This is a genomic window from Roseibium litorale (assembly GCF_014842915.1).
Classification (GTDB): Bacteria; Pseudomonadota; Alphaproteobacteria; order Rhizobiales; family Stappiaceae; genus Roseibium; species Roseibium litorale.
On sequence record NZ_JACYXI010000008.1, the window covers coordinates 1 to 57671 of the forward strand.

A 57671-nucleotide genomic window follows, 5' to 3' on the forward strand; every position below is an offset into this window, starting at 1 on the left:
GCCGGCGTCGCTCCACCGACGTGATCACCTCGATATGCTGCTTGGTCATATGACTACTCCTAGTGCTATCACTAGGACTGGCAGTCTTCAGCCTAAGTCGGCAAGACGGCCTTCACCGGAGGGGTACACTGCGGCCCACCGAATTTCAGTTTGACGGGCCGGGAGCGGCGGCGTCGATGGTCGGACGAGCATAAGCTCTGGATCCTGGAGGAGGTTGTGACAAGCAGGTTGTCGGTGACGGAGATCACCCGTCGGCATGACGTTCTGTTGCAGCAGATTTACGGCTGGCGCCGGCAGTTCGCAAAGGGGGGGGCACCGAACGCTTACCGTTACAATATGAAAAGGCTGGTTCAGATCATCCAAATCAATCCCGCATAAGTCGGGGAACAGCCAGGTAGGACAAAGTGCCACGACCGAAAGGATCCGGTTCCAAGAGCAATCGAGCCCAGAACCGGTGAACTTGCCTCACGCAGACCCAAAAGATGTGTTAATGGTACTCATCTGAAGTCCAGTTTTACAACCCAATAAAATAGTATGATTACCCGACCACTCCACTGAGCATGAGGTTCTGAGACCAGTTCACAATACTTCATTAATCTCCCTTGTTGCACGGAAAGCAGATTCTATTGCAGCATCCATATTATAATATTCCCATTCGGCGAAACGCCCGCATAGCCATATTTTTTTGGATCTTAGTTCAGCTCTGACATTATCAATGGCCTGTCTGGTATTTTTATCTTGGATAACATACGATTTAGGCTCATAATTTACCGATATTTGTTCTGGCCTTAGGGGCAGCATTGCCAATGAAGCGTTGATAAGCGCTTGGTTCACTTCACCTACAAATTCAATCGTGCACGTTGTACGATTACGCCCAATATCGTCAGAATTATTTGCTGGGGAGAAGTTGCCTGTCATAATCATCCGGTGACACTTAATGTTTGGGTTCGGAATATACAGCCAAGAGTAAGGGTTGGCGTCACAACTGCATAGAACCGTCGTAGTTCCATTGCTTTTCAGGTGGCGTAAGGGATCAAAGACACGGTCGGACGAGCCGAGTAGCGATCCAATTTCCCTAATGTCACCCGTAAAGATCACTGCATCAAAGCCTTCAAGGCCTATTTTAAGAGAACCGTTGACCTCTATTGATCTGCATTCGTTTCCAGTATGAATTTCAATTCCCGAAAGCAATCGATCAATAATGAACTGTGACCCCCCTTCTTTCGGGTAATAAAACTGCGAATGAACCATTTTTGTTTCAGTCTGTCGTTTGATGTTCGCAGTCAGTATTTCCTCGACTGTGGGCATGGGCAATTTACCTGCAAGCCAAGAAACAGGCATTGATTTAAGGTCAGTATTCCATATTTTCTCGTTATAGGGTATGAAATAACTTTCGCAAAGAATAGGTCCGAAACGCCTTTGTAAGAAATCGTAAAAACTCTCTTCTTCGAAGTTAACTTGATCAGGTGATTTATTTAATCGTAAAAGATCGGAAACAATTAGAGAAACATCATCTTGGTTCATTTCATATAGGTTCTGTTCTATTGGGTACCCAACAAAACGATCTTTGAAGTGGATCGCGGCATTTCGGTTAGCGAATAGAAATTCTTGATCTTTTTTGAAATTCGACCAAAACCATTCGGAAATATTTTTGTCTTTCGAGTTGAATACATGCCCGCCTACTCGATGGAAAAGATTTCCATCTTCGATCGTACATTTGACCAGTCCGCCTGGAATCTTATTCTTTTCGAAGATGATAGCTTCGTGTCCCAATTCCTTTAAACGCCGCGCGCAGGCCGCTCCAGAAATACCTGCGCCGATTATTGCAATTTTACCCATTAAAATGTCCCTAAACTGAGGTCTTTCAAGCGATTTCTTAGAGGTCTTGAGGACTACAATGAAAGCGATTTCTATCCACGGCTATATCGCTGAACCGGCTCGGTTCGATGCGAGATAGCGTCTCTCTAGATATTCGCCTTGGAGAAACGCTTGGTATGTAGTGCGAATGCCGTCTTCCAGTAAAATCCGAGGAGCCCAGCCAAGAGCTCTCAACCTATCGGCGCTCATCAACTTGCGGGGTGTTCCATCAGGCTTTGTTAGATCGCTTGAAATTTTCCCCGTGAATCCTATGACCTCCGAAATCAACTTTGTTAGATCTAATATCGATATGTCGTCGCCGGAACCAATGTTAATTGGTATGTGATCGGAATACATCTTCAATAGGTGAACACAAGCATCTGCACAGTCATCGACGTGAAGAAACTCGCGGCGGGGCTTACCACTACCCCACATTACCAATTCCGACGCGCCCGAGATCTTCGCATCATGGGCCTTACGGATCAGTGCCGGCATTACATGGCTGGATTGAAGATCAAAATTATCGCCTGGACCATAAAGATTGGTAGGCATGGCCGAGATAAAGTCGTTACCATACTGCCTGCGGTAAGCTTGGCACAGCTTAACACCAGCAATCTTCGCAATTGCATACCATTCGTTGGTTTCTTCTAAGGCTCCGGTGAGGAGTGATTCCTCTACGATTGGTTGTGCTGCAAATTTTGGATAGATGCACGAGGACCCTAGAAAAAGCAGTTTCTCCACGCCTGTCTTATGGGCAGCGTGAATGATATTTGCTTCTAGAATCATATTCTCATAAAGGAAATCCGCCGCATAAGTGTCGTTGGCAAGAATGCCGCCAACTTTTGCTGCAGCTATGAATACCACGTCCGGTCTGGTTTTCTCCATCCAGACTTCAACTTCGTGCTGCCGTGTTAGATCGACATCGGAGCGTGCCACCGTTAGAATATCGCAGCGTTCGGAGGACAATCTCCGAACAATTGCAGAGCCAACCATTCCGCGGTGACCTGCAACATAAACTTTTTTTCCTTTTAGATCGTAGGTCATGTTAACTCTCTAAGCTAACGGGGAGTTCAAGCCCATGTTCTTTTAGAAGTGCATGACGCCGTGCGGCCTTGTGATCCGCCTCCACCATTTCTGCGCACATCTCGCGGGCAGTAATTTCTGGCATCCATCCAAGCTTCTGTTTTGCCTTTTCTGGGCTGCCTAGAAGAGTATCGACTTCGGCTGGGCGGAAATAGCGTGGATCGATCCGCACTATCACATCACCGATATTCAATGCTGGTGCGAGGTCTCCATCGATGGCCACGACTGTTGCAATTTCATCAACGCCGTTACCAGAGAACTCAAGCGTCACGCCAAGCTCGTTTGCCGTCCAATGAATGAACTCGCGGACAGAATATTGTAAGCCGGTTGCAATCACAAAGTCTTCCGGATGTTCTTGCTGCAGCATCATCCATTGCATACGAACATAGTCCTTTGCATGCCCCCAGTCGCGCAAGCTATCTATGTTCCCCATGAAAAGGCAGCTCTCAAGACCCATTGCGATGTTGGAAAGTCCGCGCGTGATTTTCCGAGTCACAAAGGTTTCGCCACGACGAGGAGACTCATGATTGAATAAAACGCCATTACAAGCGTACATTCCGTAAGCTTCTCGATAGTTTACAGTGATCCAATAGGCATACAATTTGGCAACTGCATAGGGCGAACGGGGGTAAAATGGCGTCGTTTCCCGCTGTGGAATCTCTTGAACCAAGCCGTATAGCTCCGAAGTTGAAGCTTGGTAAAAGCGTGTCTTTGCCTCAAGCCCCAAGAAGCGAATTGCTTCCAGCAATCTAAGCGTTCCAATGGCATCTACATCCGCTGTATATTCCGGCGCCTCAAAGGACACTGCCACATGCGACTGAGCGCCGAGATTGTATACCTCGTCAGGTTCAATATCTCGAAGGATTCGTGTGAGATTTGAAGTGTCCGACAGATCACCGTAATGTAGTTTGAACCGAGCGTTGTCCAAATGACGATCTTCGTAAATATGATCAACGCGGGCCGTATTAAAAAGGGACGCTCGACGCTTGATCCCATGAACGGCATAGCCTTTGGCTAGAAGAAATTCGGCCAGATAGGAACCGTCCTGACCCGTTACACCAGTGATCAACGCAACCTTACCATTGTTTGGAACTCTATTAATCATACTTCGCCTCGAAAATGACGTTTAACTATCCCACTATTGCACACGTCTATCGGCTTTGCCGAATTTAACAGTAAACAGGCAACTCTTGCCCCTCATAAGATATGAACCAACACGTGAAACTAGCCTACTCTGTTAAAAGTTGTGAGCGTGATTGGTAGGTGGCCCAACAGGTCGCCACAGTGGTGAGCGGACACGATCGAAAGTTTACAAGGAAGGTGTGACTGTAACCATCATACGCTTGATGTATCATTCGCAATCGCGGGTTTTATTCTGTATTTTTTCCCATTTCCATGACTATCCTTCGATTTCTCCGCACGCATCGCCTCAGCCTGTTTCCCAATTATGCCTATTGAGCTAATCTAGTTCGGTCTTTTTTTCAAATTCGATCTGGACTGGTTTAAGAAATCAGTACAGGTTGAGGGGTCTGTCGCCAGATTGCGCATCTTGTAGAGGCACGTGGAAAAGGCTGGTCTGACCTAGGCTTCAGACCTATAAATGACTATGTAAATCAGTTGATGTCTGAGTCAAACTCCCAAACAGGAGTTTGACGATGTCAGATGGGTTTTTCTGGCTCAGCGATGAGCAGTTTTCAAAGTTGCAGCCGCTGTTGCCGACCGGCACACGCGCCGACGTCGTTGACCTGCTCCCCTGAAGAGTCCTCGTTTTGAGGTTAGTCTGTTTCCAATTGAAGGATACAGACGATGAAGCGATCCAGGTTCTCCGAAGAACAGATCATCGGAATTTTGAAAGAGCATCAGGCTAGCATGTCAGCGGCTGAACTTTGCCGCAAATACGGCGTCAGTGACGCGACGTTCTACAAGTGGCGTTTGGAGGTGTCTGAGGCCAAGCGGTTCAAGGCCATCGAAGAAGAAAACGGAAAACTGAAGGAGCTGCTCGCGGAGTCGATGATGGATGTGTCGACGCTTCGCGAGATGCTCGAAAAAAACTTCTGACGCCTGGCTCAAGGAGGAATGCCGTGAGCTGGGCAATTGAGGCCAGGGGATATTCGCAACGACGGGCCTGCGGGTTGGTTGGCATGGATCCGCGGGTGTACCGCTATCGATCCACAAGATCCGATGATGCTGACCTACGCCAGAGGCTGAAGGAACTGGCCTCGGAGCGCAGGCGCTTTGGTTATCGCAGGTTGCGCATCCTGTTGAAGCGTGAAGTCATCGAGGCCAACTGGAAGAAAGTCTACCGGATCTACCGGGAAGAGCGTCTCACGGTGCGCAAGCGCGGTGGCCGGAAGCGAGCTTTGGGAACGCGAGCGCCGATGGTCGTGCCCCAAGCCGCCAATCAACGTTGGTCTCTCGACTTCGTCTCCGATGCCCTGAACCGCCCCGGCTTTGCCGGAGACCCCAACTCGTGAGAAGTAGGGTCTATGACAAGCAAGACAACGAACAAGTTTTCTCCTGAAGTCCGTGCCCGCGCTGTTCGAATTGTGACGGAGCATGAAGCAGAACCTCCGTTTCGTTGGGCGACGGTGTGCTCGATAACCGCCAAGATCGGCTGCTCGGCGCATACGCTCAATGAATGGGTGAAGAAAGCGGAGGTCGACAGCGGCAAACGAGCAGGTCTGCCCAGCGACGTTGCCAAGAAGATGAAGGCCTTGGAACGAGAGAACCGCGAGCTTCGTCAGGCGAACGAAATATTGCGCAAAGCATCCGCATATTTTGCCCAGGCGGAGCGAGCCTAAGAGTTTCGGGCGCCCACTGAAGCGATGATTTCCTTTATCGACGAACACCGTTCGGTGCTTGGGGTCGAGCCAATCTGCAGACAGCTGCCGATTGCCCCGTCCACCTACTATGAGGTCATTGCCAAGCGCACGGACGTGGACCGACTGTCGGCCCGCGCCCGGCGCGACATGGCCATGAAGGTCGAGATACGGCGGGTGTTCACCGAGAACTTCCAGGTCTATGGCGTGCGGAAAGTCTGGCGGCAGTTGCAGCGAGAGGGCTTCGATGTCGCCCGCTGCACCGTCGCTCGGCTCATGAGAATGATGGGTCTTCAGGGCATCATTCGCGGCAAGCCCGTCAAAACCACCGTCTCGGACAAAGCCGCACCATGCCCGCTCGACCGCGTGAACCGGCAGTTCTATGCCCCCGCGCCGAACAGGCTCTGGCTTTCTGATTTCACCTATGTCGCGACCCGGCAGGGCTTTGTCTACGTGGCTTTTGTGATCGACGCCTTCGCTCGCCGCATCGTCGGCTGGCGGGCAAGCCGGACTACCCATGCGGGCTTCGTGCTCGATACGCTCGATCAGGCTCTTCATGATCGGCGGCCCGTCCATCGCGGCGGGCTGATCCACCATTCTGATCGCGGCGTGCAATACGTGTCTATCAAGTATTCCGAGAGGCTGGCGGAAGCTGGTATTGAGCCTTCCGTCGGCAGCGTTGGCGATTCCTATGACAACGCTCTCGCCGAAACGATCAACGGTCTTTACAAGGCCGAGGTCATCCATCGGAGAGGGCCATGGCGAAACTTCGAAGCAGTGGAGTTCGCCACACTCGAATGGGTCGACTGGTTCAACAACCGGCGGCTTCTGGAGCCCATCGCAAACATGCCGCCCGCCGAGGCCGAAGAGCGCTACTACGCCATGCAGGACGCACCAGCTATGGCAGCATAACTTAAACCAAACGGTCTCCGGCAAAGCCGGGGCGGTTCACAGTCTCGAACTGGGAAGTCCCAATATGTTTCACGATAAATGCGCTTGGTCTTATCGACATGGGAAAATTCTGACTATGGAATCAAAAGACCCTTGCAAATCATGAACGGAAGTGAATCATAAACAGATAAAAATGGCGAGTTAAATGGAAGCGCTCAGGTTGCCGCTTGTAGCTAAGACGTTTCAAGCGTGCTTATAATAAGAAAAGCTGCGTTTTGAATGCGTGGACCTTTATTTTGTCACAGGCTATTAGTATATAGCAAAAAATGATTGGGAATAAAAAATGAGAGTTGATTACATGTCGAGCGTACGAAACGTGATCGAAAGCAGTTCTATCTTTGATTTCGATTATTATTTAGATACTTATCCTGAGGCGCAGAATTATAGTGATGACTTGCTTGAATATTGGATACGAGATGGAGTGAAGCTAGGCCATAATCCGCATCCTTTATTTGACACGAATTGGTATATCCGGACTCATGAATTCAAAGATGTGGACGACCAGAATCCTTTATTTCATTATTTGACCACCGGTTGGAAAGAATTCAAAGATCCATGCCCATCGTTTAGTGTCGAGGAATATTTAGCGAGAAACAAGGATGTTCTCGATGCGGGGATCGAACCGTTAACGCATTACATTAATTATGGATTTGAAGAAGGTCGGCCATACTTCAAAAGCAAGAATTGCGATTTCCATTATCCCATTAAACCGTATGTCGCAAATCTTTCCACAGTTCCCGAACCAGGCATTAAACCGGTACGCTTGTCGCTTACGAAGTGCGGTAGTGTTGGGGCAAAAAACCTTCAGGTGCTATCTTTCCTTAGAGAGCGAGTGAGTGTTCCGGAGGCCGCGCTAACTGAAGATTTCGATAAGAAGGAACTTCGGTTTGCTTTATCGAAGCTTTCTCTTCTGCGCGATTCAGGTGAGGTGCTTGCGTCGCTTTTTGATGGCTCTGGTCCCGCTAATGCTGCAATGCTTGATGTATTGCTTAGTGCTGGCGTAAATCCGCCGCGCAAAGTCGATATCGAGAATGTACCCGTTACGTTGGTTCCAATTATTGAAAGATATAACGCATCGCGTTTAGATATTGCTCGTCGATTGGATTTCGATACGGATCTTGCCGGTTTAGAAGATGGGCCTATCAAGTTCTCGATCTTGATGCCGATCTACCGTCCTCCGCTGATCTTTCTCGAGCGAGCTATTTTAAGTGTATTACTCCAGACCTATTCGAATTGGGAGTTAGTTTTAATTGATGATAATTCTGACTCTGAAGAGATCAATAATCTCCTAGTTTATTATGAAGCACTTGACAGTCGTATTAGAGTCATTCGGCAGCAGAAAAACGGCGGGATATCTGCTGCGACGAATGCGGGGCTTGAAGTAGCAAGCGGAGACTACATCGGTCTGCTTGACCACGATGATATGATTACGAGAGACGCTCTTAGTGAGATTTACCGTGTTTTAGAAAAAGACTCCAGCGTTGATTGGATTTATACTGATGAAGCGAAGATAGATGAGGACAACGTTCCGGATGAAATTTATACGAAACCAGACTGGAGTCCCTCTCTATTATTAAACCTTATGTACACAGGACACTTTACTATTTATAGAACGGTGTTGGTTGAGCAGCTTTCTGGCTTCAGATCCAACTATGATTTTTCACAGGATTATGATCTGGCTTTACGGTTCTCAGAGTTGCAAGTGAAGGTCATCCATCTGGCAAAGTGCCTGTATGGCTGGCGTATGATCCCAGGGTCTGCTGCTTCTGGGGGGAAGCCTACAGCTCGGTTGAGTAATTTGGCTGCATTGCAAGACGCGGCAAATCGGCGGGACTATCCATCCATTGCGGTTGGCCTTCCAACTGGCAATCGGTTGATGCAAGTTCGACATCCCGAATCTGCATCAGTTTCGATTATTATTCCTTCTGATAATTTTCAGAATATATTAGAAACTTTGGAGTCTGTTTTAACTAACTCAACGTACTCGAACTATGAATTAATTGTAGTAACTAATACAAATCTCATCAATGCAAACAGCCGGTACGTGGAGCGATATGATATCAAATTTGTTCCATACGATAAACCATACAATTTTTCTGATAAATGTAACGTCGGCGTCGATCATTGCACTGGAGACTTTGTTCTATTTTTGAACGATGATGTACGTGTTGTGTCTCCGAATTGGATTGAGGTTCTGCTGGAGGCGGCCAGACTGCCTAATGTTGGGGCTGTTGCGCCGAAACTGCTGTATGAAAGCGGGCACATTCAGCACGCCGGGATGGTTACTGGAGTTCACCGCTTGGTGGGCACGGCATTTCATGCCTATCCAGACAACACGGGCGCGCATTTCAATTTGGCTCAAAGCCTAAGAGAAGTGTCTCTCCTCTGCGGTGCCTGTATCATGCTGCCGCGTTCAGTCTTCAAAGAAGTTGGAGGCTTTGACGCACAGAATACACCCATCTCCCATTCAGATGTGGACCTCTGCTTCAAGATTCGGGAGGCTGGATATTCATGCATTTATACTCCCTTCGCCAAGTTGACCCATATCGGTCATCAGTCGAGAGAGAGTCAGGTTATCGATATTGCAGAGAAAAAGGCTTTCAAAAAGGACACTTCGGATATTTTTCTTCTCCGTCGTTGGCCCGAGTACTGTTCATATGATCCTTATTTCCCACCTTCGTTGAAGGGCATGGTTTATATTGACAGCCAAGAGGATTTTCGTCTCTATCCTTCGCCCAAGGTGAAAAATGTCGATGGGCCTTCAGCACTTGTTGTCTCTCATGATCTTACGCAAAGCGGCGCGCCGCGCGTTGCTCTTGATGTGACTGAATCCCTCATAAATGCGGGATATTTTGTCGTTGTAATATCCCCCCATGACGGTGCTATGAGGCAGGAATTTCTCGATGCTGGTGCTCATGTTATCGTAGATAGTCTTGCGTTCAGACATCATGATAATGTGCGAGATCTTGCAATCAATTTTGATCTTGTATTCGCTAACACTTGCGTGTCGTGGCCGATTGTGAGGCAGGTTGGTCAGTTTACTGATGTTTTTTGGTATATTCATGAGACAGGTCTTGTGAACGAGTTGGCTCACCAATTCCCGGACTTCGTTCCTACTTTCGAGCACGCTAAAGCTGTTTGGTCCGGAAGTGAAAGAGCTCAGGAAAATCTCTTGAGCCACGGTGTCAAAAGCATCGTCCTCGAGTATGGGGCCGAAGATTTCCGCGCCGCGTCATCCGGTAATGCAGTGAAATTAGGTTCCAATAGTCAACCTGTAGTAATTTCTATCTTCGGAAGCATAGAGGAACGCAAGGGGCAAGATATCGCTCTTTCTGGTTTCTTGCTTATCCCAGAAGATATACGGAATAATTTTGTTCTTAACATTTGCGGGCGCACTTTGGATCCAAGTTTTGCAGAGGCGCTGCTTAGGAGGGGTGAGCTTCATAGTAATGTCCGGTTTTTGGGGGAGCAAAATTTTTCTGACTATCAGAAAACATTGTCGCGTACCGACGTGGTTTTGTGTACGTCTCGCGACGATACGCTTCCACTAGTGACGCTGCACGCCTTGTCTCAAGGTAAGGTCCTTGTTGTAAGTGCCGATACTGGAACGAGCAAATACATTACTGATTCGGTTTCCGGATTTATTTTGGAGCAGAACACACCCGAAGAAGTTGCCCAAAAGCTCATGGCAATATGGAAAAAAAGGGATCGAATGACTCGGGTGTCTGTGCAGTCTAGAAAAGTATTTGATAAGAACTTCACCAGAGAGGTGTTTGATATGAAGGTTACGAAAATTTTAAGGTCCAACGAAACGCCCCTGAGAACATGAGGAAAATAGTTACAGGTGCTTCTGGCTATATAGGTCAGGTCTTAACGCGCGCCTTGATTGCCGATGGCAGTGAGGTCGTTGCGCTAAGTCGCACACCTCGAGACGTTACTTGTGAGGGGATAAGTTGGCAGATGTATCCAGTTGATACATCTGAGTGGCTGAGTTTACTTGATGGGGCGGATACCGTTTTTCACTTGGCGTGGTCGACCGTTCCAGCGACATCAAATGAGAGTCCCGTAAAGGACGTGGTCGAGAACATCGCGCCAACGATTGCGATGCTTGAGGCTATTCGTTTATGCGCAGAGCCGCCACACGTCGTGTTTTCTTCATCAGGAGGAACCGTCTACGGTGTTCTCGCGAACGACGCCGCTCAAGAAGATCAGCTAACCAAGCCGATCTCTGCATATGGAATCTCAAAATTGGCTGTTGAAGGTTATCTGAGATCCTATTTTTATAATTATGGGGTGAGTTCCATCTCTGTCAGGATTTCAAATCCATTCGGTATCGCCGGGGATTCCTCGACGAGGTTTGGTGCTATCCCTGCCTTCGTCAAGGCCGGGCTGCAGAGTCAGAGTGTTCGGATTTTTGGTGATGGTTCAATCGTTCGTGACTATGTGTATATAGATGACGTGGTCGAGGCCTTGGTCCTTGCTGGGAAGTACCGGGGAAAGTGTGAGATCTTCAACGTGGGGTCAGGAAAAGGTACATCTTTGAATGACCTAGTTCGGTATATCTCCTTAGTTCTATCAAGAAAGATCGAAATAGAATATATACCGGTTCGTCAGTTTGACGTTCCTTATTCTGTTCTTGATGTGCAAAAGATCAGTAGAACTCTGGGCTGGTCTCCAAAAGTTAGTCTTGAGGATGGCGTCTCGAAAATGCTATCCCATATCGTAGGCTGGCACGAAGATTAGGTTGTTTCTTGCCTTCGGTTCTCTCAGCAGGCTCCGCCGAAATGCGGCAAGTGTTCTTGATGAGCCGTTAATCATTGTGAGTCGGTCTAAAGTTCCAAAAGGAGCGAGGGTTGGCTTTGGTGCGATGGACTTGGATCAATTAAAGAAGTGTATTAGTCAAGTGTGGCAGATACATTTCTTCTCTTTGTTTTGCAGCGAGGTGGGGCTCAGAAATTCTGAGAGTACACTTTGGATAAGCGAATACAAGCCAAATTAATGCTGCGATGATGCAGTTTACATTATGAAGCGGAGCATTTCGTTGAAAGGTATTATTCTTGCTGGCGGCAGTGGTACGCGTCTTTATCCGCTAACCCTTGCTGTCTCGAAACAGATCCTTCCTGTTTATGACAAGCCAATGATCTATTATCCCCTCAGCGTTCTCATGCTGTCCGGGATTTCCGATATTCTGATCATCTCCACGCCCCGTGATCTGCCTGTGTTTCAGGAACTGCTGGGAGACGGATCCGCCTTCGGCATCAGCCTGTCCTATGCGGTGCAGCCTGAGCCCAATGGCCTCGCAGAGGCCTTCATCATTGGCAGGGAGTTCGTTGGAAACGACTCCTGCGCTTTGATCCTTGGCGACAATATTTTCTATGGCGCCGGGATGTCCGCTCTTTGTAAGAAAGCCATTGCCGAGCCAGGTGGGGCGACCGTTTTCGCCTATCATGTGGCCGATCCGGAGCGCTATGGTGTTGTCGATTTTGAGCCGAAAACCCGGACAGCGCTGTCCATCGAGGAAAAGCCCGCTCAACCGAAGTCAAACTGGGCGGTAACAGGACTTTATTTCTACGACAATGACGTCCTCGATATCGCTGCCAATGTGCAGCCTTCGGCGCGCGGGGAACTGGAAATCACCGACGTCAACATGGCCTATCTCAAGCGCGGCGATTTGCGGGTCGCAACCCTCGGCCGTGGCTATGCCTGGCTGGACACGGGCACCATCGACAGCATGCACGAAGCGGCTGCCTTCGTGCGCACCATAGAGCACCGGCAAGGCTTCAAGATTGCCTGTCTGGAAGAGATTGGCTTTGAGAATGGATGGCTGACAAGTGATGATGTACTGAACCGTGCCTCCAAGCTTGGCAAGTCCGGGTACGGTGATTATTTGCGCCGCTGCATCGGAGACAACAAATAATGCGCCAGTTCCGTTCCCTTGGTCTCGACGGCGTCATCGAGATCCTGCCGGAGAAGTTCGGCGACGATCGTGGTTTTTTCTCGGAAACCTATAATGCCAGGGTTTTCGCAGACGACGGCATCAGTTTGGACTTCATTCAGGACAACCACTCCTATTCCGCTCAGGTAGGTGTTCTGCGCGGCCTGCATTTCCAAACTCCGCCCTTTGCACAGGACAAGCTTGTGCGCGTGATCCGCGGCTCAGTCTTCGATGTGATTGTCGACATCCGCAAGGGATCGCCGACCTTTGCCAAATGGGTCGGTGTCGAGATCTCTGCGAAGAAGTGGAACCAGGTCCTGGTGCCCAAGGGCTTTGCCCATGGGTTCGTGACCCTGGAGCCGGATACGGAGTTCCTCTACAAGGTGACGAATTACTATTCCAAGGACTGTGACCGGTCGATCCGCTTCGATGATCCGGACATTGGCGTGGAGTGGCCGGTGGATCTTTCGACCGTGACCCTTTCCGCCAAGGATGAGGCTGCAGGCCTTTTGAAAGACACCGAAACTGGTTTTGTTTTTGAGGGTTGAGACATGCGTTTTCTGATCACGGGCGGGGCCGGTTTCATTGGCTCGGCGGTTTGCCGGCGGATTGCCAGTGACCCGTCCAACTTCGTTCTGAACGTCGACAAGCTGACCTATGCGGGCAATCTGGCCTCGCTCAAGGCCATCGACAACCTGCCCAATTATGCTTTCGCTCAGGCCGACATTTGCGACGGCCAGACCATCGGTTCCCTGCTGCGCCAGCATGACATCGACGTCATCATGCACCTTGCGGCCGAGAGCCATGTTGACCGGTCGATCGACGGTCCGGGAGCCTTCATCGAAACCAACATCATCGGCACGTTCCAGATGCTGAACGCGGCCCGGGGCTATTACGAAAGCCTCACCGGTGAAAAGCGCGATCGCTTCCGCTTCCATCACATCTCGACCGATGAGGTCTTCGGCGACCTGCCCTTCGACAGCGGTATCTTCACCGAAGAGACGCCCTACGCGCCCTCTTCGCCCTATTCCGCGTCCAAGGCTTCGTCCGACCATCTGGTCCGCGCCTGGCACGAGACCTATGGCCTGCCTGTTGTGCTGTCCAACTGCTCGAACAATTACGGCCCGTTCCATTTCCCGGAAAAGCTGATCCCGCTGGTCATTCTCAACGCGCTCGACGAGCGTGAACTGCCGGTCTATGGCAAGGGCGAGAACGTGCGCGACTGGCTCTATGTCGACGACCACGCCGCTGCCCTGCATCTGGTGGCGACCAAGGGCGTTGCCGGTGAAAGCTACAACATCGGCGGCAATGCCGAGCGCCGGAACATCGACGTGGTGCGCGGCATCTGCGCCATTCTGGACCGCAAGCGCCCGCGCAAGAATGGCGCGTCCTATGCGGACCTGATCAATATGGTCACCGACCGTCCGGGTCATGACCGCCGCTATGCGATCGATGCCAGCAAGATCAAGCGCGAGCTTGGCTGGTCGCCGGCCCAGACCTTCGACAGCGGCCTGGAGGCCACGGTTGACTGGTATCTTGCCAATGACTGGTGGTGGGGTCCGATCCGCGAGGCGCAAGGCTATGAGCGTCTTGGCACGCTGAAGGTTGCTGGAGCTGCCGAATGAAGGTTCTCGTAACCGGAAAGGAAGGCCAGGTCGCCCGCTGTCTGGCCGACCGTGCCAAGGATCATCCGAAACTGGAACTGATCTTCGTGGCGCGTGAGGGCACGGACACGGTTCTGGATCTCGCAGATCCGGACACGATCCGTGCGGCAGTCGCAGCTCACAGGCCGGACGTGATCCTGAACGCGGCTGCCTATACGGCGGTCGATCAGGCCGAGGACGAGCCGGACCTGGCCATGGCCATCAATGGCACGGCGCCCGGCATTCTGGCAGAGGAAGCTGCCAGGATCGGTGCGAAGATCATCCATATCTCCACGGATTATGTCTTCGATGGTGATCTGGACCGGCCCTATCTGCCGTCTGATCCGGTCAACCCGATCGGCGTCTATGGCAAGACCAAGCTCGCCGGCGAGGAAGCCGTACGCGCAGCAAATGCGGATCATGTGATCGCCCGCACGGCCTGGGTCTACAGCCCCTATGGCAAGAATTTCTACAAGACCATGCTGCGTCTTGCGGAGACCCGGGACGAGATTTCCGTGGTCGACGACCAGATCGGGAACCCGACCTCGGCCTATGAAATCGCCGATGGCCTGCTGGCAATTTGCGACGACTGGGAAAAGGGCGGCAGCAAGCGCCTTGGCGAGACCATTCACCTGGTCGGGCCCGAAGCCATGACCTGGTGCGGTTTTGCCCGCAAGATCTTCGCCGAGAGCAAAGCCTCTGGCGGTCCCTCCTGCCATGTAAATGCCATATCGACGGCCGATTATCCCACCAAGGCAAAGCGGCCGGCAAATTCAAGACTGGAGCAGCCTGCTTAAGCTTTCTATAGTTGAAGAAGTTGGGTATGATTGACGTCTTCCCACCTCTTTGGTTTTGTTGAAATCCTGGCGCTTGAATTGGGCGATTGTCATTTATGAGTCTTGACGCCAATCTGTCGCAGACTGATCTTGAATTGACTGCTGATGGCGTTTCTACGCCTTCAGCCCAATTGGATGACGACTATCCTTTTGGCCATTGGTATGATCGCTTCCTGACCAAGACGAACACATTCTTGATCACGGTCATCATTCCAAGCATCTTTTGCGCGATTTATTATGCTCTGATTGCGAGCAGCCAATATGTCGCGGAAACCCGGATGATCGTGCGCACGATCGGGGTGAGCGAGAAATTCAGCTCTTCTGAAACCCGTGAAGGGCGTTCGATCATTGGTGGGGATTCCCTGACACAGGATTCCTATATTGTCGCAAATTATCTGGAATCGCCGGATCTGGTGAGCCTGCTTGATGAGCGCATTCATCTGCGCGATCTATTTTCCAGAGATGATATCGATTTTCTGTCCAGATTGCCGCGGGATGCGACGTTCGAAGACGTGCATAAATACTGGCAGAGACATGTGGATACTTATGTGGATGGGCCATCCGGTATCATCGTCTTCACGGCGCGTGCCTTTTCTCCGGAAGACGCTGTCCTTATCCAGGAAGCCGCTCTTGCTGCAGCTGATGAGATGATCAGCCGTATTTCGCTCGATGCGCAACAAGATCTCGTCAAGCGTGCTGAGTTTGAGGTCAGCGCAAGCCTTGAGCAATATCACACCGCCTTGTCCGATTTGCAGGCCTATCAGAATAAGACAGGCGTTCTTGATCCCATTTCAACGGCAAAGCTGGCAACTGCTGTCATCTCGAAACTGACAGAAGAGAAATTGTCCCTTGAAATCGATCTTGCCGCGACGAAAGCAGCAAATGCAGCCAATTCCGCGCGGGTGAGGCAGATCGAAAGATCCGTTCAGGCACTCGACAACGAAATCAAGCTGCGCCGGAACAATCTGGCAGGATCCGAGAGTGAGGGGGATCAACTGTCAGCGCAGCTTACGGAGTTTTCCAGGCTTGAGACCCGCCGGGTGGTGACCGAGGCCATTTATGAGGCCAATGTCCGAAATCTGGATACGGCCAAGTCGACAGCCTTGCGGCGTACGACCTTCCTTTCCATCTTTTCGAAGGCGCAGCTTCCAGAAGACTCTAAATATCCGGAAAGAACATCTTCCTGGATCATTTTCACGCTTGGCTTGTTCACACTTTGGGTGACCGCTACCTTGATCTGGCTGTCGATTGCCGATCACCGGACCTAACGCCATGATCACGCTTGAGAATGTCACGAAGTATTACAAGACCGCGGGTCATAAGCGCTATATCCTGCGCAAGCAATCCATGCATTTTGAGGCAGGAACGTCCTACGGCATTCTCGGGGTGAACGGAGCGGGCAAATCGACGACCATGCGGCTGATTGCCGGAGCGGAGTTGCCGAACCAGGGTAAGGTCCGCCGGAATGTGCGTGTGTCCTGGCCCCTTGGATTTGGTCATGGTTTCAACACCATGCTGAGCGGCAAGGAAAACCTGAAGTTCGTAGCGCGGGCCTATGGAGAGGACTATCGCCGCGTGCTCCGCTTTGTGGCGGAGTTTGCGGAGATCGGCAGCTATCTGAACGAGCCAATGCGAACCTATTCGTCCGGCATGGGCGCGCGTTTCGCTTTCGGGCTTTCCATGGCTGTCGAGTTCGACTGTTATCTTGTCGATGAAATCACTGCGGTTGGAGATGCTAATTTCCAGAAGCGTTGCCGGGATGCCTTCAATCTCCGGCGCGAAAAAGCGGATGTCATCATGATCTCCCATGATATGGGCACGATCAAAGACTATTGTGACGTGGCAATTGTCCTTATCGACGGGCATCTCGTCACGTTTGAAGATGTCGATGAAGGCATCGCTACGTATATGCGCCTGAACCGTTAAATGGCTGCGGAGAATATGCTGGAGAGGCCGGATGTCTGAGAACCACCAACAGGTGACGGAGACGACTGGAAAAGATCTTGTCGTGCGCAGCCAGAAGATGGCCGCGGCGCTGAGTTCCTATGCGCGCGCTCTGACATTCGAAAATCGCAGCCGGCGGAACCTCTACAAGCTTGCGGGTCTCGCTCCTCGCGTCAGAGATCAGATTTTTGCGAAGCTTCTGATCGGTGCTTTCATTCTGTGCTTCGCGATGCCGTTCACCGCAAGCGTCGTCTATTACAGCTTCATTGCCAGCAAGATCTACACGTCAGAGGTCCGGTTCGTCGTCCGGTCTGCGGCGCCTATGCTATCCCGTGACCGCTATACGGGCAGCACGGTTGAGCCAAAAGAAAAGATTGTTCAAGACACAGCCATTTTGCTGAACTACCTTGATAGTCCTGCCATGGTGCAAGCGCTTCAGAAGCAAGTGAGCTTTAAAGGGCTGTTTGGAAGTAGCGACATTGATTTTCTCTCCCGTTTGCCAGATGACGCTACGATCGAGGACGTGGAGAACTATTGGGAAGGAAAGTATTCCAGCTGGGTCAATCCGAAGAGCGGGATTATTGAACTCGAAGTGAGTGCATTTTCAGCTGCTGATGCCAATGATCTGATGCATAAGGTTCTCAAAATCGTGGAGGACCGGATCAATCAGCTCAACTCCGGCATGTGGGGTAACCTGGAAGCATCGGCAAACAAAGACGTTGATGATGCGACTGAGGAGCTTGCAACTCTCCGGGACAAGTTCCGGAACTTCCAGAACGAGAGCGGCGTGTTCGATGTTGCCATGACCGCAGACAGCATCGTCACAATCTTGACGACACTTGAAACGGGAACGGCCGAATTAAAGAGCCGCAGGGACGCTCTGGCTCAGAGCGTCGCTGCCGACGCGCCGCAACTTGCCGAACTGGACCGCCAGCTTGCCGCGCGGCTGGAACAAGAACAGAATCTTCGGACACTCACGACAGGAACAGACGCATCTTCAGGGCCGAATCTGGCTGCCAAGTCACAGATATTCAAGGATATCGAACTGAGCGTCAGCCTTGCGGAAAAACGTCTGGCTTCTGCGATCACTGAATTGGAAAAGGTCAAGCTCGTGAGCTCACTTCAGCTTGTATATCTGGATGCCTTTACCGAACCAACTATGCCGGACACCAACAAATACCCAAATGTCCCCTTACGCATTTTCATCAGCCTGCTTATCTGTCTCTCTACCTGGAGTGTGATCTCCGGGATTTTGGTCTACACACGACACAAGCTGGATTGACCCGCGAAACTCGTCAGGAATGACTGTCTGGCTGTTTGGTTGCGTTGCATATGAAGAGAACTGAGAATGACAACCTATACGGCCGCATCAGCCTATTCCCGGAAGGGCGAAAAAAAAATCTCTGTTTGGCAGGCATTGCAGCAAAAGATATTTGTCATGCATGCCGTTATCCTAAGAGATATACGTAGCCGATACTTTAATCATGGCCTGGGTTTTCTGATCGTCCCCATGTTTCCAGTTGCCCACATGGGCGTTCTCCTTCTAATTTACGCGATCGTAGGGAAAAAGACAGCTTTTGGAGACGACCTTTATCTGTTCTTTGCGACGGGGCTTCTCCCCGCCATGACGTTCATGTATGTCTCTCGTTTCATGTCAATATCACTTCTAGCAAATAAGAGTATGATGGCCTTTCCAGTCGTGCGATTACTCGATATTGTTTTGGCCCGTGCCTTTTTGGAGGTAATAGGTATAATTTTATCCGCGGGAATAATGGTTACCATCCTTGTAATTCTTGGATCTAATCCGGTTCCACCTAATCCTTCCGGCGTTTTGCTAGCGATGTCGCTTGTGAGTTTGTTTGCCTTAGGGATGGGCATAATCGCTAGTGTAATTACAGCAATAGTGCCATCATTTGCGATGCTCTATGGCTTTTCCATGGTTATCTACTACTTGAGTTCTGGCGCTCCAATTTACCTCCATGCTTTTCCGGAACAATTGATATATGGCTGCTCTTGGAACCCTGTTTTCCACGCGGTAGAATGGGTTCGGAGTTCCTATTATTTGGGTTACCCAACTCAACATTTGGATAAAATGTATCTAGTGGGATGTGCTTTTGGTAGCCTTGCGATTGGGTTGTTTCTAGAGCGTATGTTGCGGCCCCAGGTTCTAGCTGCTTGATTTGGGGGGTAGTGTCAAAGATCTTTCGCACATTTGTTTTCAGGCGACGGCTCCGTGGGTTTGGTGTTGCTCTTGGTAGAGCGGTGCCATGCTCATGTATTTGCGGGCGGACCATTTGCCAGCCGCGATATGCCTGAGCCTGCTTGCTGCCAGGTTCAGGCATGATTGACCGTCCGGGAAGGCCCCGACAACCCGTGTTCTGCGCCGGATCTCCTTCATGATCCGTTCCAGAGGATTGTTGGTCCTGATCTTGCGCCAATGGCTGTCCGGAAAGCCATAATAGGTCAGTGTCTCGCCAATGCTCTCTTCAATGAGATCGGCCGCTCGTGTCAGGCGTTGCGCCCGCAGATCCGCGATAACTGCCTCAGCCTTTTCCTGTGCCGCCTTGCGGTTCTCCTGGGCATGGATTGCCTTCAGCATGTGCGTGACCTCCCGCACCTTGGTGGACGGGACGTGGCTTACCACATTGCGGTAGAAGTGCACCATGCAGCGCTGCCACTGCGCATCCGGCAGATAGTCGGCCACGCTCTCAACGAGGCCCCGGCAGGCATCGGAGATGATCAGCTTCACACCGCTCAAGCCCCGATCAACCAGGTGCCGCAGGAAGTTCGACCAGCCGGACTTGTCTTCCTTCGCCCCTTCGCAGATCCCCAGGATCTCCCGGTAACCATTAGAATTGACCGCGCTAGCCACAAGCAGAGACACATTCCGGACTTCTCCCGCCCACGTCCGCTTCATGACTATTCCATCCAGATAAAGATAGGGATGCGCGCCCTCGATCGGCCGGTGCCGCCATTCCTCGATCTTCGCATAGATCTTCTTGTTCAGGTTGGACACCGTGCCGGGACTGACACGCGCACCCCAAAGCGCCTCGGTGATGTCCTCCACACGCCGAACCGAAACGCCCGCCAGATACATCTCGATCAAGGCTTCCTCGACGCTGCTTTCCCGGCGCTGGTAGCGCTCGATGATCGCCGTTTCAAACGTCTGGCGCCGGAGCTTCGCCCGCTTTGGTGTGAAGGGACCGCTCATAACTGCCGGCCCGCGTGTCCTGGCGCCCCTCGCTGCGCTCGTAGCGGCCCGCTCCGCAAAGCCGGTCTGCCTCCGCATCCAGCATTGCATTCAAGGCCTCTTCATCCGTGCCACGCACCATCTCTCCAAGATGGTCCTTGATCCGGGATTCATCGATCCGGATCACGTTGCTCATCTCTTTGCCGTCGCCGTCATCACTCATGCGTAAGGGGTGTGCCGCTCACACCTTGACCGAACTCGTATAGTAGATTTTGTTCTTTGCAGCCTCGTGGACGCGGAAGCCATGCGCCAGCATCGGAGATATACGTTTTCCGGTGAAGATTTCTGCCCTCGCACGCCGCTAAGTATTTCACCTAGGGAAAGGACTATGATCAAAGGCTTTGATATCCAGCGCCTCGCAGAGCGCGCGCCAGTTTTGATAGCAATCTCCATTCTTCTAGGAATGGTTCCTCACGTTTTGAGAATATCGGGCATCAATGGATTTTATATCGGCCTGACAATTTTCCTTCTTAACCTAGCACTCTGCACTGTGGGGCTGGCGTCGGGCAAATTCCGATTGTTTGGCTGCTTTGGGCTGCTGCATCCTTAGCGTCATTCATCCTTTTCGGTATGGCAACGCCTGTTGGAGTGGTCTTGACTTTACCCATTATCGTATAGCCTTGGCATTGATGCTCGGCCGATGGCGTGTCCGCAGCATACCAACTCGATCACGGGTAAGGAGTGCTATGTAGGGCTGGAAAATTCCATGGCAGGAGTTCGTCGATCCGGCTTTTCGGGTGACCGCCAGCAATGGCTTCAAGGGTCGCCTTGAGATAGGCGAAGGGCTCGACGTTGTTGATTTTCGCGGTCTCAATAAGCGATGCGATGCGGCCCCAGGTGCGGCCACCCTCGTCATGGCCGGCGAACAATGCATTTTTCCTGTTCAGGGCAATTGGCCGGATCAAATTCTCGACACTGTTGCTATCGATCTCGACACGGCCGTCGTGGAGGAAGGTCTGCAAACCGTCCCAATGACGATAGATGTAAGCGAGCTTCTCGCCAAGGCGGGACTTGGCGGAGACCCGGCGGCGTTGCTCTTGCAGCCATTCACCAAAGGAGGCGACCAGAGGCGCGGTGCGGGCCTGCCGGGCCGAGAGCCGCTGCCCGGGCGCCGTGCCGCGGATATCAGCCTCGACCCTGTAGAACTCGGCGATCCGGCGCAAGCCTTCGGCGGCGATCTCGGAGCCATCGCGGTCGAACACTTCCTTCAGTTTCCGCCGTGCGTGCGCCCAGCAATGGGCCACGCGGATCGGATCGCCGCCCTTGCGGGACGGGCGCGTCAGGCAGTTGTAGCCCTGGTAGCCGTCGAGTTGCAGGACCCCTTCGAAGCCACGAAGGATTTTCTCCGCGTTCTCGCCGCGGCGGTCAGGCGCATAGAAGAAGACCACGCCGGGTGGGTCGTCCCCGCCCCATGCGCGGTCGTCACGGGCCAAGGCCCACAGATATCCGGTCTTCGTCTTGCCGCGGCCCGGATCCAGCACCGGCGCCGTGGTCTCGTCCATGAACAGCTTGGTCGACACCTTCAGATGCTCGGCCAGCCGGTCGACCACCGGGGCGAGGTGGAACGCGGCGGTACCGACCCAATCCGCCAGCGTGCTCCGATGGATATCGATGCCCGACCGGGCAAGGATCTGGCTCTGCCGGTGCAAGGGCAAATGGTCCGCGTACTTGGCAACCAGAACATGCGCAATGGCGCCTTCCGTCGGCAGGCCAGCCTCGATGAGGTGAGCCGGTGCCGGCATCTGGGTGACGCCGTCTGTACAGGCGCGGCAGGCGTATTTGGGGCGGACGGTGACGATCACGCGTAGCTGTGCGGGCACGATGTCCAGCCGCTCCGTGCGATCCTCGCCGATTTTGTGCATCACCCCGCAACCGCAGGGACATTGCAGGTTGTCGGGTTCGATCACACGCTCGATGCGGGGAAGGTCCTTCGGCAGGTTGCCCCTATTGCGACGCGCCGGACGGCGGGTTTTGGCCTCAGAGGAGAGCTGCGTATCCTGGCTTTCCTCAATCTCGGCGATGGCTGTCTCGAGGTCTTCGAAGGCCAGTTGTCGTTCGTCTTCGCTGAGCTTCTCCGACCTTTTGCCGTGAACCGCGTGGTTCAACTCCGCGACCAGCTGCTCCAGGCGCCTGTTGATCTCCTTGAGCGCATCCCTTTCACGCAGGAGCGCGGCGACAGCATCACGCTGGTCGGCGGGGATCGCGGAAAGGTCGATGGCGACAGTGGAAGGCATAGGCCGAGAATAACCCGGGGCCGCTGCGGATGCCCGCCATTTCCGGTACCTGATTCATTCTGCCGCAGCCGGAGAACGAGCCTCCAATGCCTTCACCTTGCGCCAGTCCAGGCCCGAGAACAGCGCTTCGAATTGGGCATGGTTCAGCGAGATTGTGCCATCCCTGATGGCAGGCCATGTGAAGGTCTTATCTTCCAGCCGCTTGTAAGCCATGACCAGGCCGGTACCGTCAAAATACAAGAGTTTCAATCGGTCAGCTCGCCTGGACCGGAACACAAAAACCGTGCCTGTGAACGGGTCCTTGCGCAAAACGGACTGGACCAGGGCGCTCAGCCCATCATGTCCTTTTCTGAAGTCGACCGGCTTTGTCGCCACCAGGATACGCACCCGGTTCGAGGGGAAAATCATGATCCACGCCCAAGGGCGCGCACGATCCCGGCAATCCTGTCCGGGCTCACGGAAGCTTCCAGCCGGATTGTGGTTCCGCCGTGAATGATCTCCACCGCGGCCAGCGGCTTGGCATCTTCTTCAACGGACGCCGGGATCGGCTCCAGAACGGCCGGCACAAACTCGGCTCCCGGAAGATCCGGCACCACAAGTTTGCCCTCCCGTGCCAAACGCCGCCACGACGAAAGGTGGTTGGGCTTCATGCCAACACACCGGGCGACCTCGTTCACGGTCACACCGGGCACATAGGTCTCCGCGACAAGCTGGCCCTTCACTTCATCCGGCCAGCGCCGCTTTCCTGCGGGCCCGACCAGAATCTCATATCCGCAAATGGACTCCATATGGAGCGCTCTATGGACTCCCAACCCTTCCTCCATTCCCAAATCGACAATGGGTATGGATTCCAGCATCACGACGGAAGCGAACAGGTGGGATCCAGCCGCCGCTTACATCTCATTGCGCTGGCGGACAAGGCTTCTGCCTTCGGCGAGGACCAGGCGGAACATGCGAAGAGCGTCAGAGTCCGGTTCTACGGGTAAACCAACAGAGTCTACGGCCGTTGCGTAAATGTCTGAAAGCAAGCGCTCTTTGGAGACCCTCTTCCCCACTACCTGCCAAGCGTCTGCGATGAAGGTTTCCTAGCTCATGGCCGTGATCATCGTCGGTGTTGGATACTTCTCGAGGAACACCAGAAACCAGTCGGTTCGCGAGCTTCGGTGAAAACGTTCGGCCTCAGGGAAGTAGAGCGGCAGGTAATGAGTCCGGATGCGAGGCCAAAGCTCGATCTTCGAACGTGAGACGATCTCATACGTCTTCGACAGCTCCTGGATGTCGGCAGTCCCAACGACCAGCGGGTCATGAAAGAACTGCACGGCGCCGATCTCCAGCATGTGCAGGATGACCTGAGCATCCTTCGGATCATTCTTGTTCCAGCTATTGTGCAAAGCCTCACGTGTCCGGGCGAGGCCGACAGAGGAAACAAGCTTGAGGTCGAACCCGGTCTGTCCGAGATGATGCGTCAGGGGTCTATGATAGTTGCCAATCGCCTAGAATCCGATCCACACTGGCAGTCCGTAGCTGACGAACACAGCAGACAGGCGCTGGAAGTCTTCCAACGTGTTCATGATCGTCATGCGCCGTCGGCGCTTCCTGTCTGGGATCCCCATCAGGACCTCGTGACGGTGCTTGGAAATGTTCACGGCGACCAGGACGGTCGAGGCGATAGAATAGGCAGTGGTCATAGCCGGTCTCCTCAGCAGTGTGGTTCAGCAAGACCACTGTTGAGACCTGAGACCCGGTTATGGCCACCCGCTGCGCTATGTGGTGGGCTGCGCTGGCGGCCATAACCTATCAACAGCGTATATTCCCGACGTGCTACGGCATCCAATTCACGTTTCCACCTCGATACGCCGACGACCGGACAACGAGATACATGACCCACATGTTCGACATGCGCTGCTGGGAAAACGGCATTGAGCATCGTTTGACCAAGGTGAAGCATACTTGGACGAATGGTCAGGTCGAGAGGATGAACCGAAGCATCAAGGAGGCAACCGTCAAGCGCTTCCATTACGACAATCATGCCCAGTTCGAAGCCCATCTCGCCGACTTCATCGCTGCATACAATTTTGCGCGTCGCTTGAAGACCCTACGCGGCCTCACCCCATACGAATACATCTGCAAAATATGGACAACTGAACCGGAAAGATTAAGGCTCAATCCGATCCATCAAATGCCTGGACTGAACAAGAAAAGCACTCTGCCCCCTGATCAGTGTGCGGATAGCATCGACATCGTAAGCCCGATCCGCGAGGACAACGGCGTTTTCGGGCAGGCCAGACAAAAGCGGCATGGCCTGATGGCCATCATATGCTTGGCCCTTGCTTAGGCTCAGCCGAACCGGTAAGCTGCAGGGGTCCATCATAGCGCGTGATCTTGCTTGTCAGGCCGCCTCTGGAACGCCTCATCCAACCAGATCCCCCTTTTTATCCCCGTTGGTACCATGTTGGTGAACGCGGATGAAAGAGCTGTCGATCATTTGGATGTCTCCATCGTAAGCTTCTGATACCGCTTTCAATATCCGATCCTAGACGCCAGCGCGGCGCCAGCGGACGGAGCGGTTGCAGCAAGTCTTGTGCGACCCGTAGCGCTCCGGAATATCTGCCCAGGGCGCACCCGTGCGCCAGCGCCAGAGAATGCCGTTAATCACCGCCGGTCATTGACGCGGGCAACACCGCGGACCTTCGTCGGAAGAAGGGGCTGGATCACCGACCACTCGAAATCGCTCATATCAAAGCGGGCCATTCAAAACTCCTTTCGGAGTTTGAATCAAATCAAGCCTGATCTGGCTACCCGATTATGAGGGCGTGACCTAGGTTTTGGCCTTTGCTTCCTGCATTTGGACACCTCGAATTACCCGCATTCTGGGGATGGTGGGTGCTGGGCAAGGTAACGGTTGCCTGAGAACACATGCTGCGGATCGGCACCATGCCGCCGACCCATTTGCGCCATACGTTCTCACTAGTAGAGAATCCTCTCCTCGGCAGGGAGATGCTGATTGATATATGCCACGTCCCCCCGCAGTTTTTCATAGACCACTTGCTTGACGGAAGGAGACAGATCAGTCTTTCGATTGGAGAGACTAGGAAAGAGCGAAAGCAAGAAGGTGGAAGTCAGGCTTCCAGCCCGGTTACCGAGCCTATGGTTTACTAGCCGGACAAGTTGAAGCTCGGGCCCTGTCAATGAGCGGTTGACCGTCTGCCTGCGAATTGACTGCAACGCCAGATCCTGTCGGATTTCCGGATCGATAACAGACATGATCTTTTCTGAGATCCCCATCTTATGAGATGAGTAGTTGAATAGATTTATTCTAATTCCTTCAGAATGACAGAAATTCAAAATATTTGTAGCATGACAGATATGATTTTCACGCTCCGCTATTTCTAGTATGGTCCCGGTATAACCGCCACGTTTCACGGCTTCATTGAAATGGGACTGCACCATTTCGATGGGATCGCGCACCGAGACGATGAAATGGAAGGTGAGGTCATTCTTCCGGGCTCTCACCAGATCAACGAATTCGTTCTGGCGAAGGATCATGTTCTCGCTTGAAAACACCAGCGTGCCGAAATCCTCGCAGGCGTCTGCCACGTCCAAGATCTGGCGCTGGAACCAGTCCGGCAGTTCAGGAGTGACATTTCCGGAGGTCGTGCCACCGCGAAGGGCCTTCTTGCGGCTTGGATGGTCAGGATAGAGGATGCCCCTGCTCTTCAAGGTATCTTGAAGTTCCATGAGAGCTTTCTGTGTGGCTGACGTGCCGGTTTTTCCGTGACCGATGTGCAGAAAGATCGTTTTCATTGTGTCCAGTATCAGAGGCCTCAGCCCAGTTTGATTGAGATATCTCTGCAAGGCACGTCATAAATGTGACCTGACTTGGATTTTATCAGGCCGTCACACCACAGATTCTATCTGAAGCAGCATCGCAACTCACGGCAGACTTTCTCAATCCGCATTCATTGCCCCGTCATTCCTCCAGAAACAGGCCGCGTTGTTCGGCTTTGAGGTCGATGCTGGCAGGTTCCCGGCCGGTGGCGAGAACGCCGATCTGGCGCCAGTCGCAGACGTGGATCAGGCCGGAGCGGTCATATTCGCTGGAATCCAGCAGCAGGATCACCCGGTGCCGGCTGCCTTCGCTGGCAAAGATGCCGGCAATTTCCAGCGAGACCGTCAGGATGGTCATGGGCTCTCGCCGCGCAAGCTCCCGGGCCAGGAAACAGGCGGTGCTGCCGTTGTCCAGCATCACCGTATGCCCCCTCGCGGATATGGGCGGCGGAAAGGCCATGGCTCACTGCACCTCCTGGCCAACCTGGGCATATTGGGCAGCGGCCTGCGCACCACCATCCGGCCCGGCACAGAGTCCAAGCCACTGATTTTTAAGGGGAAGAATCAGTTGCTTCAGAAGGTGCTTTGAAGGTTCTATTGAATTCAAACCCCGCCAGCGGCGTAACTACGCAGAATAGACGCTTTGTTCCTATCAATAATTTTTGTCTTATTATCAATATCTTGAATGGAAATCTAAGGCTGCCTTACAAAAGTCTTGCCAGCCAGAAAGCCATCCGGTATCCCTGTTTTGAATTCAATGAAGTCACAGAGCTTCACGAAAAGATCTGAAGGCGTGCGGCAGGGCCGGTCACATGGGCCGCCGCATACGCATTGAAGACCATTCAGGTTCCTCTCCTTTTCCGGGCCTGCCGCAGCTCCCAGGGCTTTGCAAAAGCCGCAGGCGCTCAGGCAGTCCGTTCAGGACGGGGAGGGGCCAGGGCAGGAAACACAGGCAGGACGACCGGCGTGGCCAGCAAGGGTGAAGCAGAGACGTTTGTCGCGCGCGGGGACGAAACGGTCTCCAACCGCTCCGAACGGGCCTATCTTGCGATCAAGGAAAGCATCATCGGCGGCGATCTGGCGCCGGGCATGCATCTTGTGCAGGAGGATCTGGCGGTCAAGCTCGGCGTCTCCCGCCAGCCGATCCAGCAGGCCATGCTGCTGCTGAAGAATGACGGCCTGGTGGTGGGCACCGGCTCGCGCGGGCTTAAAGTCGCCCCGCTTGATGCGACGGACACTGCCTGGCGCTATCAGATCCGCGCGGCGCTGGAAGAAGTCGCCGTGCAGGCGGTTGCCAGGAAGGCCGCAGCCTCCAGCCGTTTTGCCGACAAGCTGCGCCGCAACGGCGAAGCCCTTCTGGAACACGGTCTGAAGATGGTCGAGGCCCGCTCGCCCCGCGGCGCGGTGGATGCGGACGTGGCCTTCCATCAGTTCCTGTGCCGGGAATCCGGCAATCCCCTGATCGACCGGACCATCGAGGCCCATTGGGTCTATCTGCGCCGGACCATGATCGCGGTGGTGCGGGTCGAGAACCTCGGCACCTCGATCTGGACCGAGCATCAGGAAATCCTCAGAGCCATTTGCGCGGGCCGGATCGAGGAGGCTGTCGCGCTGGCCATGGCCCATCTCTACCGCTCCGAAGGCCTCGTGGCCCGCTCGCTGGCCGCCATGAATTCCGGCACGCCCCAAGACCTAGGGGATCAGGATCTTGGGGAGCCGGACCTTGGGGAGCCGGACCTTGGGGAGACTGGCTGACCCATCCATTCCCGCCCAGGGGCGACGGCCCTGCGGGTGACCCCATCTCGAACGTCAGGCCCAAGTTTTCGGGCCGGTTCAGGATCAACCGGAAGCCACCGGCGCCTTGGGGCGCAAAGGCAGCTCCACACCTTTGAAAACCGATCAGCGCCAGGGCCTTCCGCCAATGCCGGTTGAGGGCCTGCTGATCCAGGAGGAAGCACATGTACCGTTCTTTGCGGGCCGCAGCTCTGGCCCTTGGAATTGCATCCGCCGCCGCCGTTCCGGCTCAGGCGCAGGACACCGTCACCCTCGGTGCCGTCGAGATCCTGTCCGGCCCGGCAGCCGGCTATGGCATCGCGATCAAGTCCGGCCTGGAAATGGCCATGGACGAAATCAACGCCGCGGGCGGCGTTCTGGGCGGCAAGAAGCTTGAGCTGATCGTTGAAGATTCCGCCGGCAACAAGGACCAGGCGGTTAACGCAGCCCGCAAGCTGATCGGCCGCGACAAGGTTCCGGTCATCATTGGCCCGACCCTGTCGAACGAAATGTTCGCCGTCGGCCCGGTGTCCAACGGCCGCAAGATCGTGACCATCGGCACCTCCACCACGGCTGCCGGCATCACCGCCATGGGTGACTATATCTTCCGCACCGCGCTGCCGGAAGCCGACGTTATCCCGGTCACCTTCAAGGCGGCCAAGGAAAAGCTCGGCGTCAAGACCATCGCGATGATGTATGCCAACGACGACGCTTTCGCCAAGTCCGGCTTCGATTCCATGAAGGCTGCCGCTGAAGATCTTGGCCTCGAAATCGCGACCATAGAGACCTTCGGCAGCAAGGACAGCGACTTCTCCGCCCAGTTGACCAAGATCAAGAGCCTGAACGTCGACGCGATCGCCGTCTCCGCCCTGGTCGAGCCGGTTGCCGGCATCCTGCTGCAGGCCCGCCAGCTCGGCCTGCCGGAAACCGTCCGCTTCATCGGCGGCAACGGCTCCAACTCCCCGCGTCTGGGCGAAATCGCCGGCGACGCTGCCAACGGCCTGCTGGTCGGCAGCCCCTGGTTCATCGCCAAGAAGGATGAAGCGAACCAGAAGTTCGTCGCCGACTTCCAGGCCCGCTACAACAAGGCTCCGGACCAGTTCGCAGCCCAGGCCTATGACACGATGAAGATCGTTGCCGAAGCCATCGACCGCGCCGGTTCCGCCGAAAGCGACAAGATCCGGGAAGCCCTGCTGGCCACGGACCACACCGGCGTGATGGGCCCGTTCAAGTTCACCGAAGGCCGTGACCCTGCTTCCGCAGAAGGTGTGGTCGTTCTGACCATGCAGGGTGGCAAGTTCGAGATTTTCGAATAAAAGGCCGCAAAACAGGCCCTGCGCACCCGCGCAGGGCCACCACTGCCGTTTAGGGGATATCCCAATCGATGCTTGCACAGCAGCTAGTCAACGGTCTCGTGCTGGGTGCCACCTACGCGCTGTTCGCGCTTGGTCTGACCCTGATGTTCGGGGTCCTGCGCGTCATTAACCTGACCTATGGTTTCTATTTCTCCGTGGGGGCGCTCGTGGCGCTCTGGCTTGCGCGCACCGCCGGACTGCCGATCTGGGCGGTCGTGCTTTTGGGCGGGGTGGCTGCCGGTCTCGTCGCCGTCGTCGTGGACGGCGTGCTTTTGACGCGCCTGCGCCGCACCAAGGCGGGTGAACTGCCCTCCCTGATGGTCACGCTCGGTGCCGTTCTGGCGCTCTATTCCCTGTCGGCCATCTGGCTCGGCACGGAAATCCAGCGTTTCCCCTTCGATTTCGTCGACAGCTCCGCATTCGAAATCGGTGACCTGCGCATTTCCCTGGTGCAGATCCTGATCGTCTGCGTGACCTTTGCGCTCGTCGGCCTGCTGTTCGTGCTGCTGCATTACACCCGCGTCGGCCTGATGATCCGCGCCCTTGCCGAGAATGAAGACACCGCCCGCCTGATGGGCATCAACGTCGATGCCATCGTCATCGTCGTGTCCTTCGTCTCCGGCTTCCTGGGCGGCGTCGGCGGCGTGCTGATCGGCCTGAACTTCAACGCCATCCAGCCCTTCATGGGCGAGACCATGATGCTGCGCGGCTTCGCCGTCATCATCATCGGCGGTCTTGGCGACATCCGCGGCGCGCTGATCGCAGGCGTTCTGCTCGGCATGTTCGAGGTTCTGACCGCAAGCTACATCTCCTCCAGCGCGAAGGAAGCTGTGGCCTTTGGCGCGCTGGTCCTGACGCTCTGGTTCCGGCCCACCGGTCTCTTCGGCCGCAAAGAGGTCAAAAGGGCATAAACATGGCTGAATGGCTGGACGATTTCTTCTTCACCTATGAGACGCTGATCCACGGCATCGGCGTGCACGGCCTCTTGGCCCTGTCCATGTATTGTGTCATGGCCGTCGGGCAGCTGTCCCTCGGCCAAGCCGCCTTCATGGGCCTTGGCGCCTATACGGGCGCGCTGCTGACCCTCAAGCTGGGCCTGCCCTTCTATGTGGTGCTGCCCGCGTCGGCCTTTGTGCCCGCGCTGATCGCGCTCCTGATCGGCGGACCGACCCTGCGCCTCAGCGGCGTCTATCTCGCCATTTCGACCGTGGGTTTGGGCGAGGTTCTGCGCGTCATCTACATCAATTTCGAAAGCCTGACCGGCGGCGCGCTCGGCCTGTCGGGCATTCCGATGAAGGCCAGCGTCGGGCTGATCTATGCCCTGCTGCTGATTGCGCTCATCATGTTCTGGGCGGTTGGCCGCTCGCGGATCGGCCGGGCCATGGAGGCCATGCGCGAGGACGAGACCGCCGCCGGCGTGATGGGCGTCAACGTGCCGGTCTACAAGCTCGGCGCCCTGATTGTCTCCGCCATGCTGGCCGGGATCGCCGGCTGCCTGGCCGCCCATTCCAGCAGCTTCATCGGCCCGAACGAATATGGCTTCGAAACCGCGGTCACCATCCTCAGCTTCGCGCTGCTGGGCGGCATCGGAACGCCCCTGGCGCCGGTTCTGGGCGCCCTGGTCCTGACCGCCCTGCCGGAAGTGCTCCGGCCCCTGGCGGACTTCCGCCTTGTCATCAACGGAATGATCATCGTCGTGGCAATTCTCTTCCTGCCCCGTGGTGTCCTGCCGCTCCGCCTGAGGAGATCCGCATGACCACGCTTCTGACTGTCGACAGCCTGTCCAAGTCGTTCCGGGGCGTGCATGCGATCCGCGATGCCAGCTTCGACGTGACCGCCGGCAAGGTGCACGGCATCATCGGCCCGAACGGCGCCGGCAAGACGACCCTGTTCAACCTGATCTCCGGGCTGCTGGAACCGTCTTCCGGCAAGGTGAGCCTGAACGGCAAGGACATTTCGGCCCTGCCATCCTATGCCCGCACCCGGCTCGGCATGGCCCGCACGTTCCAGAACATCCGCCTCTTTTCCGAGATGACGGTGATCGAGAACGTTCTGACCGGCATGCATATTCAGCTGTCCACGCCCGTCTGGCGCACGCTCATTCCCTTTGCAGGTGCAGAGGAAAGACAGGCCAAGGCAAAGGCCATGGACCTTCTGGAACTGGTCGGCCTTGCGGACAAGGCCCTGACCCGTTCCGCCAGCCTTGCCTATGGCGAGCAGCGGCGGCTGGAAATTGCCCGGGCGCTCGCCAGCGATCCGAAGATCCTGCTTTTGGACGAACCGGCGGCCGGCATGAACCCGCTGGAAACCCAGGATCTGGCGGTGCTGTTGAAGAAGCTCAACGAGCGCGGCATCACCCTGCTTCTGGTGGAGCATGACATGCGCTTCGTCATGGACCTGTGCGACCAGATCACGGTTCTGAACTTCGGCAAGGTAATTGCCGAGGGCGAGCCCGCCGCGATCCGCAGCAATTCGGCTGTTATCGAAGCCTATCTCGGCCCCAAGGTTGCCGAGCGGCTGCTGAAGGAGGCGTCGGCATGAGCGGCTTTCTCTCTGTTTCCGGCCTGCGGCTCAGCTATGGCCGCACCGAAGCCGTCAAGGGCATCGACCTTGAGGTCCGCCAGGGTGCGGTGGTCTCTCTGATCGGCGCCAATGGCGCGGGCAAGACCACGACCATGCGCGGCCTGTCCGGCCTGCTGAAGACCGCCGCCGGTTCGATCCGCTTCTGCGGCGAGGACATCACCAACGCCCCGGCCCACAAGATCGCCCGCATGGGCATCCGCCAGGTGCCCGAAGGCCGTCAGGTCTTTGCGGAAATGACCGTGGACGAAAACCTGAGCCTGGGCGGCCTGCAGGTGGGCGACAGCGCCGACTTCCGCCGCCGCCGCGAGGCGGTGCTGGACCGGTTTCCGCGCCTGCGCGAGCGCCTGACCCAGCATGCGGGCTATCTGTCCGGCGGCGAGCAGCAGATGCTGGCCCTCGGCCGGGCGATGATGGGCGGCCCGAAGCTCCTGCTTCTGGACGAACCAAGCATGGGCCTTGCGCCCCTGTTCGTGGAGGAGATCTTCAAGATCGTCGCCGATCTGCGCCAGGACGGCACCACCATCCTGCTCGTGGAGCAGAACGCCCAGGCCGCCCTCGAAATCGCCGACCATGCCTATGTGCTGGAAAGCGGCCGCATCACCCTTGAGGGTCCTGCTTCCGACGTCGTCAACGACCCCCGCGTCATCGCCGCCTATCTGGGTGATCATTAGGGGCAGGGGACACCCTCACCCCACCCCTCTCCCTGAAGGGCGAGGGGGCAGGCCCTGCCTGTGGCGGGTGAGGGATCTCTCCTCAGATCCGCTCCCGCAGCAGTCCAGCAGCTTTTGTCTGCGAATGAGTGGGCCCCGGATCTACGGCTCCGCCTTCGTCCGGGGTGACGGTTAACTGTAGTTCAGATGTCACCCCGGCCAAGCGAAGCGCGAGCCGGGGCCTACTCATTGCCAGAGTCGTGCAGATGCTCTCACAGGGCTGCAACACCTAGAGGGTCATCAGGTCCTTCCAATCCGGATTGGACTTTTCGATCAGCTGGATCTTCCAGGACCGGTGCCAGCGCTTGAGGCGCTTCTCGGCGGCGATGGCTTCCTCGATCCGCTCAAACTCCGCAGCATAAACCAAGCGATGTAGCTTGTGAGTTTTCGTGAATCCTGCCGCAATCCCTTGCCTGTGCTCCTCCACCCGGCGCGCCAGATCATTCGTCACTCCAACGTAAAGCGTGCCATGCATGCGGTTGGTCAGAATGTAGACGAAGAACATCGCAAATACACCAAATGAGAGCAGTTGTCCTTTCTACCATCTTTTTCTTGAACATCTGCACGTCACTGGAAAAGCGTCTCCTGAGATCCGCTCCAGCAGCAGTCCATCAGCTATTCTCTGCGAATGAGTAGGCCCCGGATCTGCGGCTCCGCCTTCGTCCGGGGTGACCGTGCTGCAAGCTTCGAACGTCACCCCGGCCAAGCGAAGCGCGAGCCGGGGCCTACTCACTGACCGTCATTCGAACACGTGAGTGGCCTGGCTTAACGCGTCCGGGGTGACCACTTGCACCTCACCCACGATCCCCACTCACACTCTCCGCATGCTGGACGAAGAGGTCCACCAGGGCGTGGCACTCGGTGCTGAGTTTGTCACCGTGGGGTTTGATGACCGAGTATTCGAACCGGTCATCCACCTCGATGGGGCGGGCAATGCCGCCCATCTGCGCATGGTCTCCAGCGGTGAAGGCATCAACCACCCCGACGCCGACGCCGCGCAAAACCAGCGCCGATACGATGTTGGACAGATAGATCTTCATCTTCATCACTGGCGGATGGACCATCTTGGCGAACTGCCGGTCGAAGGCCCGGCCGGACATGGTGGAATCCACGAAGCCGACGAAGTCCACTCCCGCGAGGTCCTCAATGCGCACCACATCCAGATCTCCCAAAGGGTGGCCCGGCGGGGCGATGAAGCGGAAGGGAATGCTGCCTGTGCGCACCACGTCGATCTCCAGTTTGTGCTGGGTGGGAATGCCGAAGCCGATCTGGCATTGGCGCAGCGCCACCTGGCGCACCACGGGCAAGGTGGTCATGGACAGAAACTCGGCGCGGAATTCAGGCCGGATCCGGAACAGTTCGGCAATCACCGTCGGCAGGGCGGAATTGGCAAAGGCGGGTGCCGCCGCGATGGTCAGGGTGGCCCGGTTGCCGCGCTTGATCTGGTCCGCTGCCCGCTCGATCTGGGACAGGCCTATGAAGCTGCGTTCCACCTCGGTCCACAGTTCATGGGCCTCCGCCGTTGCCACCACCCGGCCGCCATGACGGGTGAACAGCGCAAGATCCAGCCGCTCCTCCAGCTCCTTGATCAGCCGGCTTACCGCAGGCTGCGAAACGCTCAGCTCGTCGGCCGCGCCGGAAACCGTGCCGGTGCGCATGACTGCGCGGAAAGCTTCAAGTGATCTCTGAGATAGCATGGGATGAGTATAAGGTTTTCACATACTCATGGAAAGAAACCTTATTTGCGTTATATCAAACCCGCGCTCACTCTGACCCTGTCGGAATTTACGAGGAACCTATCGTGAGCGCTGCATCCCACCAGCCGGACTTTCCCACCCAAACCGAAGTCGTCGTCATCGGCGGCGGAATTGTCGGTGTCTGCACGGCGCTCTTTCTGGCAGAACAGGGCATTCCCGTCGTTCTGTGCGAAAAGGGCCGGATCGCGGGCGAACAGTCCTCCCGCAACTGGGGCTGGATCCGCAAGGCCGGGCGTGATGCCCGCGAACTCCAGCTGATGATCGAAAGCGCCCGGCTCTGGGGCGAGATCAACTCCAAGCTCGGAGAGGACATCGGCTATGGCATCCGCGGCATCACCTATCTCGCCAAGACCGAGAAGGAGCTGCAGAAGCACGAGACCTGGCTGAAGGACACCAAGGGCTTCGACCATGGCTCCGTGCTGCTGTCCCCGGCAGAGACCGATCATCTGCTCAAGCGCAATGACCGGCAGTTCCTGGGCGCGCTCTATACGGAATCCGATGCCACAGCCGAGCCGTCTCTCGCCGTGCCTGCCATGGCCCGTTATGCGGAGCGCTGCGGCGCGGTCATCATCGACCAATGCGCGGTCCGTTCCGTGGAACGCACCGCAGGCCAGATCAGCTCCGTGATCACGGAAAAAGGCGAGATCGCCTGCAAGAAGGTGGTTCTGGCGGGCGGTGTCTGGTCGCGGACCTTCCTGGAAAACATCGGCATCTCGATCCCCCAGCTTGCGGTCAAGTCCTCGGTGCTGCGCACGACTGTTGCGCCCGAGATCGTTGCCGGATCGGTCGGCGCGACGGATGCGTCGCTCCGGCGGCGCAAGGATGGCGGCTATACGATTGCCCGCAGCAACCATGCCGAATTCCAGCTCATTCCCGCCGCCTTCCGGCACTTCGCCGCCTTTCTGCCGATCCTGACCGAGCGCTGGCGGATGATGAAGATCCGCTTCGGCAAGGATTTCTTTGGCCCGCTCGGCCATCAGCGCTGGAAGCCGGACGAGATAACCCCTTTTGAGCAGGTGCGGGTGATGGATCCGGCGCCGGACCAGAAGCTTCTGAACTCTGCCTTCGCTTCGGCCATCGAACTGCACCCGCGCCTGCAAGGTGTGCAGATTGCCGAGACCTGGGGCGGCTTGATCGACGTGATGCCGGACGAGGTTCCGATCATCGACGAGCCGAAAGACTGGCCCGGACTGGTGATTGCGACGGGCCTGTCCGGCCATGGCTTCGGCATTGGCCCAGGGGTTGCAAAGCTGGTGGTCCAGCACATCCGGGGCGAGAAGCCCATGGTCAGTACAAAAGACTTCGCAATGGGACGTTTCTGAAGACAAAGGAGCCCGCATGGCCGCAGTTTCTCAAAGCACCCCGGATGCCGTCGTTATCGGGGCCGGGATCACCGGCCTCGCCGCCGCGCTGGAGCTTGCGGAAGCGGGCCTGCGCGTTGAGGTGGTCGAGAAATACCGGCCAGCCGCCATGGCCTCCGGCTGGACCCTGGCCGGAGTGCGCCAGTCGGGCCGCCACCCGGCAGAGCTGCCGCTGGCCGTCTCTGCCGTCAAACTGTGGCCAGAACTAAGCGAAAAGCTCGGCGCGGACACGGGCTACCGCCAGGAAGGCAATCTGCGGCTGGCAAGAACGCCTGCTGAGGTAGAGATCCTGCAGGAGCTTGCCCGCAGCCAGAAAGCCACCGGACTGCCCATTTCCTTCCTGCCGGATCTGGCGTCCGTGCGCGAGATTGCGCCCGCTTTGTCTGAAGCCGTCATTGCCGCCACCTTCTGTTCAACGGATGGCCATGCCGATCCGCTTGCAACCGTCAGCGCCTATGCGCAGCGCTGCCGGGATCTGGGCGTCACCCTGTCCTTTGGTGAAAGCGTCGAAGGGCTGGAGAGTGCAGGGGGCCGGGTCACGGCGGTCCGGACGGACAAGCGGACAATCACCTGCGGCGCAGTGCTTGCCGCCCCGGGCATTCTGGTCAACACATTGCTGGAGCCTTTCGGTCTCTCCATTCCCCTGCGCCGTCCCATCGTCACGGTTCTGCGCAGTGCCCCGGCTGATCCGGTCCTGAAACCGGTGCTCGGCGTTGCCAATGCCGACCTTGCGGCCCGGCAGGAAGTTTCGGGCCGGTTCCGCGTCACCAGCGGTGCGGAAGACTGGTCCGGCGAGATTGTCCACCGGGACGGGATGCCGGTCATTCATCCTCATGCCCGCGCGATCCGGGCGACCATCGAAAAGGTCGCCCACGTGCTGCCCGCCTTTGCCGATGCGGAAATCGAGCAGATCTGGGCAGGGGCCTTGGACCTGACCCCGGACGCGCTGCCGGTGATCGATCATGCGCCGGGCCTTGAAAATCTCGTGGTCGCCGCCGGTTTCTCCGGTCATGGCTTCGGCATCGGACCGGTGACAGGTCCGCTTGCCGCCCAACTCCTGCAAGGGAGCGCGCCCGATCACTCCCTTGCCGCCTTCCGCTTCGGCCGGTTTGCCAACACCGGCCAGGCGGATGCCCCGCTTTCCCTTCACGGATAAAGGAGACACTCAGGTGCTGGATCCTCTTGGCAGAACAGTGATGGTTTCAGGCGCGAGCCGGGGCATTGGCCTGGCAATCGCAACACTGCTTCTTCAAAAGGGGTATAATGTGAGCGCGGGTGCCCGCTCGGTCGAGGCCCTTGAGAAGGCCTTTGCCGGGGCTCCGGCGGGCAGATTCCTTGCGGCCCGCTACGATGCCGCCGACCGGACCAGCCATGAGGTCTGGCTTAAGGAGACGCTGCAGCGGTTCGGCAAGCTGGACGCGCTGGTGAACAATGCCGGCACCTCCAACAAGTTTTCCATTGAAGAAGGCGAAGAAGCCGACCTCGATGCCCTTTGGGCGGTCAACGTCAAGGGACCGCTGTTCCTGACCCGCATCTGCCTGCCCCATCTGAAGGCCACCGGTACCGGGCGGGTGATCAATGTCGCCTCGCTGTCCGGCAAGCGCGTGCGCAACGACAACATCGCCTACAACATGACCAAACACGCGCTGATGGCGCTGACCCATGGCACCCGCCGCATCGGCTGGGACCATGGCGTGCGCGCCACCGCGGTCTGCCCCAGTTTCGTCGCAACGGATCTGACCGACGGCATCACCAAGGTGAGCCGGGACGAGATGATAGATCCGAAAGACTTCGCAGAAATAACCGCCCTGGCTATTGCCCTGCCGAATACGGCAGCCATGGCGGAAATGCTGGTGAACTGCCGGCTCGAGGACACTCTTTAGGGAAGAGAGTGAACCTCAAGGGCGAGAAAAACGATAACCGACCAGAGGACGATGACATGAAGACTAGGATAGGAGTTGCACTGGCAAGCGTGCTTTTTGCCAGCAATGCATTGGCCGCCGGAACGACACTGAATGTCGGCATGGCGGGTGCGGACGCGGGCAAGCTCGACCCGCATGTGGCCACCAGCACCCTGGACAAGGGGCTGCTTTACTGGATGTTCAACGGCCTGGTGCGGATCAAGCCGGGCGAGGCGAGCCCCGCTTTCATCGAGCCGGACATTGCCAAGAGCTGGACCTCTTCCGAGGACGGCCTGACCTGGACATTCGAGCTGCGCGACGATGTCGAGTGCCATGGCGACTATGGCAAGATCGACGCGGAAGACGTGGTCTATTCGCTGAAGCGCTCGGCCAACCCGGATATCTCGGCTTTCGCCAAGGATTACACCGCCTTCGATAGCGTCGAGGCGACCGGCCCGCTGGAAGTCACCATCAAGCTAAAGAACAAGATCCCGAGCCTGCTCGGCCTGCTTGTGCCCTATCATGGCGGCAACATCGTCTGTAAGGACGCGGTCGAGGCTCTTGGCGACGACTACCAGCGCACGCCGATCGGGACCGGACCCTTCATGTTCGCCGAATACCAGCCGCAGCAATATGTGAAGCTGGTCGCCAACCCGGAATATTTCCGCGGTGAACCGAAGATCAAGGAGATCTTCTACCGCTACATCCCGTCAGACTCCTCCCGCGATCTGGCGTTCCAGTCCGGCGAGATCGACATGATCTACGGCAAGCAGGAACAGACCTGGGTGGAGCGCGTCAAGCAGGTGCCCGGCACCAAGGTGGTGGTGATGACCCCGGGCGAAATGTCCGTCATCCACCTCAACATGAGCATGCCGCCTCTGGATGACATCCGCGTCCGCAAGGCCATTGCCTATGCCATCGACCGGGACACGCTGGTCCAGTTCAAGGGCCCGGACGTGACCCTCGCCGCGATTTCTCCGGTTCCCGAAGGCCACCTCGGCTACACCGCCGATGTGCCGCAATATCCGCATTCCATCGAGAAGGCCAAGGAACTGCTGACCGAGGCCGGGTTCCCGGATGGGGTCACCATCAAGGCGATCCACACCGTGCTGCCGGGCATGCTTTCCACTATGGAGGCCGTTCAGGCGGAACTGCGTGAAGCAGGCATCAATCTGGAAATCCAGACCGTCGAGCACGCCACCTTCCATGAACAGATCCGCAAGGACATGAGCCAGGTGGTGCATTATGCCGCCGCCCGCTTCCCGGTGGCTGACGTTTATCTGTCCCAGTTCTTCCATTCGGACGCGACGGTCGGCACGCCGAACGCTGTGGCGAACTTCTCCCATTGCAATGCTGCCGACAAGGAGATCGAGGCAGCCCGCGTCGAGGGCGATCCGGAAAAGCAGCTGGCCTATTGGGCCGAAGCCCAGAAGAAGATCATGGAAGAGGTATGTGCGGTTCCGCTGGTGCAGAGCATGCAGCTCTGGGCCTGGAAGGACACGCTTGATCTGGGTACCGAAGTGCATGGGTCTTTGAACCTGAGCCCGCCGGTTACCGAAATGGCTCACTTCACCGAGTAACCTCCGGTTGGAGGCGCTCCGGGCCGGTTCCCTCATCGGGGCCTGCCCGGAGCGGCGCTTTTGCCCGCAGTGCAGGCTGCGTTCAAAGGTGAACCCGCGGCCTTTCTGCTTTTGCAGGAAGCCCCGCGCGCACCCCGTCCACCGGATGCCTCGGAGCCCGCATGACAGCTTTCATTCTCAAGCGCCTTGGCTTCGCAGTGATCACGCTTTTCGCTGTGCTGACCATCGTGTTCTTCATCGTCCGGATCCTGCCGGGCGATCCCGCCGTCGCCATTCTTGGCGATCAGGCAACCGAAGCCTCGCTGGCCGCTCTCAGAAGCAGGCTCGGGCTCGATGTGCCGCTTTACCAGCAATATATCGAGTTCATCGGCGGCGTGATCGTCGGCGACTGGGGCATCTCCATGGTGTCCGGCCGCCCTGTCATCACAGAGATCCTGAAGGTTCTGCCCTCGACAATCGAGCTGACAGTCGCCTCCCTGATCCTCGGAGCCGTCGTCGGCATTCCGGTTGGGGTCTGGTCGGCAGTCCGCCGCAACAAGCTGCCGGATTACATCGCCCGCATCGGCTCCCTCTTGGGCCTGTCCTTCCCGGCCTTCGTCTCCGCCGTGCTGCTGCTCTTGTTCTTCTCCATCCAGCTGCGCTGGTTCCCGGTGATCAGCTCCGGCCAGGGCAGCAGCCTTGGCGACCGGCTCAGGGACATTGCCCTTCCGGCCATCAACCTCGGCCTGATCATGGCGGCCTACATCACCCGCGTTGCCCGCTCGGCCATGCTGGAAGTGCTGAACCAGGACTATGTGCGCACGGCCAAGGCCAAGGGCATCGCCTTTTCGGTCATCATCTGGCGCCACTGCCTGCGCAACGCGATGATCCCGGTGGTCACCGTCGTCGGGCTCTATCTCGGCATCCTGATCGGCAATTCCGTGCTGACGGAAATCGTGTTCAACCGGCCGGGCCTCGGCAAGCTCATCGTCGGCGCACTGAACCAGCGCGACTACACCATGCTGCAGGGGATGATGGTGATCTACACCCTGATCGTGGTGCTGGTGAATCTGATCACCGACCTGACCTACGGCCTGATCGACCCGAGGATCAAATACTCATGACCATGCCCGATGTCACTTCCGCCGCTCTGTCGCGGACAAACTATCTGAAGATCACCCTGGCGTCGGTCTTCAACGGCCTCTTCAAGGCCTTCAACACCAACAAGACCTCCTGGATAGGCCTTGGCGTCTTTGTTGTCGTCTGCCTGCTGGCGATCTTCGCGCCGCTGATTGCGCCTTACGATCCGTTGGATCAGAGCATTCTCTACCGGCTCAAGGCGCCATCGGCCGCCCATTGGTTCGGCACTGACTATTATGGCCGCGATACCCTGTCGCGGATCCTCTGGGGCGCCCGGATCTCGCTGACCATCGGGTTGCTCTCGATCAGCGCGGCCCTGGTGATCGGCACATTGATCGGCCTGATCGCCGGCTATTTCGGCGGCCGCACCGACATCATCATCATGCAGATCATGGATGTGCTGCTGGCCTTCCCCTCGCTCATCCTCGGCCTGATCGTCGTTGCCATGCTCGGGCCGTCCGTGGGCAATCTGGTGGTGGCCATCGCGCTCACCGCCATTCCGCCCTTCGCCCGCATTGCCCGCGCGCCCACCATCGCGGTCAAGAACCGGGAGTTCATCGAGGCGGGACATGCGCTTGGCTATTCTCACTGGCGGCTGATGTTCGGCCACATCCTGCCCAACATCGCCCCGGAAGTGCTGGTCATGGGCTCGCTCTGGCTGGCCACTGCCATCCGCGTGGAAGCCTCGCTCGCCTTCATCGGCCTGGGGGTCAATCCGCCGACGCCCACCTGGGGCGGCATGATCCGCGAGGGCTTTGAAAACATTCTCGACAGTTTCTGGCTGGCCCTCTTTCCCTCGCTCGCCATCCTGATCGTGGTGTTCTCGCTCAACCTGCTTGGCGACGGCCTGCGTGATGCCATCGACCCGCGGCTGAAAGGTGAACAATGACCGGATCCAACACCAAATCTGGCCCCATTCTCGACGTTCAGAACCTGACCACCTCCTTCCGGGTGGACGGCGCCTGGGTGCCCGTGGTCAAGGATGTCAGCTTCTCCATCGGCAAGGGCGAAACCGTTGCCATTGTCGGGGAATCCGGCTCCGGCAAGTCGGTCACCGCGCTCTCCATCATGCGGCTGCTGCAGGAAAACCAGAGCCAGATCGAAGGCCGCATCCGGCTCGATGGCGAGGATATCCTGGCCCTTGACGAGCCTGCCATGCGGGACGTGCGCGGCGGCGACATCGGCATGATCTTCCAGGAACCGATGACCAGCCTCAACCCGGTGCTGAAGATCGGCTATCAGGTGGCCGAGGTCCTGCGCCGCCACCGGGGCATGAGCGCCTCGCACGCGGAGGCAGAGACCCTGCGCCTGTTCGATCTGGTGCGCATTCCGGATGCCAAGCGCCGCCTGAATGAATATCCGCACAGCTTCTCCGGCGGCATGCGCCAGCGGGCCATGATCGCCATGGCGCTCGCCTGCCGGCCGAAGCTGCTGATTGCCGATGAGCCGACCACCGCTCTGGACGTGACCATTCAGGCCCAGATCCTGGAGCTGATCAGCGAGTTGCAGCAGGACATCGGCATGGCGGTGATGTTCATCACCCATGACATGGGCGTGGTGGCGGAAATCGCCGACCGGGTCGTCGTCATGCTGCGCGGCGACAAGGTGGAGGAGGCGCCTGCCGCCGGTCTCTTTGCCGCCCCCCGGCACAACTACACCAAGATGCTGCTGGGTGCCGTGCCCAAGCTCGGCGGCCTTGGCGAGAGCACAACCCCGCGCCGCTTTCCCAAGCTGGACGAGAACGGGGTCGGGGAGGAGCCCGCCAACGAGCCGGACCGGCGGGCGGAGACGATCCTGGAAGTCAAGAACCTGACCACCCGCTTTGCTGTGCGCGGTGGTGTGTTGAACCGGCCCGTGGGCAGTGTCCATGCGGTCGAGAATGTCTCCCTGTCGCTGGCCGCAGGCGAAACCCTGGCGCTTGTCGGGGAATCGGGCTGCGGCAAGTCGACGACGGGCCGGTCGATCCTGCGGCTTCTGCAGCCAGCCGCAGGATCGATCGTCTTCGAGGGGCAGGACCTGATGGCGGCAAGCCCGGCGGAGTTGCGCGCCGCGCGCCGCCGCATGCAGATGATCTTCCAGGACCCATACGGCTCCCTCAATCCGCGCAAGACGGTGGGCGCGGCTATTGCCGAACCGATGCGGGTGCATGGACTGAAGAGCGGGCCGGAGGCCAATGTCCGCGTTGGTGAGCTTTTGGAACTGGTCGGACTTAAACCGGAACACGCCCTGCGCTTCCCGCATGAATTCTCGGGTGGCCAGCGTCAGCGCATCTGCATTGCCCGCAGCCTGGCGCTGGAGCCGAGCCTGATCGTGGCGGATGAATCCGTCTCCGCGCTGGATGCCTCGGTCAAGGCCCAGGTGGTCAACCTCATGCTGGATCTGCAGAAGGAGCTTGGCCTCGCCTATCTCTTCATCAGCCACGACATTGCGGTGGTCGAACGCATCAGCCATCGCATTGCCGTGATGCTGCTCGGGGAAATCGTCGAGATCGGCCCGCGTGACAAGATCCTGAGCAATCCCCAGCATCCCTACACCAAGAAACTGATCGAAGCCGTCCCCATCCCCGACCCGGCCGTGAAGCGGGAGCGGGGAGGTCTGATCACCGAAGAACTCAAAAGCCCCATCCGCACCCTTGACTGGACCGCCCCGCCGCGCCGCTACCTCAGCGCCGGCGAGGGCCATCTGGTCATGGCGCATTAGGGTTTGAGAGAAGCAAGAGAGCAGGGTGACCCTTGAGCATGTTCCAGCTGGGTGAGAGATACGTGAAGTGGGTGCCGTCTCAAGGCGTGGTGTAGGTGTCTGCGGCCATCGGGTTTCTCGGTAGGGTCGGTTGCTGAGCCAACCTGAACCGAGGGACAGACCCGATGACCAAACCTATGATGGACCTCCGCGCGCTCGTGGAGAAGAGCGGAGATGCCGACCTTCTCCGCGAGATGATCGGCTTCGCCTCAGATCGTTTGATGGTGCTGGAAGTCAGCGCTGATACCCATCGCAATTGATCAGAACCGATGCGCCCCTTCCGGTTCCCGATGGACATGATGGTCCATGGTTGCGCGCCGAGCTTGTTCCACGCCCGGCTGCACAGGTCGAGGATCTCTTTGTAGGTTTCGAAGATCCTGTTTGAGAGCCAGTTTTCGCGCATGAACTGCCAGATGTTCTCGACCGGATTGAGCTCGGGAGCCTTGGGCGGCAAGGGCAGGATCGTGATGTTGTCTGGCACCTGAAGCTTGCCGGTCATGTGCCAGCCGGCCCGGTCCATCATCAGCAGCGCATGGGTTCCGGGGACGGCCTGAGCTTCGATTTCGTCGTTTCGCAGACTCTTATGCCAAATTCCTGATGGAGCCAGACAACCAGATCCTTGATCCGCCAGCGGACCACCCCATGCACGGCAGGGATTGGCCCGTCTCGACGATATCGCTTCGGCTCAAGGGAGCCAGATAGCGGGCCTACGAGAGGCGAGGAAGGGCTACGGAAAAAATTATTGATATTTTTCAGAATTTTATCAAATTTCGGGTAAGATAACTTATGGAACCTAATTTCTGTGCCAACGAGAAACCGTTCCCACAAGCAGGTTCAGTCCAAGTGTGAGACTTGCTTCAACCTTCCTGACAACGAGGTTGCCATGCGCCGTCACGAATTGAGCGATAAGGAATGGCCGATCATCGAGCCGCCTTGCCTCGCAGAGGCCGTGCTGTGTTTCTTGATGATCATTGCCGTGTCATCAATGGGATCATTTGGCGGTTCCGAACCGGTTCGTCTTGGCGCTAAGGTCCGCGTACCACGGCGAACACTTGGACAACGGGGTTTGAAAAATCCAAAGAAGCTGCCGCCGGGTTGAAACCAAGTACGCAATCTCCGCATCGGACATGCCCCTCCGGCCTCAATGCCGGAGGCTGGGCACCGCCGACAGGAGCTGGCGCGTATAGGCGTGAACCGGATGGTTCAGAACCTGGCTGGTCGGCCCGGTTTCAACAATCTCGCCATTGTACATCACGGCGATCCGGTGGCTCACCCGTTCGACAACCGCAATATCGTGGGAGATGAACAGGAAGGAGAGCCCGTCAGTCCGCTGCAGCTCCAGCATCAGATCAGTGACTTGGCGGGCGATGGAGACATCAAGCGCCGAGACGGCTTCATCCGCGATGATCAGTTTCGGCCCGGCAGACAGAGCGCGGGCAATGCACAGGCGCTGGCGCTGGCCGCCGGAGAACTGATGCGGGAAGCGGAAGATCGAGTCCCGCTCCAGCCCGACCTTCTCAACCAGCTGGGCCGCCAGATCCTTCTGGTCCCGGCGGGAGACGAGACCGTGAATCCGCGCCGGTTCCGTGATCAGCTCGTGAACGGGCAGCCTGGGATTGAGGCTCGCGTAAGGGTCCTGAAACACCATCTGCGCTTCTCTGCGGCTTTCTCTCAGCGCCGGACGTGAGGTCTGCGTCAGGGCCTTGCCGTTGAGCCGGATGGAGCCGCTTTCCGGCTCCACAAGGCGCAGGATGGAGCGGGCCAGGGTCGACTTGCCGCAGCCGGACTCCCCGACGAGGCCGAGGGTTTCCCCCTGAGCAACCGTAAGCGACACACCCTTCACCGCCAGAACGCCCTCCCGCTTCCTTTTGAAGAGCCCCGAGCGCGCGCCGAAGCGGGTCGACAGGCGGTCGACTTCCAGAACCGTGCCACTGCCGGGGGCCCGGGTCTCACTGCCGGAGCCAAGCCGCGGCGCGGCGGCCATGAGCTGGCGGGTATAGGGCGCCTGCGGACGGCGGAAGAGGTCGTCGGCGCTGGCTTCCTCGACCTTTTCGCCGTCTTTCAGAACGACAACCCGGTCGGCGATTTCCGCCACCACGCCCATGTCATGGGTGATGAACAGAACGCCCATGCCGATCTCCGCCTGCAGCCCCTTGATCAGGGTCAGGATTTCGGCCTGAGTGGTCACGTCCAGCGCCGTGGTCGGCTCGTCGCAAATCAGAAGCTTGGGCCGGCAGGCGAGCGCCATGGCAATCATCACCCGCTGGCGCAACCCGCCGGAAAGCTCATGCGGATATTGGCCGAGGCGGCGGAGTGGATCGGGAATGCGGACCTGCTCCAGCATGCCCCCGGCGGCCTTGAGCGCAGCGGCCCGGTCCAGCTTCTGATGGCGGATGAAAACCTCCGCCACCTGATCGCCAATCTTCATCACCGGGTTCAGAGAGGTCATCGGCTCCTGAAACACCATGGAGATATCGCAGCCGCGCAGCTTCGTCAGCTCGCCATCGCCAAGGTTTCTCAGGTCCCGGACCGTCCCGTCACCGCCGAACAGCATCTCGCCCGCCGTGATCGCGCCGCCTTCCCGCTCGATCAGCCGCAGGATCGACAGTGCCGTCGCGGATTTTCCGGACCCGGACTCGCCCACCAGCGCAAGGGTTTCGCGCGCATGAATGGCGAAGGACAACCCCTTGACCGCCTCGTGGGACCCGAAGCAGATCCTGAGGCCGCGAACGTCCAGAACCGGTTCTGTCATTTCAGATCTCCCCGCCGTCTTGCGGCAAATTCAGGATGCTCGTCAAAGCCCGGCAGCGGCGGTGTCCAGCGGTCTGCGTGCGGCTTGAAGGCATAGGCCATCGGGTCCAGCCCCAGCACCTGCCAGGACACGGTATCGCCAAGCTCGATCAGGCCGAAAGCGCCTGCAGGCTCGCCCTTTGTGGTGAAGCTCTCAGTGAGGGACTGCTGGGTCAGATGGGTTATGCCATCCACCACCGTGACCGTGTTCCAATGCACATGGCCGGACAGGCAGACGACCGGATGGCGGCACTGGGCCAGCGCGGCACGGGCACGCTCCGCCATGGGATAGGTGGACGCGGAAGGATTGCGCTCGAAATAGTAATTGCCGGTCTGGGCATGGCCGGAAACGGGCACATGGCTGAAGACCATCAGCGGGCGGTCCGCATTTTGCGCGACCCTTGAAAGCCACAGGAGGTCAGCCTCGCGCAGGATGAAGCCGGAATGCGCGGGCGTGCGGTGGATCTTGCTGTCCGCGCGCCACAGAACGATCCTCCAGCCGCCTGCGTCGAAGGTCATGTTGCCGAGCGGCTGGCCGAGGATTTCCTCGTTGTCGGCCACCTCCAGATGGTCGCGGTCATGGTTGCCGTTGATGTGATAGACCGGTGCCTCAACCGCCCTGAAACTCTCGGCCACCTCACGCTCCAGCCGGAGATCCGTGTCCCGGCCAATGTCCGAAATCCGGTCGCCAAGGTCGATGACGAAGTCCGGCGCGGCATCATTGGAAAAGCGGGCAAAGCCGTCCATCAGGTCGAGCGCGGCATCCCCGCGCTTGGTCGCGGAAGGGGCGCCATGATGGATGTCGGCGACAAGGGCAATACGTACGGACACGGTGTTTTTTCCTGATCTGGACAGAAACGGGGGAAGCGCCGCCGGAGGGCCGGCGGCGCAGCTTTTCCTCAGTTGAAGGAGATCGAACCGGCGCGGAAATCGAGCACATAGGGAATGTGGCCCGGCTTCGGCGCCCAGTTGACGCTGGTCTTCATCGCCCAGCTTTCATAAGGGCGGTAGAGCGGCAGAACCGGCGGGTCCTGCTTGATCCGCTCCATCAGCTCGGCATAAGCCGCGCGGCGCACTTCGACGTCGCCGGAATAGCGGAAGGTCTCCCAGCTCTTGGCGTAGTCTTCATCCGTGTTGAAACGGCCTTCGGACTCGGACGGGCCGTTCGGAGCCCACATGACACCGAAGCAGCCGAAGGGATCAGCGAAATACATCGGGTTCGACCAGTTGCGGGTCATCATCTCCGGAGAGTTGCCGCTCCACTTGTCCTGGACGTTGACCTTGCCCTTGATGCCGACCTGGGCCCACATTTCCATGATCGCCTGGGCCGCGAGAACACCATTGGTGTAGTAGCTCGGCGCGGTATCATAGGTGATTTCGAAGCCGTCGTAGCCTGCTTCCTTCAGAAGCTGCTTTGCCTTTTCCGGATTGTATTCGAAGGTGGTCAGCTCCGGCTGATACAGCTCGCCGAACTCCTTCAGCGTGTGGGTGGAAGGCACCACCGCCTTGCCGCCCCACAGGGCTTCGTTCAGCGTGTCGCGGTCGATCGCCAGCGAGAGGGCCTGGCGGATGCGGGCATCCTTCAGCTTCGGATGGTTCACGTTCATGATCATGACGTGGAACAGGGCCGTGGCGCTGCCCTCGGCCTTCATGTCCGGATCCTTCTCGATCAGGTCCAGCTGGTCCGGGGCTATGTTGGTGACGATGTCGGCTTCACCGGTCTTCAGCGCCGTGATGCGCGATGCGGTTTCCGGCATGTGCTTGACGGTCACCTTGTCCAGCGGCGCCTTTTCACCCCAGAAGTCGTCGAAACGCTCCCAGACGACCTTTTCGCCCGGAACGAACTCGGCCACCTTGTAGGGGCCTGTGCCGACCGGCTTCAGTGAGAAGGCTTCGTAGTCGTCATGCTCCAGCTTGTCCGGATCACCGGCCAGGCTCTTGGTGTAGTCTTCCGGAATGATCATGACCTGCTGCAGGTTCAAGAGCGTTTCCCACAGCGGCTCGGGGCGCTTGGCATAGATGCGGACGGTGTAGTCATCGACCTTTTCCGCCTTTTCGAAGTTCTCCAGCCGGTCGCGGGCGCGGATCTGGTAGGGCGGGAAATCGGCCTGATACATGCGGTTCAGGGAGAAGACGACATCATCAGCGGTCATGTCTTCGCCGTTGTGGAACTTTACGCCTTGACGCAGCTTCAGCTCCATGGTTGCCGGGTCGATCAGCTTCCATTCGGTCGCAAGACCCGGCTTCCACTCGGTATCAGTGGTGTCATGGTTCTTATCGATAAGGGTGTCGAAAGCGTTGTAGTAGAACTGCGAACCGACGTTGGAATGGTCACGGCCCGGATCCAGATAGCTGGACACATTGGCGGCGCCAACGGTGATTTCGGCAGCGAATGCGCTTGTTGCAAGCAGAGACGCAAGAGCTGTGGTTGCCAGTAGTTTGGTCATGTCGAGCCTCCAGGGCTGGTCGGTTGAAACGGTGGCCGTTCCGGCTTCTGTGATTTGATTGCGAGTGGTTACCGGGATCTGAGACGGACATCCGCCTTGTCGCGCAGCCAGTCGCCAAGGATCTGGACTGCGAAAGTGAGGAGCAGGATCACCGCCGCGGGCACCAGCACGATCCAGGGCGCGGTCGGCAGATAGTCGCGCCCGGTGCCGACCATGGACCCGAGCGTTGCCGTGGGCGGCTGAACGCCGAGACCGAGAAAGGACAGGGTCGATTCCAGGATCACGATATTCGAGAAGTTCAAGGTGAACTGCACGACGATGGGCGAGACCACATTGGGCAGGATGTGGCGGAGCGCGATCCGCATCGGCCCTGCCCCGGCCGCGCGGGCTGCCTCCACGAAGGGCATCTGCAGCAGCTTCTTCACCTCGGCGCGGACGATCCGGGCATATTGCTCCCAGCCATAGACCCCAAGCACCAGGATCATCACGTTCAAGGACGATCCCATGACCGCCAGAATGAGCAGGGCGATCAGGGTGAAGGGGATGGCGATCTGGGCATCCACCGCGCCCATGATGCCCTCTTCGAACACGCCGCCAATGATGCCTGCGGTCAGCCCCAGCGTTCCGCCGATCAGGAGCCCGATGACCGATCCGGCCAGCGCCAGGGCGAAGGTCAGCCGCAGACCATAGATGCAGCGGGAGAAGATATCCCGGCCCAGCTCATCCGTGCCGAAGAAGAAGCCGTCCTTGTAACGCTCAAAGCCAACCGGCGGGCGCAGGCGGGAAATCAGGCTCTGGGCATTCGGATCGAACGGCGCGATCCAGGGAGCGGCGAGCGCCATCAGGACGAGCAGCAGGCCAACGAGAAGCGCGATCCGGACGATCCAGCTGGCGTCGGACCAGACCGGAATTTGGAAGCTGCCAGTTTGGTTTCTGGCCCGGTTTCTGGCCAGTCTGCGGCGGATCGGCGGCAGGTTCTGGGTGACTTCGGTCATGGCTTATCCTTTCGCCAGGCGGATGCGCGGGTCGGCATAGGCGTAAGAGATGTCGATCACGGCATTGATCACGATGACCGCGACGGCGACCGACAGAACGCCGAACTGGAGAACCGGGTAGTCCCGGAGAATGGCCGAGCGGACGAGCAGGTCGCCGATGCCGGGCCAGGCGAAGATGGACTCCACGACAACGCTTCCCGCCGCTGCGAGCCCGGCGATCTGCAGGCCGATGACGGAGAGAAGCGTGATCGAGGCGTTGCGCAGGCCGTGTTTCAGGATGACCAGCCACTCCGGCAGGCCCTTGGCCCGGGCCGTGCGCATGTAATCCTGGCTGAGCACATCCAGCATCGCGTTGCGGGTGAAGCGGGTGATGGCTGCGACCAGCGTTCCGGAAATCGCCAGCGTCGGCATGATGAAATGCAGCGCGGAGCCATCGCCGACGACAGGCAGCCAGTTGAGCGTGTAGGCGAAGATCAGGACCAGCAGGATGCCAATAATGAAAGCCGGCACCGCGTAGCCGAGAAAGGCAATGACCATCACCACGCTGCCAATAACGCTGGTCCGGTAGATGGCAGCCAGAATGCCGAGCGGCACGGAAACAAGCAGCGTGAAGCTGACCGCGCTCAGGAGCAGCTTCAGCGACGGCCAGGCGCGTTCCATCACGATATCCGCGACCGGACGGCGCTCCAGGAACGACAGGCCGAACTCGCCCGAGAAGACCGAGACGAGGTAGCGCCAGTACTGGGTGCCGATGGAGGAATCCAGGCCGTAATAGGCGATCAGAAGCTGCCGGTCTTCCTGCGTAATGCCGTCGCCGAGAACGAAATCGACGGGATTGCCGGAGAGCCGTGTGGCGAAGAACACCAGTGTGACGATGACGAAAAGCGTGATCGCCATCCGCAAGAGCGTTCGAAGCACATAGGTCAGCATGGGGTCACCTCCAGGGAGGCCGGGCGGGCGCCATTGGCATGGGAATGACCGGCAGGCTGGCTGGACGCCCCCGCAGCCAGTGGCTGCCCCGCCGGGGCGAGATGAAGAAAATCGAGACCGGCAAGCGCCGCAGCGGCACCGTCGGTCGCCGGGTTGTCACCGACAAAGACCGCATGGGCTGCTGAAACGCCGGAGGCGCTCAGCGCTTCACTGATCAGGAACGGCTCAGGCTTGCCGAAGACGCGCGGAGCAAGGTCCGGGCAGCAGGCTCGGAAAGCCGCCAAAAGGGCACCTGTTTCCGGCACCGGACGGCCCTCCGCATTGGGGTGGAACAGATCCGGATTGGTGACGACGAGGTCCGCCCCCTGCTCGATCAGCCGCAACGCCCGCTCCAGGGTGGCAAGGGTGAACTGGGTGTCACGGGCAAGCAGAACCACATCCGCCCGGTCCTCCGGCTGTTCCAGGCCCAGGCCGCTCGCCAACTGGCGCAGTGGCGGCTCCGCGAACACCGCAACCCTTGCGCCTGGGCGTTCCGCCGCAATCGTGCGCACCGCCAGCTCACCGGCCAGAAAGATCCGCTCCGGCGGAACAGGCAGGCCGATGGACCTGAGGTGCCGGGACAGGGTCACGCCGGTGTCCGCCGAGTTGTTCGACACGATCGACAGGGTGCTCGCACAGGCGTGGACAAAGTCCTCCGCTCCCGGCAACGGCAGACCGCCAGCCACCAGACAGCCGTCCAGATCGCACAGGACCGCTGCATAATCCGCAACATGGGCGGCATCGAGCGCATGAATTGTTGTTGTTTTGCGTGCCCGCATTGCGAAGTCCACACCTGTCCGTTTGCCGGCCAGCGCTGCTGAGCGGCAGTGAAGTTGCGCCGGGTTGTCAACCGGCGGTCTGTTCAGGAAGGCCGTGCCCCCAAGGCCGGCCTGCTGCGTTCGCAATCAAACTGTCTTCAGTCTGTGACGCTGCCGTAACAGACTGAACCTAAGGTTTGGTCCGGCGAACCTTTTGGTTTGGTTTTCGGGAAGAATGTCGGCATGTCCCTAACACTCTCGCGGATCCGCGCCGTCAATGCGGTTGCATCCGGCGGCTCCTACGCCTCTGCCGCGCGGACTTTGGCTATTTCCCAGCAGGCAGTTGCCCGCCACGTGAAGGAGCTGGAAGCGGAATACGGCGTGCGCCTGTTCGACCGGAAGAACGGCGTGCTGTCACCAACACCCCTGTGCAGCGACCTGTGCGATGTGGCCGAACGCATGGCCGAGGCCGAGCGCACGGCCACCCGGCTGCTGACCCGCCACAACACGCTGCTAAACGGACGGCTGAAGATCGGCTTGGGGAACTCCATGCCCGGCATGGCGCTGATTGCGCGGTTTCTGAAACAGCATCCAAGCATCGAGGTGGCGGTGGAGACCGGCTCCCATGAGCGCATCACCCGGGCGGTGCTCACCCGGGAGGTGGACATCGGCGTCCTGCCGGATGTGCCGGAGGACGGCCGGTTCCGGCGGGCACTGCTTGCCCGGCAGAATGTCGTCGCCATCGTCCACCCGGACAGTCCGCTGTCGCGCGAGACGTCGGTGACCTGCGAAAGACTGACAAGCGAGCCGCTGATCTTCCGCACCAAGGGCTCCTCGACCCAGCGCGTGGTCGACAGGGCCTTCCGCTTGGCCGGGTTCGAACCCGCGCCGCTCCTGACCCTCGACACGCGCGATGCGGTCTATGAAGCGGTGGTCAACGGCCTTGGTGTCGGCTTCATGTGGCGGTTCGGCACCGCGCGCACGGATATCGTCCACCGGATCACCGTGTCAGACATGCAAAGACAATATGAGGAAGTGGTCTTTGCGCAGGCCGATGAGCGCAGCCTGCTGCTGGATGCCTTCTTCGCGACCGTGGAGGACTTCAAGGCCGGAGCAGGTGTCCTGCTGGAGCCATAGAACCAGCATTTCCTACCCTATCCCCTCCCCGGCCAAACGCAGGAGGCGCCCAAATGTGATCAGCTTGCAGGGCTCGAGCGGCAAATGTGCGATTGCATCGATCATCTTGCCCGGCACCTTTCTCGTTTTCTTGTCGCCGTTCTTCAGCCGCTGTTGGACGTGGAGATGATAGGAGCCGCATTTTCAGGCATTCAAAGGCCAGAAAACAACAAATCCTGAGTGACGTCTTTATCGAACTTAGCGCGGGTTACCCGGTTCACGATCAGTGCTCAGAGCCGGCGAGGAAGCCCGCCGGTTTCAGTGCGAGCGGAGATACGCGAGTTGTGCGCTTGTTTCCACGGCGCCGGGCAGTGCCCGGCGGATCGCGTCGAGTGCTTCATCCGCCGTCATGCCGAGATGAATGAGCAGGCTTGCTGCCATCATGCTGCTGCGGCCGATGCCGGCAAGGCAATGAAATGCGACGCTGTGACCACGGCTGAAAACCTGCTGCGCCTCGTTCCGGATTGCCTGCCAATGTTGCTCCTGACCGGACGCCGGAGCTTGAAAATCCGCGATAGGAAGACGGATGGAGCTGATGCCGGACAAATTCGCGGCATCGGCGATATCCTCGTAGGCAACGGGGTGGATCTCCGCGTCCTCGACCAGGGCGACAAGTAGCTTGACGCCGTGCGATGCCAAGCGCGACATCTCGGCCTCCAGCACGTCTTCGTTCAGGCTTAGGACGCCATCCTCCTCAATAACCACACCAGGCGCACCGCTCAGGATTATCCTCACGGTTTCGCTGATTGGAGTTCTTAACAGGGTGATGGGTTGCAGCGATTTTCTATGCATTTTCCGACTTCAAAGCGTTAAAGTAGGCGCAAAATGAATCGCTGTGCCTGCAGGCTGTCCCGACCGGATTTGGGGAGGCAGACCGATGATCAGGGACGGCCCAGGAGGGCTCCTTAAGAAGCTTCTTTTTCAACCGTCTTGCAAAGGGCATTCTGCATAATTCCATCTTGCTGCAGGCTGCAGGCTGCACGCGGCCGCGTTCGCACCATTTACCGATGCGTACACGGCTACTGATGCATATGCGGTGCCAAGCCATCCTGATCGTGGCCCATACAAACGAACATAATGTGATCGAAAGAGCCTATATGCGTGAAAAGACTCGCGTCGATACAATCTACCAGACGCTTCGTGACAGGATTTGCCTCGGCCAGTACAAGCCCGGGGACGTTTTTCATGAAAACGAGCTCGGCCAAGAGTTTCAGGTCAGCCGGACCCCGATACGTCAGGTTTTGCAGCGCCTAGCTTTCGAGAAGCTGGCAGTCGTTCGCACCGGCGTGGGAACGATCGTTGAAGACTATGCCGATGCTGATGTGAGAAACTATCTGGAGATTCACGCCCGCATCCTGGAAACAGTCGCCGAGCTGAAGCTCTTCCGCCCAACAACCAGCAATCAGGAAGCTCTTGCAAACGTACAGGTCCGCGTCTCGATGTTGTCGAGTGCCCCGGATATCGAACGGATCTGGTCTTTTCTGAAAACCATCCAGGAATTGACTGATCAGCTTCTTGCTGACGATACGTTGCGGCACATGAACGAGATGTTGTTCTACCAGGTTGTGCGTGGGTTGATCGCAGGCGGCCGCCATTCCCCGGAATTGGCGGCAAACATCATTCAGGACAATATCGTGAAGCTGACCGGTCCGCTGGAGCGGTCCGACTATGAAACCTTCTTCATGGCGCTGAGTGATCTGGTCCGCGCTTATAAGGCGCTTGCGGTCAAGAGCTGAGTTCTTGGCTGCAAGAGGCGATGGACCATCGGCCGGAAACGGCCGTTTCGCCTTTCGCCGGGCCTTGCGGAAAGAGTTGCGCGATCAATGCTCAATCCCGCATTCCTGAACATAAAGCTATCCAGGCAAACGCTTGGTCCATCTGGAACGGAACTAGGGTCCACGCCCTAAGGCAAAATATGATGGGATGCCGTTTGCTGTTTCAGCAAATAGGCTTTCTGTTCTGGGGTTTCGATCGCTTCGCGATCATGGGTGGCGCGAATGAAGGCAATTGCCTCTTCGGCGCTCAGGCCATAGGTCATCGCAAGACCAGCGGCAACCGTGCCGGTCCGGCCCAGCCCCGCCATGCAATGAATTGCAACCGGATAGCCCGACGCCAACACAGCGCGGGCGGAAGCGAAAGCACTGTCCAGCTTGTCCGCATGTTCCCAGGAGGGCGGCGACATATCGGGGATGGAGATCAATTGCCACTCAATGCCCAATGCGGCTAGCGTGCGGGCGTATTGATTTACGCCGAGAACAAGCTCTTCCGCCGTCAGACAGGAGAGCAGCAACCTGACATTGCTGTCCTTCAGGCGCTGAAGATCTTCCTGAAGGAACGCAACCGTCGCAATCTTCGCGTCAGATGTGAAACGCACCCCGGGACAGGACTGAAGACACATATGGAGATCCGTGTTCTTCAGCCGCACTTCGCTAAATCGCTTGGAAGAAAAGTCGCTGGTCATCTATCGCATTCCGTTCAATGGAATGCATGTATACAGGTACATCACATGGCGAGCAAGCCAAAATGACAGTTTTATGACAAGCTGGCGTCAGGAAAATCCAAAGGCCCGGTCCCATCCGCAATCCGAATTCTTGACCGGACAACCGGCACTGGAAGGGGACGCACGAACATAGTCTGCCCCTGCAACATATGCCCCGGAGGCATGAGCCTCAGTGGGCGTTGACCTGACCAAGAAACCGCCTCGTGCGCTCCGACCGGGGCCGCTCAAAGAAAGCAGCCGGTTCGTTTTCCTCGACGATCTCGCCGCGGTCCATGAAGATCACCCGATCCGCCACGCGCCGGGCGAACCCCATCTCGTGGGTCACGCAAACCATGGTGATGTCGTCATTGGCCAGTTCGACCATCACGTCCAGGACTTCCTTGATCATCTCGGGATCAAGAGCCGACGTCGGCTCGTCGAACAGGATGACCTTGGGGGTCATGCAAAGCGTACGGGCAATAGCGACCCGTTGCTGCTGACCGCCCGACAACTGATGCGGATACTTGTTGGCCTGATCCGCGATCCTGACCCGTTCCAGATAATGTCCGGCGGCACGTTCCGCGTCGCGCCGGGAGGTCTTCCGGACCCAGATGGGAGCGAGGGTACAGTTCTCCAGCACAGTCAGATGAGGGTAGAGGTTGAACTGCTGGAACACCATTCCCGTCTCCTGGCGTACACGGGACAGTGCCTTGGGTTCGTCGGAAAGCTCAATGCCAGAGACCTCAATCGTGCCGCTTTCGTGCCGCTCCAGTCGGTTCATGCAGCGCAGCAGCGTGGACTTGCCGGATCCTGAGGGACCACAGATCACCACACGCTCGCCGATGCGTATGTTCAGCGAAACGTTCCTCAAGGCATGAAAGGCTCCATACCACTTGTCTAGATCCCTAATCCGGATCACCGGCTGCTCCGACATTGCTCTGCTTTCCTGCTTGAAGCCAAGGCTGCACGCGCGCGGATCAGGACCATACCGTTTGTGAGCCGTGATCATTGCGGTCATGGAAGGACGGGGCCGGGCTTTCCGGCCCCCGTTCCCCCCTGGGGTCGTGCGCTGCCGCCAGAGATTGCTCTGGAGCAGAAGGCGGGGTGGGACCACCTTCTGCTCCCCGGTGCGTCAACGGATGGGTTGCGGATACATCAGCCCGCCTTGAGAGAAGAGAGCGTTGGCGGTACCCGCGCGCTCCAGCCCATAGTCCTCGGTACCGAGGCTCCGGTCGTACACCTCACCGTAGTTGCCGACCTGCTTGATGATATTGTAGCTCCACTCCGCCGGCAGACCGATCTGGGAGGCCATTTCCCCAGCCGCTGAATCTTGCCCGAAGAGACGCTGCACAGACTTCGGCTGATTGGCCAGGTCCGCAACGACCTTGTCGACGTTGCCGGAGGAGACCTTCAACGCCTCCGCGTTGAGCATCACCTGGAAGCTCCAATAAAGTGCCTTTTCCAGTTCCGCATCAGGCTGTGACAACAATGTCAGCGGCTCATTGGAGATAACTTCCGGAAGAATAACGTAGGCCTCCGGATCATCGGCCAGCAGACGGTCGGAGTTGAGCGCCGTCCGGTCACTGGCCAGGACATCACACTTGCCACTGAAGAAGGCCTGAAGACGAGCGGTCTTGTCGGCGATGTTCTCGACCCGGTACTTGATGCCGCGGTCAGAGAACCAGTCGGCAATGTTCAGCAGCGTTGTCGACCCCTCCTCCGCACACACAGTGGCACCGTTCAGCTCCTTCGCGCTCGTCACGCCAAGGTTGCGGGGAACCATGAAGCCCTGACCATCAAAGAAGGTCGTCACCACGAACCGCATGCCAGGATTTGCATCGCGCGTCCCCGTGCGGGTAATGCTCCGGGATGCCATGTGAGCGCCCTTCGCAACGATCGTCTTCATGCTGTCGGAAAAGCCGATGCCGCGAATATCGGCCTTGCTCGCATCGCCCAGGATAGCGGCGGCTGCCATGCGGCAGAAGTCGGTATTGAAGCCCCGATAGACACCTTCGCTGTCCGGCACAGAGAAGGCTGGCGAATTGGTGTTGACCAGGCAAACCAATCGATCGTCTTTGCGGATTTCGTCCATCACGGGACCACCAATGGCGGAACCCGCCGTGGCCATCATAAAGCAGCTTGCAACAAGAAAATTACGAAGAGGGGACATCTTTGCGCTCCAAATGGAAATGAGACTTAGGACGTTCTTGCTTCCAACCATCTGCTGTAGGACGACAGGCACCAACATGTGGCGAGATACCAGATCCCGACGAGCAAATATGCTTCAAGGCCGTAGTGCTGCCAGCTGGGGTCACTGAAGGCCATTTTGGCCGTGGCCATGATGTCGTGAATGCCGATGATGACGACGAGCGACGTGTCCTTGTAGGCACCAAGGACCGTGTTCATGATCGCCGGCATAGACCTCTGCAGCGCCTGTGGCAGGATGATCAGGCGGGTTTTCTGGACATAGCCAAGCCCCTGACTATCGGCCGCCTCGTGCTGCCCGCGCGGCACCGACTGGAGACCACCTCTCACGGATTCGGCGAAATAGGCCGAATGAAAGAAGACCAGTGCAACCATGGTGGTGAGCAGCGGCGAAAGGGTAATCCCTTCCGGCATCATCAAAGGCAGGACAAACAGGCCCAGGAACAGGACCATGATCATCGGCACACCGCGGACAAGCTCAATATAGAGAACCGCGAAGGCGCGGATGGCGGGCAACTGGCTTTGATACCGCGCAAGAGCGAGCAGAACGCCGACCGGGAACGCGAAGACGAGCCCGAATATCGCGAGCATGAG

Annotated in this window: 48 protein-coding genes, 8 pseudogenes and 1 other annotated feature (1 of these 57 running past the window's edge); of the genes and pseudogenes, 31 read left to right on the forward strand and 25 right to left on the reverse strand. The window is 57.6% G+C overall.

Features of this window, described 5'->3' with window-relative positions; genetic code table 11:
- Positions 1–150 precede the first annotated feature (150 nt).
- A complete protein-coding gene (locus IG616_RS23430; protein ID WP_192148605.1) occupies positions 151–378 on the forward strand; it encodes a transposase in 228 nt (75 codons plus the stop codon).
- A 201-nt stretch (positions 379–579) separates the two neighbouring features.
- On the opposite strand, the gene IG616_RS12995 is transcribed toward IG616_RS23430, so the two are convergent.
- The 3 genes from IG616_RS12995 to gmd form a co-directional block, all read right to left on the reverse strand.
- Positions 580–1839: a protoporphyrinogen/coproporphyrinogen oxidase gene (locus tag IG616_RS12995; RefSeq protein WP_192148606.1), complete on the reverse strand. Its 1260-nt coding sequence runs from the start codon at positions 1837–1839 to the stop codon at positions 580–582.
- Between the two features lie 81 nt (positions 1840–1920).
- The gene (gene fcl, locus IG616_RS13000) at positions 1921–2901 is read right to left on the reverse strand and encodes a GDP-L-fucose synthase (protein ID WP_192148607.1); all 981 of its coding nucleotides are present in this window, start codon (positions 2899–2901) and stop codon (positions 1921–1923) included.
- 1 nt (position 2902) lies between these two features.
- Complete coding sequence (gene gmd, locus IG616_RS13005) at positions 2903–4045, reverse strand: GDP-mannose 4,6-dehydratase (RefSeq protein ID WP_192148608.1); 1143 nt, start codon at positions 4043–4045, stop codon at positions 2903–2905.
- Positions 4046–4746: 701 nt separating this feature from the next.
- On the opposite strand from gmd, the pseudogene IG616_RS13010 reads away from it, so the two are divergent.
- From IG616_RS13010 to IG616_RS13065, 12 genes and pseudogenes are all read left to right on the forward strand, one after another.
- Positions 4747–5378: pseudogene (locus IG616_RS13010) on the forward strand (transposase); the annotation flags it as partial.
- Between the two features lie 48 nt (positions 5379–5426).
- Positions 5427–6671: pseudogene (locus tag IG616_RS13015) on the forward strand (IS3 family transposase).
- Positions 5711–5840, forward strand: a sequence feature (AL1L pseudoknot). It overlaps the preceding pseudogene by 130 nt.
- 322 nt (positions 6672–6993) lie before the next feature.
- Entirely contained in the window at positions 6994–10539 is a 3546-nt protein-coding gene (locus IG616_RS13020) for a glycosyltransferase (protein WP_192148609.1), read from the forward strand.
- Positions 10536–11453, forward strand: coding sequence for an NAD-dependent epimerase/dehydratase family protein (locus IG616_RS13025; RefSeq protein WP_192148610.1), 918 nt, complete (start codon positions 10536–10538; stop codon positions 11451–11453). Before IG616_RS13020 ends, IG616_RS13025 begins: the two co-directional genes overlap by 4 nt.
- Before the next feature lie 298 nt (positions 11454–11751).
- On the forward strand, positions 11752–12627 hold the full coding sequence (rfbA, locus tag IG616_RS13030) for a glucose-1-phosphate thymidylyltransferase RfbA (protein WP_192148611.1): 876 nt from the start codon (positions 11752–11754) through the stop codon (positions 12625–12627).
- On the forward strand, positions 12627–13193 hold the full coding sequence (gene rfbC / locus IG616_RS13035; protein WP_192148612.1) for a dTDP-4-dehydrorhamnose 3,5-epimerase: 567 nt from the start codon (positions 12627–12629) through the stop codon (positions 13191–13193). The genes rfbA and rfbC overlap by 1 nt, the downstream gene beginning before the upstream one ends.
- Positions 13194–13196: 3 nt before the next feature.
- Positions 13197–14270 carry a dTDP-glucose 4,6-dehydratase gene (gene rfbB / locus IG616_RS13040; RefSeq protein ID WP_192148613.1) on the forward strand — a complete coding sequence of 358 codons (1074 nt, stop codon included), beginning with the start codon at positions 13197–13199 and terminating at the stop codon, positions 14268–14270.
- Positions 14267–15085, forward strand: a complete 819-nt coding sequence (rfbD, locus tag IG616_RS13045; RefSeq protein WP_192148614.1) for a dTDP-4-dehydrorhamnose reductase — start codon at positions 14267–14269, stop codon at positions 15083–15085. Before rfbB ends, rfbD begins: the two co-directional genes overlap by 4 nt.
- Before the next feature lie 95 nt (positions 15086–15180).
- Positions 15181–16392 (forward strand): KpsE/RkpR family capsule polysaccharide export protein, encoded by a 1212-nt coding sequence (locus IG616_RS13050; protein WP_192148615.1) that lies wholly within the window; start codon positions 15181–15183, stop codon positions 16390–16392.
- A gap of 4 nt (positions 16393–16396) precedes the next feature.
- A complete protein-coding gene (locus tag IG616_RS13055; RefSeq protein ID WP_192148616.1) occupies positions 16397–17050 on the forward strand; it encodes an ABC transporter ATP-binding protein in 654 nt (217 codons plus the stop codon).
- 31 nt (positions 17051–17081) lie between these two features.
- The gene (locus tag IG616_RS13060) at positions 17082–18350 is read left to right on the forward strand and encodes a KpsE/RkpR family capsule polysaccharide export protein (protein WP_192148617.1); all 1269 of its coding nucleotides are present in this window, start codon (positions 17082–17084) and stop codon (positions 18348–18350) included.
- A gap of 66 nt (positions 18351–18416) precedes the next feature.
- Positions 18417–19247 (forward strand): ABC transporter permease, encoded by an 831-nt coding sequence (locus tag IG616_RS13065; RefSeq protein ID WP_192148618.1) that lies wholly within the window; start codon positions 18417–18419, stop codon positions 19245–19247.
- A gap of 39 nt (positions 19248–19286) precedes the next feature.
- Here the strand turns inward: IG616_RS13065 and IG616_RS13070 are convergent.
- Positions 19287–20454, reverse strand: a pseudogene (locus IG616_RS13070) (IS256 family transposase).
- Between the two features lie 192 nt (positions 20455–20646).
- On the opposite strand from IG616_RS13070, the gene IG616_RS13075 reads away from it, so the two are divergent.
- On the forward strand, positions 20647–20868 hold the full coding sequence (locus IG616_RS13075) for a hypothetical protein (RefSeq protein ID WP_192148619.1): 222 nt from the start codon (positions 20647–20649) through the stop codon (positions 20866–20868).
- A 118-nt stretch (positions 20869–20986) separates the two neighbouring features.
- Here the strand turns inward: IG616_RS13075 and tnpC are convergent, their stop codons facing one another.
- From tnpC to IG616_RS23095, 4 genes and pseudogenes are all read right to left on the reverse strand, one after another.
- On the reverse strand, positions 20987–22552 hold the full coding sequence (tnpC, locus tag IG616_RS13080) for an IS66 family transposase (protein ID WP_192148620.1): 1566 nt from the start codon (positions 22550–22552) through the stop codon (positions 20987–20989).
- A gap of 54 nt (positions 22553–22606) precedes the next feature.
- A complete protein-coding gene (gene tnpB, locus IG616_RS13085) occupies positions 22607–22960 on the reverse strand; it encodes an IS66 family insertion sequence element accessory protein TnpB (RefSeq protein ID WP_192148621.1) in 354 nt (117 codons plus the stop codon).
- Positions 22957–23340 (reverse strand): IS66-like element accessory protein TnpA, encoded by a 384-nt coding sequence (gene tnpA / locus IG616_RS13090; protein ID WP_192148622.1) that lies wholly within the window; start codon positions 23338–23340, stop codon positions 22957–22959. Before tnpA ends, tnpB begins: the two co-directional genes overlap by 4 nt.
- 108 nt (positions 23341–23448) lie before the next feature.
- Positions 23449–24240: pseudogene (locus IG616_RS23095) on the reverse strand (IS110 family transposase); the annotation flags it as partial.
- A gap of 92 nt (positions 24241–24332) precedes the next feature.
- On the opposite strand from IG616_RS23095, the pseudogene IG616_RS13100 reads away from it, so the two are divergent.
- Positions 24333–24746, forward strand: a pseudogene (locus IG616_RS13100) (integrase core domain-containing protein); the annotation flags it as partial.
- Positions 24747–24749: 3 nt separating this feature from the next.
- Here IG616_RS13100 and IG616_RS23100 read toward each other — a convergent pair.
- The 3 genes and pseudogenes from IG616_RS23100 to IG616_RS13115 all read right to left on the reverse strand — a co-directional run.
- Positions 24750–25303: pseudogene (locus tag IG616_RS23100) on the reverse strand (IS5 family transposase); the annotation flags it as partial.
- Positions 25304–25519: 216 nt separating this feature from the next.
- The gene (locus IG616_RS13110; protein WP_192148624.1) at positions 25520–26356 is read right to left on the reverse strand and encodes a hypothetical protein; all 837 of its coding nucleotides are present in this window, start codon (positions 26354–26356) and stop codon (positions 25520–25522) included.
- A 166-nt stretch (positions 26357–26522) separates the two neighbouring features.
- Entirely contained in the window at positions 26523–26840 is a 318-nt protein-coding gene (locus IG616_RS13115; protein ID WP_192148625.1) for a DeoR/GlpR family DNA-binding transcription regulator, read from the reverse strand.
- Between the two features lie 506 nt (positions 26841–27346).
- Here IG616_RS13115 and IG616_RS13120 point away from each other — a divergent pair.
- The 6 genes from IG616_RS13120 to IG616_RS13145 all read left to right on the forward strand — a co-directional run bounded on the left by IG616_RS13120 (position 27347) and on the right by IG616_RS13145 (position 32762).
- On the forward strand, positions 27347–28135 hold the full coding sequence (locus tag IG616_RS13120) for an FCD domain-containing protein (protein WP_192148626.1): 789 nt from the start codon (positions 27347–27349) through the stop codon (positions 28133–28135).
- Positions 28136–28338: 203 nt separating this feature from the next.
- Complete coding sequence (locus IG616_RS13125; RefSeq protein ID WP_192148627.1) at positions 28339–29469, forward strand: ABC transporter substrate-binding protein; 1131 nt, start codon at positions 28339–28341, stop codon at positions 29467–29469.
- Positions 29470–29537: 68 nt separating this feature from the next.
- Positions 29538–30419 carry a branched-chain amino acid ABC transporter permease gene (locus IG616_RS13130; protein ID WP_192148628.1) on the forward strand — a complete coding sequence of 294 codons (882 nt, stop codon included), beginning with the start codon at positions 29538–29540 and terminating at the stop codon, positions 30417–30419.
- A 2-nt stretch (positions 30420–30421) separates the two neighbouring features.
- The gene (locus IG616_RS13135) at positions 30422–31264 is read left to right on the forward strand and encodes a branched-chain amino acid ABC transporter permease (RefSeq protein ID WP_192148629.1); all 843 of its coding nucleotides are present in this window, start codon (positions 30422–30424) and stop codon (positions 31262–31264) included.
- Entirely contained in the window at positions 31261–32049 is a 789-nt protein-coding gene (locus IG616_RS13140; protein WP_192148630.1) for an ABC transporter ATP-binding protein, read from the forward strand. The genes IG616_RS13135 and IG616_RS13140 overlap by 4 nt, the downstream gene beginning before the upstream one ends.
- The gene (locus tag IG616_RS13145) at positions 32046–32762 is read left to right on the forward strand and encodes an ABC transporter ATP-binding protein (protein ID WP_192148631.1); all 717 of its coding nucleotides are present in this window, start codon (positions 32046–32048) and stop codon (positions 32760–32762) included. Before IG616_RS13140 ends, IG616_RS13145 begins: the two co-directional genes overlap by 4 nt.
- A 268-nt stretch (positions 32763–33030) precedes the next feature.
- On the opposite strand, the gene IG616_RS13150 is transcribed toward IG616_RS13145, so the two are convergent.
- A complete protein-coding gene (locus IG616_RS13150) occupies positions 33031–33306 on the reverse strand; it encodes a GIY-YIG nuclease family protein (protein ID WP_192148632.1) in 276 nt (91 codons plus the stop codon).
- Between the two features lie 289 nt (positions 33307–33595).
- Positions 33596–34498 carry a LysR family transcriptional regulator gene (locus IG616_RS13155; RefSeq protein WP_192148633.1) on the reverse strand — a complete coding sequence of 301 codons (903 nt, stop codon included), beginning with the start codon at positions 34496–34498 and terminating at the stop codon, positions 33596–33598.
- A 104-nt stretch (positions 34499–34602) separates the two neighbouring features.
- On the opposite strand from IG616_RS13155, the gene IG616_RS13160 reads away from it, so the two are divergent.
- From IG616_RS13160 to IG616_RS13195, 8 genes and pseudogenes are all read left to right on the forward strand, one after another.
- Entirely contained in the window at positions 34603–35880 is a 1278-nt protein-coding gene (locus tag IG616_RS13160; protein ID WP_192148634.1) for an FAD-dependent oxidoreductase, read from the forward strand.
- A 16-nt stretch (positions 35881–35896) separates the two neighbouring features.
- Positions 35897–37075, forward strand: coding sequence for an NAD(P)/FAD-dependent oxidoreductase (locus IG616_RS13165; protein WP_192148635.1), 1179 nt, complete (start codon positions 35897–35899; stop codon positions 37073–37075).
- Between the two features lie 13 nt (positions 37076–37088).
- Complete coding sequence (locus IG616_RS13170) at positions 37089–37802, forward strand: SDR family NAD(P)-dependent oxidoreductase (RefSeq protein ID WP_343072372.1); 714 nt, start codon at positions 37089–37091, stop codon at positions 37800–37802.
- A 56-nt stretch (positions 37803–37858) separates the two neighbouring features.
- Positions 37859–39400 carry an ABC transporter substrate-binding protein gene (locus tag IG616_RS13175; protein ID WP_192148636.1) on the forward strand — a complete coding sequence of 514 codons (1542 nt, stop codon included), beginning with the start codon at positions 37859–37861 and terminating at the stop codon, positions 39398–39400.
- A gap of 161 nt (positions 39401–39561) precedes the next feature.
- On the forward strand, positions 39562–40503 hold the full coding sequence (locus IG616_RS13180) for an ABC transporter permease (RefSeq protein ID WP_192148637.1): 942 nt from the start codon (positions 39562–39564) through the stop codon (positions 40501–40503).
- Entirely contained in the window at positions 40500–41408 is a 909-nt protein-coding gene (locus IG616_RS13185; protein WP_246476224.1) for an ABC transporter permease, read from the forward strand. Before IG616_RS13180 ends, IG616_RS13185 begins: the two co-directional genes overlap by 4 nt.
- A complete protein-coding gene (locus IG616_RS13190; RefSeq protein WP_192148638.1) occupies positions 41405–43219 on the forward strand; it encodes an ABC transporter ATP-binding protein in 1815 nt (604 codons plus the stop codon). The genes IG616_RS13185 and IG616_RS13190 overlap by 4 nt, the downstream gene beginning before the upstream one ends.
- Before the next feature lie 164 nt (positions 43220–43383).
- Positions 43384–43506: pseudogene (locus tag IG616_RS13195) on the forward strand (IS256 family transposase); the annotation flags it as partial.
- Between the two features lie 29 nt (positions 43507–43535).
- Here the strand turns inward: IG616_RS13195 and IG616_RS23105 are convergent.
- From IG616_RS23105 to IG616_RS13225, 7 genes and pseudogenes are all read right to left on the reverse strand, one after another.
- A pseudogene (locus IG616_RS23105) lies at positions 43536–43802 on the reverse strand (transposase); the annotation flags it as partial.
- A 597-nt stretch (positions 43803–44399) separates the two neighbouring features.
- Positions 44400–46010, reverse strand: a complete 1611-nt coding sequence (locus IG616_RS13200; protein ID WP_192148639.1) for an ABC transporter ATP-binding protein — start codon at positions 46008–46010, stop codon at positions 44400–44402.
- On the reverse strand, positions 46007–46879 hold the full coding sequence (locus IG616_RS13205) for a metallophosphoesterase (protein ID WP_192148640.1): 873 nt from the start codon (positions 46877–46879) through the stop codon (positions 46007–46009). The genes IG616_RS13200 and IG616_RS13205 overlap by 4 nt, the downstream gene beginning before the upstream one ends.
- A gap of 68 nt (positions 46880–46947) precedes the next feature.
- Positions 46948–48495: an ABC transporter substrate-binding protein gene (locus IG616_RS13210; RefSeq protein ID WP_192148641.1), complete on the reverse strand. Its 1548-nt coding sequence runs from the start codon at positions 48493–48495 to the stop codon at positions 46948–46950.
- 68 nt (positions 48496–48563) lie between these two features.
- The gene (locus tag IG616_RS13215) at positions 48564–49490 is read right to left on the reverse strand and encodes an ABC transporter permease (protein WP_192148642.1); all 927 of its coding nucleotides are present in this window, start codon (positions 49488–49490) and stop codon (positions 48564–48566) included.
- A 3-nt stretch (positions 49491–49493) separates the two neighbouring features.
- Complete coding sequence (locus tag IG616_RS13220) at positions 49494–50420, reverse strand: ABC transporter permease (protein WP_192148643.1); 927 nt, start codon at positions 50418–50420, stop codon at positions 49494–49496.
- On the reverse strand, positions 50414–51238 hold the full coding sequence (locus IG616_RS13225) for an HAD-IIA family hydrolase (RefSeq protein WP_192148644.1): 825 nt from the start codon (positions 51236–51238) through the stop codon (positions 50414–50416). The genes IG616_RS13220 and IG616_RS13225 overlap by 7 nt, the downstream gene beginning before the upstream one ends.
- Positions 51239–51460: 222 nt before the next feature.
- Between IG616_RS13225 and IG616_RS13230 the strand changes: the two genes are divergently transcribed.
- A complete protein-coding gene (locus tag IG616_RS13230; RefSeq protein ID WP_192148645.1) occupies positions 51461–52354 on the forward strand; it encodes a LysR family transcriptional regulator in 894 nt (297 codons plus the stop codon).
- A 297-nt stretch (positions 52355–52651) separates the two neighbouring features.
- Here the strand turns inward: IG616_RS13230 and IG616_RS13235 are convergent, their stop codons facing one another.
- The gene (locus tag IG616_RS13235) at positions 52652–53185 is read right to left on the reverse strand and encodes a phosphatase domain-containing putative toxin (RefSeq protein WP_192148646.1); all 534 of its coding nucleotides are present in this window, start codon (positions 53183–53185) and stop codon (positions 52652–52654) included.
- Positions 53186–53490: 305 nt separating this feature from the next.
- Between IG616_RS13235 and IG616_RS13240 the strand changes: the two genes are divergently transcribed.
- Positions 53491–54129 carry a GntR family transcriptional regulator gene (locus IG616_RS13240; RefSeq protein WP_192148647.1) on the forward strand — a complete coding sequence of 213 codons (639 nt, stop codon included), beginning with the start codon at positions 53491–53493 and terminating at the stop codon, positions 54127–54129.
- Between the two features lie 167 nt (positions 54130–54296).
- Here the strand turns inward: IG616_RS13240 and IG616_RS13245 are convergent, their stop codons facing one another.
- From IG616_RS13245 to IG616_RS13260, 4 genes are all read right to left on the reverse strand, one after another.
- On the reverse strand, positions 54297–54854 hold the full coding sequence (locus IG616_RS13245) for a protein-tyrosine phosphatase family protein (RefSeq protein WP_192148648.1): 558 nt from the start codon (positions 54852–54854) through the stop codon (positions 54297–54299).
- A 208-nt stretch (positions 54855–55062) separates the two neighbouring features.
- Positions 55063–55806: an amino acid ABC transporter ATP-binding protein gene (locus tag IG616_RS13250; protein ID WP_192148649.1), complete on the reverse strand. Its 744-nt coding sequence runs from the start codon at positions 55804–55806 to the stop codon at positions 55063–55065.
- A gap of 198 nt (positions 55807–56004) precedes the next feature.
- A complete protein-coding gene (locus tag IG616_RS13255; protein WP_192148650.1) occupies positions 56005–57042 on the reverse strand; it encodes a type 2 periplasmic-binding domain-containing protein in 1038 nt (345 codons plus the stop codon).
- 26 nt (positions 57043–57068) lie between these two features.
- Positions 57069–57671, reverse strand: partial view of an amino acid ABC transporter permease gene (locus tag IG616_RS13260; RefSeq protein ID WP_192148651.1) — the 3' portion only. The gene runs 462 nt beyond the window's last position; the window shows 603 of its 1065 coding nt (coding positions 463–1065); its start codon lies beyond the right edge, outside the window — the gene reads right to left on this strand; its stop codon occupies positions 57069–57071.

Bases quoted from the DNA above. Each gene is read 5' to 3' on its own strand.
- IG616_RS12995 (WP_192148606.1), bottom strand. From the start codon at position 1,839: ATGGGTAAAATTGCAATAATCGGCGCAGGTATTTCTGGAGCGGCCTGC.
- fcl (WP_192148607.1), bottom strand. From the start codon at position 2,901: ATGACCTACGATCTAAAAGGAAAAAAAGTTTATGTTGCAGGTCACCGC.
- gmd (WP_192148608.1), bottom strand. From the start codon at position 4,045: ATGATTAATAGAGTTCCAAACAATGGTAAGGTTGCGTTGATCACTGGT.
- IG616_RS13020 (WP_192148609.1), top strand. From the start codon at position 6,994: ATGAGAGTTGATTACATGTCGAGCGTACGAAACGTGATCGAAAGCAGT.
- IG616_RS13025 (WP_192148610.1), top strand. From the start codon at position 10,536: ATGAGGAAAATAGTTACAGGTGCTTCTGGCTATATAGGTCAGGTCTTA.
- rfbC (WP_192148612.1), top strand. From the start codon at position 12,627: ATGCGCCAGTTCCGTTCCCTTGGTCTCGACGGCGTCATCGAGATCCTG.
- rfbB (WP_192148613.1), top strand. From the start codon at position 13,197: ATGCGTTTTCTGATCACGGGCGGGGCCGGTTTCATTGGCTCGGCGGTT.
- rfbD (WP_192148614.1), top strand. From the start codon at position 14,267: ATGAAGGTTCTCGTAACCGGAAAGGAAGGCCAGGTCGCCCGCTGTCTG.
- IG616_RS13050 (WP_192148615.1), top strand. From the start codon at position 15,181: ATGAGTCTTGACGCCAATCTGTCGCAGACTGATCTTGAATTGACTGCT.
- IG616_RS13055 (WP_192148616.1), top strand. From the start codon at position 16,397: ATGATCACGCTTGAGAATGTCACGAAGTATTACAAGACCGCGGGTCAT.
- IG616_RS13060 (WP_192148617.1), top strand. From the start codon at position 17,082: ATGTCTGAGAACCACCAACAGGTGACGGAGACGACTGGAAAAGATCTT.
- IG616_RS13065 (WP_192148618.1), top strand. From the start codon at position 18,417: ATGACAACCTATACGGCCGCATCAGCCTATTCCCGGAAGGGCGAAAAA.
- IG616_RS13075 (WP_192148619.1), top strand. From the start codon at position 20,647: ATGATCAAAGGCTTTGATATCCAGCGCCTCGCAGAGCGCGCGCCAGTT.
- tnpC (WP_192148620.1), bottom strand. From the start codon at position 22,552: ATGCCTTCCACTGTCGCCATCGACCTTTCCGCGATCCCCGCCGACCAG.
- tnpB (WP_192148621.1), bottom strand. From the start codon at position 22,960: ATGATTTTCCCCTCGAACCGGGTGCGTATCCTGGTGGCGACAAAGCCG.
- tnpA (WP_192148622.1), bottom strand. From the start codon at position 23,340: ATGGAGTCCATTTGCGGATATGAGATTCTGGTCGGGCCCGCAGGAAAG.
- IG616_RS13110 (WP_192148624.1), bottom strand. From the start codon at position 26,356: ATGAAAACGATCTTTCTGCACATCGGTCACGGAAAAACCGGCACGTCA.
- IG616_RS13115 (WP_192148625.1), bottom strand. From the start codon at position 26,840: ATGGCCTTTCCGCCGCCCATATCCGCGAGGGGGCATACGGTGATGCTG.
- IG616_RS13125 (WP_192148627.1), top strand. From the start codon at position 28,339: ATGTACCGTTCTTTGCGGGCCGCAGCTCTGGCCCTTGGAATTGCATCC.
- IG616_RS13130 (WP_192148628.1), top strand. From the start codon at position 29,538: ATGCTTGCACAGCAGCTAGTCAACGGTCTCGTGCTGGGTGCCACCTAC.
- IG616_RS13135 (WP_192148629.1), top strand. From the start codon at position 30,422: ATGGCTGAATGGCTGGACGATTTCTTCTTCACCTATGAGACGCTGATC.
- IG616_RS13140 (WP_192148630.1), top strand. From the start codon at position 31,261: ATGACCACGCTTCTGACTGTCGACAGCCTGTCCAAGTCGTTCCGGGGC.
- IG616_RS13145 (WP_192148631.1), top strand. From the start codon at position 32,046: ATGAGCGGCTTTCTCTCTGTTTCCGGCCTGCGGCTCAGCTATGGCCGC.
- IG616_RS13150 (WP_192148632.1), bottom strand. From the start codon at position 33,306: ATGTTCTTCGTCTACATTCTGACCAACCGCATGCATGGCACGCTTTAC.
- IG616_RS13155 (WP_192148633.1), bottom strand. From the start codon at position 34,498: ATGCTATCTCAGAGATCACTTGAAGCTTTCCGCGCAGTCATGCGCACC.
- IG616_RS13165 (WP_192148635.1), top strand. From the start codon at position 35,897: ATGGCCGCAGTTTCTCAAAGCACCCCGGATGCCGTCGTTATCGGGGCC.
- IG616_RS13175 (WP_192148636.1), top strand. From the start codon at position 37,859: ATGAAGACTAGGATAGGAGTTGCACTGGCAAGCGTGCTTTTTGCCAGC.
- IG616_RS13180 (WP_192148637.1), top strand. From the start codon at position 39,562: ATGACAGCTTTCATTCTCAAGCGCCTTGGCTTCGCAGTGATCACGCTT.
- IG616_RS13185 (WP_246476224.1), top strand. From the start codon at position 40,500: ATGACCATGCCCGATGTCACTTCCGCCGCTCTGTCGCGGACAAACTAT.
- IG616_RS13190 (WP_192148638.1), top strand. From the start codon at position 41,405: ATGACCGGATCCAACACCAAATCTGGCCCCATTCTCGACGTTCAGAAC.
- IG616_RS13200 (WP_192148639.1), bottom strand. From the start codon at position 46,010: ATGACAGAACCGGTTCTGGACGTTCGCGGCCTCAGGATCTGCTTCGGG.
- IG616_RS13210 (WP_192148641.1), bottom strand. From the start codon at position 48,495: ATGACCAAACTACTGGCAACCACAGCTCTTGCGTCTCTGCTTGCAACA.
- IG616_RS13215 (WP_192148642.1), bottom strand. From the start codon at position 49,490: ATGACCGAAGTCACCCAGAACCTGCCGCCGATCCGCCGCAGACTGGCC.
- IG616_RS13220 (WP_192148643.1), bottom strand. From the start codon at position 50,420: ATGCTGACCTATGTGCTTCGAACGCTCTTGCGGATGGCGATCACGCTT.
- IG616_RS13225 (WP_192148644.1), bottom strand. From the start codon at position 51,238: ATGCGGGCACGCAAAACAACAACAATTCATGCGCTCGATGCCGCCCAT.
- IG616_RS13230 (WP_192148645.1), top strand. From the start codon at position 51,461: ATGTCCCTAACACTCTCGCGGATCCGCGCCGTCAATGCGGTTGCATCC.
- IG616_RS13235 (WP_192148646.1), bottom strand. From the start codon at position 53,185: ATGCATAGAAAATCGCTGCAACCCATCACCCTGTTAAGAACTCCAATC.
- IG616_RS13240 (WP_192148647.1), top strand. From the start codon at position 53,491: ATGCGTGAAAAGACTCGCGTCGATACAATCTACCAGACGCTTCGTGAC.
- IG616_RS13245 (WP_192148648.1), bottom strand. From the start codon at position 54,854: ATGACCAGCGACTTTTCTTCCAAGCGATTTAGCGAAGTGCGGCTGAAG.
- IG616_RS13250 (WP_192148649.1), bottom strand. From the start codon at position 55,806: ATGTCGGAGCAGCCGGTGATCCGGATTAGGGATCTAGACAAGTGGTAT.
- IG616_RS13255 (WP_192148650.1), bottom strand. From the start codon at position 57,042: ATGTCCCCTCTTCGTAATTTTCTTGTTGCAAGCTGCTTTATGATGGCC.